General features: G+C 72.0%; 52 protein-coding genes, 1 tRNA gene and 1 pseudogene (1 of these 54 cut by a window edge). 38 read left to right on the forward strand and 16 right to left on the reverse strand.

Annotated elements, in window-relative coordinates:
* Positions 1-65: 65 nt before the first annotated feature.
* The 16 genes from ACFWBN_RS01225 (at position 66) to ACFWBN_RS01300 (ending at position 19,125) form a co-directional block, all read left to right on the forward strand.
* Positions 66-1,367: an acetyl-CoA carboxylase biotin carboxylase subunit family protein gene (locus ACFWBN_RS01225; protein WP_385168567.1), complete on the forward strand. Its 1,302-nt coding sequence runs from the start codon at positions 66-68 to the stop codon at positions 1,365-1,367.
* Positions 1,368-1,419: 52 nt separating this feature from the next.
* Positions 1,420-1,608, forward strand: a complete 189-nt coding sequence (locus ACFWBN_RS01230; protein ID WP_385168570.1) for a lysine biosynthesis protein LysW — start codon at positions 1,420-1,422, stop codon at positions 1,606-1,608.
* Entirely contained in the window at positions 1,605-2,504 is a 900-nt protein-coding gene (locus tag ACFWBN_RS01235; protein WP_385168572.1) for a RimK family alpha-L-glutamate ligase, read from the forward strand. The genes ACFWBN_RS01230 and ACFWBN_RS01235 overlap by 4 nt, the downstream gene beginning before the upstream one ends.
* Before the next feature lie 15 nt (positions 2,505-2,519).
* A complete protein-coding gene (locus ACFWBN_RS01240; protein ID WP_385168575.1) occupies positions 2,520-3,149 on the forward strand; it encodes a degT/DnrJ/EryC1/StrS aminotransferase in 630 nt (209 codons plus the stop codon).
* On the forward strand, positions 3,146-4,465 hold the full coding sequence (locus ACFWBN_RS01245) for an aminotransferase class I/II-fold pyridoxal phosphate-dependent enzyme (RefSeq protein ID WP_385168578.1): 1,320 nt from the start codon (positions 3,146-3,148) through the stop codon (positions 4,463-4,465). Before ACFWBN_RS01240 ends, ACFWBN_RS01245 begins: the two co-directional genes overlap by 4 nt.
* Positions 4,458-5,510 carry an N-acetyl-gamma-glutamyl-phosphate reductase gene (gene argC / locus ACFWBN_RS01250; protein ID WP_385168581.1) on the forward strand — a complete coding sequence of 351 codons (1,053 nt, stop codon included), beginning with the start codon at positions 4,458-4,460 and terminating at the stop codon, positions 5,508-5,510. The genes ACFWBN_RS01245 and argC overlap by 8 nt, the downstream gene beginning before the upstream one ends.
* Positions 5,507-7,369, forward strand: coding sequence for a M20/M25/M40 family metallo-hydrolase (locus tag ACFWBN_RS01255; protein ID WP_385168584.1), 1,863 nt, complete (start codon positions 5,507-5,509; stop codon positions 7,367-7,369). The genes argC and ACFWBN_RS01255 overlap by 4 nt, the downstream gene beginning before the upstream one ends.
* Positions 7,366-8,163: a thiamine pyrophosphate-dependent enzyme gene (locus ACFWBN_RS01260; protein ID WP_385168587.1), complete on the forward strand. Its 798-nt coding sequence runs from the start codon at positions 7,366-7,368 to the stop codon at positions 8,161-8,163. The genes ACFWBN_RS01255 and ACFWBN_RS01260 overlap by 4 nt, the downstream gene beginning before the upstream one ends.
* Positions 8,160-9,104, forward strand: a complete 945-nt coding sequence (locus ACFWBN_RS01265; protein ID WP_385168589.1) for a transketolase — start codon at positions 8,160-8,162, stop codon at positions 9,102-9,104. The genes ACFWBN_RS01260 and ACFWBN_RS01265 overlap by 4 nt, the downstream gene beginning before the upstream one ends.
* A 92-nt stretch (positions 9,105-9,196) precedes the next feature.
* Entirely contained in the window at positions 9,197-10,828 is a 1,632-nt protein-coding gene (locus tag ACFWBN_RS01270) for an ABC transporter substrate-binding protein (protein WP_385168592.1), read from the forward strand.
* A 51-nt stretch (positions 10,829-10,879) separates the two neighbouring features.
* Positions 10,880-12,220, forward strand: a complete 1,341-nt coding sequence (locus ACFWBN_RS01275; RefSeq protein WP_385168594.1) for a hypothetical protein — start codon at positions 10,880-10,882, stop codon at positions 12,218-12,220.
* A gap of 263 nt (positions 12,221-12,483) precedes the next feature.
* Complete coding sequence (locus tag ACFWBN_RS01280; RefSeq protein WP_385168596.1) at positions 12,484-13,734, forward strand: MFS transporter; 1,251 nt, start codon at positions 12,484-12,486, stop codon at positions 13,732-13,734.
* 49 nt (positions 13,735-13,783) lie between these two features.
* Positions 13,784-15,157 (forward strand): hypothetical protein, encoded by a 1,374-nt coding sequence (locus tag ACFWBN_RS01285; RefSeq protein WP_385168599.1) that lies wholly within the window; start codon positions 13,784-13,786, stop codon positions 15,155-15,157.
* Positions 15,142-17,712, forward strand: coding sequence for an aminopeptidase N (pepN, locus tag ACFWBN_RS01290; RefSeq protein ID WP_385168602.1), 2,571 nt, complete (start codon positions 15,142-15,144; stop codon positions 17,710-17,712). Before ACFWBN_RS01285 ends, pepN begins: the two co-directional genes overlap by 16 nt.
* A 73-nt stretch (positions 17,713-17,785) precedes the next feature.
* Positions 17,786-18,535, forward strand: a complete 750-nt coding sequence (locus ACFWBN_RS01295; RefSeq protein WP_385168605.1) for a 4'-phosphopantetheinyl transferase family protein — start codon at positions 17,786-17,788, stop codon at positions 18,533-18,535.
* Entirely contained in the window at positions 18,532-19,125 is a 594-nt protein-coding gene (locus ACFWBN_RS01300) for a flavodoxin family protein (RefSeq protein ID WP_385168608.1), read from the forward strand. Before ACFWBN_RS01295 ends, ACFWBN_RS01300 begins: the two co-directional genes overlap by 4 nt.
* Before the next feature lie 62 nt (positions 19,126-19,187).
* Here the strand turns inward: ACFWBN_RS01300 and ACFWBN_RS01305 are convergent, their stop codons facing one another.
* Positions 19,188-20,678 (reverse strand): DHA2 family efflux MFS transporter permease subunit, encoded by a 1,491-nt coding sequence (locus ACFWBN_RS01305; RefSeq protein ID WP_385168611.1) that lies wholly within the window; start codon positions 20,676-20,678, stop codon positions 19,188-19,190.
* 154 nt (positions 20,679-20,832) lie between these two features.
* On the opposite strand from ACFWBN_RS01305, the gene ACFWBN_RS01310 reads away from it, so the two are divergent.
* A complete protein-coding gene (locus ACFWBN_RS01310; RefSeq protein WP_385168615.1) occupies positions 20,833-21,312 on the forward strand; it encodes a MarR family winged helix-turn-helix transcriptional regulator in 480 nt (159 codons plus the stop codon).
* Between the two features lie 125 nt (positions 21,313-21,437).
* The gene (locus ACFWBN_RS01315) at positions 21,438-21,965 is read left to right on the forward strand and encodes a LysM peptidoglycan-binding domain-containing protein (RefSeq protein WP_385168618.1); all 528 of its coding nucleotides are present in this window, start codon (positions 21,438-21,440) and stop codon (positions 21,963-21,965) included.
* A gap of 110 nt (positions 21,966-22,075) precedes the next feature.
* On the opposite strand, the gene ACFWBN_RS01320 is transcribed toward ACFWBN_RS01315, so the two are convergent.
* On the reverse strand, positions 22,076-22,795 hold the full coding sequence (locus ACFWBN_RS01320; RefSeq protein WP_385168620.1) for a DUF5324 family protein: 720 nt from the start codon (positions 22,793-22,795) through the stop codon (positions 22,076-22,078).
* A gap of 147 nt (positions 22,796-22,942) precedes the next feature.
* Here ACFWBN_RS01320 and ACFWBN_RS01325 point away from each other — a divergent pair, with 147 nt between their 5' ends.
* Both ACFWBN_RS01325 and ACFWBN_RS01330 read left to right on the forward strand, forming a co-directional pair.
* On the forward strand, positions 22,943-23,470 hold the full coding sequence (locus ACFWBN_RS01325) for a peptidylprolyl isomerase (protein WP_385168931.1): 528 nt from the start codon (positions 22,943-22,945) through the stop codon (positions 23,468-23,470).
* Positions 23,471-23,616: 146 nt separating this feature from the next.
* Complete coding sequence (locus ACFWBN_RS01330) at positions 23,617-24,492, forward strand: rhomboid family intramembrane serine protease (RefSeq protein WP_385168623.1); 876 nt, start codon at positions 23,617-23,619, stop codon at positions 24,490-24,492.
* A gap of 115 nt (positions 24,493-24,607) precedes the next feature.
* On the opposite strand, the gene crgA is transcribed toward ACFWBN_RS01330, so the two are convergent.
* Complete coding sequence (crgA, locus tag ACFWBN_RS01335; protein WP_069921049.1) at positions 24,608-24,862, reverse strand: cell division protein CrgA; 255 nt, start codon at positions 24,860-24,862, stop codon at positions 24,608-24,610.
* A gap of 91 nt (positions 24,863-24,953) precedes the next feature.
* On the opposite strand from crgA, the gene ACFWBN_RS01340 reads away from it, so the two are divergent.
* The 6 genes and pseudogenes from ACFWBN_RS01340 to ACFWBN_RS01365 all read left to right on the forward strand — a co-directional run bounded on the left by ACFWBN_RS01340 (position 24,954) and on the right by ACFWBN_RS01365 (position 28,974).
* Positions 24,954-25,727, forward strand: coding sequence for a DUF881 domain-containing protein (locus ACFWBN_RS01340; RefSeq protein ID WP_385168626.1), 774 nt, complete (start codon positions 24,954-24,956; stop codon positions 25,725-25,727).
* Positions 25,699-26,463: a class E sortase gene (locus ACFWBN_RS01345; protein ID WP_385168630.1), complete on the forward strand. Its 765-nt coding sequence runs from the start codon at positions 25,699-25,701 to the stop codon at positions 26,461-26,463. The genes ACFWBN_RS01340 and ACFWBN_RS01345 overlap by 29 nt, the downstream gene beginning before the upstream one ends.
* Before the next feature lie 89 nt (positions 26,464-26,552).
* Positions 26,553-26,729 (forward strand): hypothetical protein, encoded by a 177-nt coding sequence (locus tag ACFWBN_RS01350; protein ID WP_030011120.1) that lies wholly within the window; start codon positions 26,553-26,555, stop codon positions 26,727-26,729.
* The gene (locus ACFWBN_RS01355) at positions 26,726-27,364 is read left to right on the forward strand and encodes an aminodeoxychorismate/anthranilate synthase component II (RefSeq protein ID WP_385168633.1); all 639 of its coding nucleotides are present in this window, start codon (positions 26,726-26,728) and stop codon (positions 27,362-27,364) included. The genes ACFWBN_RS01350 and ACFWBN_RS01355 overlap by 4 nt, the downstream gene beginning before the upstream one ends.
* A pseudogene (locus ACFWBN_RS01360) lies at positions 27,319-28,197 on the forward strand (class E sortase); the annotation flags it as partial. The gene ACFWBN_RS01355 and the pseudogene ACFWBN_RS01360, both read left to right, overlap by 46 nt.
* 36 nt (positions 28,198-28,233) lie before the next feature.
* On the forward strand, positions 28,234-28,974 hold the full coding sequence (locus ACFWBN_RS01365) for a class E sortase (RefSeq protein ID WP_385168636.1): 741 nt from the start codon (positions 28,234-28,236) through the stop codon (positions 28,972-28,974).
* Between the two features lie 206 nt (positions 28,975-29,180).
* Here ACFWBN_RS01365 and pknB read toward each other — a convergent pair whose 3' ends face one another.
* From pknB to ACFWBN_RS01395, 6 genes are all read right to left on the reverse strand, one after another.
* Entirely contained in the window at positions 29,181-31,208 is a 2,028-nt protein-coding gene (pknB, locus tag ACFWBN_RS01370) for a Stk1 family PASTA domain-containing Ser/Thr kinase (protein WP_385168639.1), read from the reverse strand.
* A 227-nt stretch (positions 31,209-31,435) separates the two neighbouring features.
* A complete protein-coding gene (locus ACFWBN_RS01375; RefSeq protein ID WP_385168642.1) occupies positions 31,436-32,899 on the reverse strand; it encodes a peptidoglycan D,D-transpeptidase FtsI family protein in 1,464 nt (487 codons plus the stop codon).
* Positions 32,896-34,320, reverse strand: a complete 1,425-nt coding sequence (locus ACFWBN_RS01380; RefSeq protein WP_385168645.1) for an FtsW/RodA/SpoVE family cell cycle protein — start codon at positions 34,318-34,320, stop codon at positions 32,896-32,898. The genes ACFWBN_RS01375 and ACFWBN_RS01380 overlap by 4 nt, the downstream gene beginning before the upstream one ends.
* Before the next feature lie 31 nt (positions 34,321-34,351).
* Positions 34,352-35,818: a PP2C family protein-serine/threonine phosphatase gene (locus tag ACFWBN_RS01385; RefSeq protein WP_385168648.1), complete on the reverse strand. Its 1,467-nt coding sequence runs from the start codon at positions 35,816-35,818 to the stop codon at positions 34,352-34,354.
* 144 nt (positions 35,819-35,962) lie between these two features.
* Entirely contained in the window at positions 35,963-36,460 is a 498-nt protein-coding gene (locus tag ACFWBN_RS01390; protein WP_215014477.1) for an FHA domain-containing protein, read from the reverse strand.
* Positions 36,461-36,470: 10 nt separating this feature from the next.
* Positions 36,471-37,316 carry an FhaA domain-containing protein gene (locus ACFWBN_RS01395; protein WP_385168652.1) on the reverse strand — a complete coding sequence of 282 codons (846 nt, stop codon included), beginning with the start codon at positions 37,314-37,316 and terminating at the stop codon, positions 36,471-36,473.
* A 293-nt stretch (positions 37,317-37,609) separates the two neighbouring features.
* Between ACFWBN_RS01395 and ACFWBN_RS01400 the strand changes: the two genes are divergently transcribed.
* The 6 genes from ACFWBN_RS01400 (at position 37,610) to ACFWBN_RS01425 (ending at position 43,288) form a co-directional block, all read left to right on the forward strand.
* A tRNA-Leu gene (locus ACFWBN_RS01400) sits at positions 37,610-37,692 on the forward strand.
* A gap of 199 nt (positions 37,693-37,891) precedes the next feature.
* A complete protein-coding gene (locus ACFWBN_RS01405) occupies positions 37,892-39,568 on the forward strand; it encodes a sensor histidine kinase (protein ID WP_385168933.1) in 1,677 nt (558 codons plus the stop codon).
* Positions 39,569-39,576: 8 nt separating this feature from the next.
* On the forward strand, positions 39,577-40,236 hold the full coding sequence (locus tag ACFWBN_RS01410) for a response regulator (RefSeq protein WP_385168655.1): 660 nt from the start codon (positions 39,577-39,579) through the stop codon (positions 40,234-40,236).
* Between the two features lie 51 nt (positions 40,237-40,287).
* Complete coding sequence (locus ACFWBN_RS01415; RefSeq protein WP_385168658.1) at positions 40,288-41,742, forward strand: DUF2252 domain-containing protein; 1,455 nt, start codon at positions 40,288-40,290, stop codon at positions 41,740-41,742.
* Positions 41,743-41,877: 135 nt separating this feature from the next.
* Complete coding sequence (locus ACFWBN_RS01420) at positions 41,878-42,714, forward strand: hypothetical protein (RefSeq protein ID WP_385168661.1); 837 nt, start codon at positions 41,878-41,880, stop codon at positions 42,712-42,714.
* A gap of 229 nt (positions 42,715-42,943) precedes the next feature.
* On the forward strand, positions 42,944-43,288 hold the full coding sequence (locus ACFWBN_RS01425; RefSeq protein ID WP_385168664.1) for a rhodanese-like domain-containing protein: 345 nt from the start codon (positions 42,944-42,946) through the stop codon (positions 43,286-43,288).
* 7 nt (positions 43,289-43,295) lie between these two features.
* Here ACFWBN_RS01425 and ACFWBN_RS01430 read toward each other — a convergent pair whose 3' ends face one another.
* The 6 genes from ACFWBN_RS01430 to paaA all read right to left on the reverse strand — a co-directional run bounded on the left by ACFWBN_RS01430 (position 43,296) and on the right by paaA (position 48,227).
* A complete protein-coding gene (locus tag ACFWBN_RS01430; protein WP_385168667.1) occupies positions 43,296-44,438 on the reverse strand; it encodes an acyl-CoA dehydrogenase family protein in 1,143 nt (380 codons plus the stop codon).
* Positions 44,439-44,540: 102 nt separating this feature from the next.
* Positions 44,541-45,638 carry a 2Fe-2S iron-sulfur cluster-binding protein gene (locus ACFWBN_RS01435; protein ID WP_385168670.1) on the reverse strand — a complete coding sequence of 366 codons (1,098 nt, stop codon included), beginning with the start codon at positions 45,636-45,638 and terminating at the stop codon, positions 44,541-44,543.
* A complete protein-coding gene (gene paaD, locus ACFWBN_RS01440; RefSeq protein ID WP_385168673.1) occupies positions 45,639-46,145 on the reverse strand; it encodes a 1,2-phenylacetyl-CoA epoxidase subunit PaaD in 507 nt (168 codons plus the stop codon). It abuts the gene before it with no gap.
* A complete protein-coding gene (paaC, locus tag ACFWBN_RS01445) occupies positions 46,139-46,864 on the reverse strand; it encodes a 1,2-phenylacetyl-CoA epoxidase subunit PaaC (RefSeq protein WP_385168676.1) in 726 nt (241 codons plus the stop codon). The genes paaD and paaC overlap by 7 nt, the downstream gene beginning before the upstream one ends.
* Positions 46,861-47,145: a 1,2-phenylacetyl-CoA epoxidase subunit PaaB gene (gene paaB / locus ACFWBN_RS01450; protein WP_030009045.1), complete on the reverse strand. Its 285-nt coding sequence runs from the start codon at positions 47,143-47,145 to the stop codon at positions 46,861-46,863. The genes paaC and paaB overlap by 4 nt, the downstream gene beginning before the upstream one ends.
* The gene (gene paaA, locus ACFWBN_RS01455; protein ID WP_385168679.1) at positions 47,142-48,227 is read right to left on the reverse strand and encodes a 1,2-phenylacetyl-CoA epoxidase subunit PaaA; all 1,086 of its coding nucleotides are present in this window, start codon (positions 48,225-48,227) and stop codon (positions 47,142-47,144) included. Before paaA ends, paaB begins: the two co-directional genes overlap by 4 nt.
* A 135-nt stretch (positions 48,228-48,362) precedes the next feature.
* Here paaA and ACFWBN_RS01460 point away from each other — a divergent pair, with 135 nt between their 5' ends.
* The 3 genes from ACFWBN_RS01460 (at position 48,363) to ACFWBN_RS01470 (ending at position 51,212) form a co-directional block, all read left to right on the forward strand.
* Complete coding sequence (locus tag ACFWBN_RS01460; protein WP_385168682.1) at positions 48,363-49,025, forward strand: DUF5819 family protein; 663 nt, start codon at positions 48,363-48,365, stop codon at positions 49,023-49,025.
* Entirely contained in the window at positions 49,013-50,173 is a 1,161-nt protein-coding gene (locus ACFWBN_RS01465) for an HTTM domain-containing protein (protein ID WP_385168685.1), read from the forward strand. The genes ACFWBN_RS01460 and ACFWBN_RS01465 overlap by 13 nt, the downstream gene beginning before the upstream one ends.
* 283 nt (positions 50,174-50,456) lie before the next feature.
* On the forward strand, positions 50,457-51,212 hold the full coding sequence (locus ACFWBN_RS01470; protein ID WP_385168688.1) for a TrmH family RNA methyltransferase: 756 nt from the start codon (positions 50,457-50,459) through the stop codon (positions 51,210-51,212).
* A 3-nt stretch (positions 51,213-51,215) separates the two neighbouring features.
* Here the strand turns inward: ACFWBN_RS01470 and paaN are convergent, their stop codons facing one another.
* The gene (gene paaN / locus ACFWBN_RS01475; protein WP_385168690.1) at positions 51,216-52,898 is read right to left on the reverse strand and encodes a phenylacetic acid degradation protein PaaN; all 1,683 of its coding nucleotides are present in this window, start codon (positions 52,896-52,898) and stop codon (positions 51,216-51,218) included.
* Positions 52,899-53,022: 124 nt separating this feature from the next.
* Here paaN and ACFWBN_RS01480 point away from each other — a divergent pair, with 124 nt between their 5' ends.
* The 3 genes from ACFWBN_RS01480 to ACFWBN_RS01490 form a co-directional block, all read left to right on the forward strand.
* Positions 53,023-54,573: a 3-hydroxyacyl-CoA dehydrogenase gene (locus ACFWBN_RS01480; protein WP_385168693.1), complete on the forward strand. Its 1,551-nt coding sequence runs from the start codon at positions 53,023-53,025 to the stop codon at positions 54,571-54,573.
* The gene (locus ACFWBN_RS01485; protein ID WP_385168695.1) at positions 54,570-55,160 is read left to right on the forward strand and encodes a TetR/AcrR family transcriptional regulator; all 591 of its coding nucleotides are present in this window, start codon (positions 54,570-54,572) and stop codon (positions 55,158-55,160) included. The genes ACFWBN_RS01480 and ACFWBN_RS01485 overlap by 4 nt, the downstream gene beginning before the upstream one ends.
* Positions 55,161-55,301: 141 nt before the next feature.
* A protein-coding gene (locus tag ACFWBN_RS01490; RefSeq protein ID WP_385168698.1) for a hypothetical protein crosses the window boundary here: on the forward strand, positions 55,302-56,645 show its 5' portion. It continues 291 nt past the right edge of the window; 1,344 of the gene's 1,635 nt are visible here — the first part of the coding sequence; it begins with the start codon at positions 55,302-55,304; its stop codon lies off the right edge, out of view.

Genomic DNA, 56,645 nt, shown 5'->3' on the forward strand with positions numbered 1-56,645 from the left:
GCCCCGCCGTGCCGACGGCTTCGCCATGCCCCGGACCGGCCCGTGAACCCAAGGAGTCCCCGCAAGTGCCCACAGAATCCTCCCCTTTGCCCGGAGCCGTGCTCTTCATGGGCGACCTGGTCGTCCTCGCCCGCCAGGGCCGGCTGATCCAGGAGGCCAGGAGCCGTGGCCTGGCGGCCCTCGCGGTGGTCAGCACCGACACCGACCTCGAGCGGCTGGCCGCGGCCCGGGCCGACGCCTCCCACCCGCTGAGCGGGCTCACCGACGTGGTCCAGGTCGCCGACGCCCGGATCGCCACCGTGATCCCGTCCGTGCAGCCGCTGCTGCGCTCGTACGACGTCCGCGGCGTGATCTCGGTCGGCGAGGTGTTCGTGGAACCGGTGGGCGTGCTCGCCGACTGCCTCGGCCTGCCCGGCACCGGCTCCGCGGCCGCCGTGATCTGCCGCAACAAGCTGCTCCAGCGCACCACCGTCCCGGAGTTCTCGCCGCGCTGGGAGGTGGTCCCGGTCGCCGACCGCGGCACCTTCGCCCTGCCCGCGGAGCACTTCCCGGCCGTGGTCAAGCCGGCCGGCCGCTTCTACAGCTCGGGCGTGCGCCAGGTATACGACCAGGCCGAACTGACCGAGGCGCTGAGCGTGTTCGGCGAGGAGGAGATCTCCCTCGTGGAGGCGAGGGTGGTCGGCCGGGAGTTCTCGGTCGAGGCCCTCGTCCAGGGCGGCGAGGTCTTCTGGTCCGGGGTCACCGGCAAGGAGACCAACGAGCACGAGAGCGACTTCTTCACCGAGCTCTCCCACACCAGCCCCGCGCCCCTCGGGCCCGAGGAGGAGGCCGCGCTGATCGCGGCGAACACCGAGATCCTGCGCCGGGTCGGCGTACGGGACGGCATCACGCACGCCGAGTACCGGCTCAGCGCCGACGGGGTCGTGCTGATGGAGGTGGCCGCGCGGCTGCCCGGCGACGCGATCACCTTCCTGTGGGAGCTGGCGACCGGCGAGCCGTTCGAGCCGGTGATGCTCGACCTCGCCCTCGGCGAGCCGGCCTCCTACCCGGCCCCCCGGCGCCGGGCCCGCCAGCACTTCCTCGACCACCCGCACGGCGTCCTCAAGGACGTCACCGCGGACGGCGTGGAGGTCTCCTGGCCCAGCCGGGACGACCGCTGGCCCCTGCTGACCCCGGTCGCGGCCGAGGACCCGGCGGAGCCGCGGGCCGTCCTGGTCGGCCGGCTCCCCGGCGACCTGCTGGGCAGCCAGCGGGATTCCGGCCACCGGTCGGCATCCGTGATCGTCGACGCCCCCCTGGACACCGATGCGGACCTGGTGACCAAGCGGGCCGTCGAGCTCGTGACCTTCGACGTGGACCCGGTGTGAACCCGGTTCCGCGGCGAGGGCACACAACCCACCGAGAGAGGAAGAAACAGAGATGACCACTGCCGTCGAAGCGCCCAAGTGCCTGGTGTGCGACACCGAGTTCGAGGTCCAGGAGGACTGGGAGAAGGGCGAGATCGCCGAGTGCGGGGCCTGCGGCCAGGAGCACGAGGTGGTCGAGAAGACCGACGCGACCGTGCGGGTCGAGCTCGCACCCGAGGTCGAAGAGGACTGGGGCGAGTGACCCTCCCCGAGTCCGCCCTTCCCGATGCGGAGGTACTGCTCTGCGTCACGATGCTGCGGCCGGACGAGAAGCTCCTGCTGGAGGCGCTGCGCGCCGAAGGCCTGAGCGTCCGTACGGCCCTGCTGGAGGACGTGGGGCGGGTGCTGGCGGGGCACACGGCCCCGCCCGCCCTCGCCCTGATGAGGAACCTGTCCCACCGCGAGGCCATCGGCGTGGCCCGGCGCCTGGAGTACGTGGGCGTGGAGACGCTCAACCGGGCCGCGACCATCGAGACCTGCAACGACAAGGGCCTCCAGGCCCTGCTCTTCGCCCAGCACGGCATCCCGCACCCGGTCTCCCGCCACGCGTTCAGCTACGGGCAGGTCCGCGAGGCCGTCTCGGAGCTCGGCTGGCCCGCGGTGATCAAGCCGGTCAGCGGCTCGTGGGGCCGGGGCGTCACCCGGATGACGGACGAGGAGTGCGTGGACGCCTGGGTCGGCGGCCGGGAGTCCGCCGACGCGGCGGGCAAGCTCTTCCCGGTGCTGGTGCAGGCGTACATCGACAAGCCCGGCCACGACCTGCGGGTCGTGGTCGTGGGCCGGACCCCGGTCGTCGCGATCCGGCGGGTCTCCGCGGACTGGCGCACCAACACCCACCTGGGTGCCGAGGTGGAGCGCGTGGAGATCACCGACGAGATCGAGAAGCGCTGCGCGCAGGTCGTGGACGCCCTGGGCGACGGCTTCTACGGAGTCGACCTGATCGAGGACCGCTCCACCGGCGAGCTGATGGTCCTGGAGGTCAACGCCAATCCGGAGTTCGCCCGGTCCTCGGCGAAGCACGGAGTGAACGTGGCCGGCCACCTGGCCGCGTACGCGGCGGAGAAGCACGGGCGGATCACCGCCCGGCAGACCGTGTGAAACGGAGGGAAACCTATGGAACTGTTCGACACCGCCACTGTGCTCACCCGGGTCATGACCTCCGGCGTGGTCATGAGCATCGAGAAGAGCGACCGCGAACTGCCCGGTCTGGAGCGGCTCCTGACGAAGCGGAGCGGATACGCCAAGGCCGTCCTGCTCAACAGCCGCAGCGCGGCGGTGCACGCCGCGCTGGCCGGCCAGGGCATCGGGCACGGCGACCGGATCAGCCGGCCGGGCCTGGGCGAGCGGGACCTCGCGTTCCTCGCCTGGCTGGGCATCACCGTGGAGGGGGACGGCGCGGCCGCCTTCGACCACATCGCCCTCGACGCGGAGAACGCCCACCTGCTGGGCGACCTGGCCCGGGCGTCCGAGGCCCCCGCGCTGGTCGTGGACCTCACCGGGCTGGGCTTCGGGCCGGCCGCGGCGGTCCTGACGAACGACGCGGCCGTCTGGGCCCGGGCCGAGCGGCTGAAGATCTTCGGCGCCTACGACCTGCGGACCATGTGGACCCAGGAGGAGGAGTCCGCCGATCTGGTGCCCGGCGTCCAGTTCAACTACCGGCTGAGCCCGCTGGTGGCGGCCTGCGCCCGGATGGCGCTCAGCCAGGCGGCCCCGCCCCTCACCACTTCCGGAGCAACGACGTGATCACCGACTTTCCCGCGAAGCCCCTGCCCCTGCCCGACCCCGCCGAGCTGGGCGCCGAGCTCGCCGCGTTCGGCGGCGGGGCGATCATCCCCAAGGAACTGCGCCGCACCGTCTTCCCCGTCATCACCAAGGAGGACGTCTTCAACCTGATGCTCGCCCAGCGGGCCAGGCCCGAGCGGGTCGTCGCCGACTTCGCCGAGGCCTACCGCGCCTACGTGGGGGCCGAGTACGCGCTGCCCACCGCGAGCGGGACCTCCAGCCTGCACCTGGCGCTGGTCGGGGCGGGGGTGCGGCCCGGGGACGAGGTCATCGTGCCCGCCTTCACCTTCATCGCCACCGCGCAGGCCGTGGTCGCGGCCCACGCCGTGCCCGTCTTCGTCGACATCGACCCGAAGACGTACTGCATGGACCCGGCCGCAGCGGCCGCCGCGATCACCGGCCGGACCCGCGCGATCATGCCGGTGCACGTGCACGGACTGCCGGCCGATGTACCCGCCCTGCGGGCGCTGGCCGACAGCCACGGCATCGCGCTCGTCGAGGACGCCTCGCACGCCCACTCCGCGAAGATCGGCGACCGGGTCGCCGGCTCCTTCGGCGACGCTGCCGGGCAGAGCCTGATGGCCGACAAGAACTTCCCGCTCGGCGGCGAGGGCGGCATCGCCTTCTTCAAGGACGGCGCCTCGCACCAGCGCGCCGTGGACTACCTGGAGCGGCACGGCATCGACTACGGCATGTCCTGGGTGGCCGCCGCGTTCGGCGCGAGCCAGCTCAAGAGGCTCCCGTACTACGACGAGATCCGGGCCCGCAACGCCAAGCTGCTCGGCGAGGCCCTGGAGGGGACCGGCCTCTTCCACGCGCCGTACGTACCCGAGGGGCACACCCACGCGTACAACATGTACCGGATCACCCTGACCCCGGACGCCATCGGCCTGGGCGACCTGCCGGTGTACGCGGTCAAGGAGGCGGTGCACGAGCTGCTCGTCGCCGAGGGGGTCCCCGCCCGCGAGTGGCAGAACACCCCGATCCCCTGCCACCTGCCCTTCAAGCACCGCGCCGGCTTCGGCAACGGCTACCCCTTCTCCCTCAACCCGGAGGCCGCCCGCGACCACCGGCCCGAGGACTTCCCGGTCACCCTGGGCATGCTGGACAGCACCCTGGTGCTCTGTCGCGAGCTGCGCGCCCCGGTCGAGTACGAGCGGGCGCTGCGCTACGCCGACGCCTTCGAGAAGGTGGCCCGGCGCCCCGACGCGATCCGCAAGCTGGTCACGGACGGCTCGTACCGCCGCCCGTACGAGAAGGCGGCCCGCCTTGGCTGAGCAGAAGATCCGAGTCGCGGTCGCGGGGGCCAGCGGCTACACCGGGGGCGAGGTGATCCGGCTGCTGCTGGACCACCCGCAGGTGGAGCTGGCCTTCCTGTCCGCCGAGCGCAGCGCCGGTACGCCGGTCGGCGCCGTCCACCCCTGGCTGCGCAACCATCCGGGGGCGGCGGGACTGAAGTTCCGCCCGCTGGCCGAGCTGGAAGACGTGGACCCCATCGACGTCGCCTTCGGCTGCCTGCCCACCGGCACCCTGCCGGCCCGGCTGCCGCTGCTCGCCGAGCGGGCCAAGCGGGTGCTGAACCTGGCCGGGGACTTCCGGCTGCGGGACGCCGGGGAGGTCGAGGAGTTCTACCCGAAGACGGCGGCCAACCCGCCGGCCGACGAGTTCGCCTACTACATACCCGAGCTGTCCGATGGCGTGCCGGAGAGCCGGTTCATCAACCTGCCGGGCTGCATGGCCGTGGCCACCATCTACGCCCTGTACCCGCTGTTCGCCCAGGGGCTGGTGGATCCCGCGGTGGTCGTCGACGCCAAGACCGGCTCGACCGGCGGCGGGCGCGGCGGCAGCGAGCAGCCCGCCGAGCGGTCCGGGAACTTCCGGGTCCACAAGCTGCACGGACACCGGCACACCCCGGAGATCCGCCAGGCCCTGGCCGAGTTCACCGGAGCCGCCCCGGACCTGCGGTTCTCCACCCACAGCCTGGACGTGCCGCGGGGGATCATGGTCACCGCGTACAGCACGCTGAAGGAGGGCGTGGCCCCGCTGGACGTGAAGCGGGCCTTCGCCAAGGCGTACGTGGGCAAGCCGTTCGTACGGGTCCGGCCGGCGCCGAAGGCCCCGCAGGACTTCCCGATGCTCAAGGCCGTCGTCGGCTCGAACGTCGCCGAGGTCGCGATCGCCGTCAAGGGCGACCAGTGCGTGTCGGTGGCTGCCCTCGACAACCTGATCAAGGGTGCGGCCGGGCAGGCGATCCAGGCGATGAACCTGGTCAGCGGGTTCGAGGAGAGCGCGGGCCTGCCGCGGACGGCGGTGTCGCCGTGAAGCCGCTCTACGTGGTCAAGGTCGGCAGCGCCACCCTGGACCGGGGAGAGATCCACGCCGAACTGGCCGGACTGGTCGGGCGCGGGGCCCGGGTCCTGCTGGTGGCCGGCGGGGCCGTCGGCATCGAGCGCCACTACCGCTCGATCGGCCGCACGATGCCCGAGCTGCGGCTCGCGAACGGCGACGCGGTGCGCTACTGCCCGCCCGAGGAGATGCCGCACCTCGTGGACGCGTACGAGAGGGTCACGCTCCCGGCGGTGGAGGAGGGCCTGCGCGCGCTCGGCCTGACGGTCTTCACGGCGGTCGCGGCCCGCGGCGGCCTGGTGACCGGCAAGGCCAACCGGCCGCTCAAGACGGTCTCCGCGACGGGCCGGGCCACGGTGGTCCGCGACCACCGGGCCGGGGTCCCCGACGAGGTGGACACCGTACGGCTGAACGCGCTCCTCGACGCCTACGACGTGGTGTGCCTGTCCCCGCCGGTCCGCGACCGGGACGGCGGCTCCCCGCTCAACGTCGACGCCGACGTCCTGGCGGCGGCCCTGTCCAACGCGCTGGACGCCGACCACCTGCGGCTGGTCACCGGCACCGCGGGCCTCCTCACCGACCCGCAGGTCCCCGGCTCGACCCTGCGCCACGCGCACCGGGGCGAGGCGGCCCCGTACGCGGGCGGCAGGATGCGGCAGAAGGTGCGGGCCGCCGAACTGGCCCTGGACGGCGCCGCGGACGTGGCGATCACCGGACCGCACACCATGGCGGACCCGGACGGCTGGACGCGCTTCTGGCGCACCGAGGCCCCCGCGCCGGAGCTGGAGCTGCTCGGCCGCGCGGTCGGCGTCCCCTCCGTGTCGGGCGACGAGCACGAACTGGCCGGCTACCTGCGCCAGTGGTGCGCGGAGCGCGGCATCGACGCGGAGATCGACGAGGCCGGGAACCTGGTCGCGACGCGCGGCACCGGCGAGCCCGCGGCCGGGCGCCGGCTGCTGCTCCTGGGCCACCTCGACACCGTCCCGCACCGGTGGCCCGCCGAGTGGCGGGACGGCGAACTGCACGGCCGTGGCAGCGTGGACGCCAAGGGCAGCCTGGTGAACTTCCTGGAGGTGCTGGCCGCCGCCGAGGTTCCCGCCGGCGGACAACTGCGGGTGGTCGGCGCGGTGGAGGAGGAGATCTCCTCCTCCAAGGGCGCCTTCCACGCCCGCGACCACTACCCGGCCGACGCCGTCGTGATCGGCGAGCCCAGCGGCTCGCACAAGCTGACGCTCGGCTACTTCGGGCTCTTCAAGCTGCGGGTCACGGCCTCGGTGAGCAGCGGCCACTCGGCCGGCATGGACGCCGTCTCGGCGCCCGACGCGCTGATCCGCACCCTGGAGGAGATCCGCGGCGCGGTCCTGAAGGAGGCCTCCGACGCCCTCAGCGCGGTCATCGACATCCACTGCGAGGCGGGCCGCGAGACGCAGAGCGCGACCGGCATCCTCAACTTCCGCATCCCGCCCCTGGCCGACCTGGACGCACTGCGCCGGGCAGCGCTCGGGCAGGCGGGCCCCGGGGTCGCCATCGAGGTGCTCCGCGCCACGCCCGGCCACGCCGGCGGCCGCACCGGCCCGCTGGTGAAGGTCTTCACCCGCGCCTTCGGGCAGTCGGGCATCCGTCCCACCTACGTCGTGAAGAAGGGCACCTCGGACATGAACACCCTCGCCACCACCTGGCGCGACGTCCCCATGGTGGCCTACGGCCCGGGCGACTCCACCCTCGACCACACCGACGTGGAGCGGATCGGCGCCGAGGACTACCGCACCGCGCACACCGTGCTGGCGGACGCCGTCGCCCGCTGGTTCGCGCTCTCCGAAGGGAGCCGGTCGTGACCGCCCTGCTGGAGACCGCCCCGGACCTCGCCGCGCGGGCCGTGGAGGCCCGCAAGCTCGTCGTCGACATGGCCGCGAGCCCGCGCGGCTGCCACCTCGGCGGCAGCCTGTCGGTGCTCGACATCCTGATCGCCGCGCTGCACCGGGCCTCGCTGGACGAGGGCACGGAGGTGGTCCTCAGCAAGGGGCACGCCGCCGCCGGACTGTACGCGGCCCTGCACGTCAGCGGCGTCCTCGCGGAGAACCCGGCGCCCTTCTACGGACAGCCCGGGCACCCGTACACCGGCCACCCGGGCCCCAAGGTGCCCGGCGTGCGCTTTCCCACCGGGAGCCTGGGGCACGGGGTGCCGTACGCGGCCGGCTGGGCGCTCGCCCGGCGGATCGGCGGGCAGGGCGGCCTGGGCATCGCGATCGCCGGGGACGGCGAGCTGCAGGAGGGCCTGGTCTGGGAGACCTGCCAGGTCGCGGCGGCGCAGCGGCTGGGCAACTTCGTGCTGGTCGTCGACCGCAACGGAGGCCAGAACGACGGCATGGTCGCGGACATCTCGCCGCTGCCGAACCTCGCCGAGCGGTTCGCCGCCTTCGGCTTCGAGACGGCCGAGGTGGACGGGCACGACCTGACCGCGCTCGGTGACGTGCTGGGCGGCGACCGTGCGGGGGCCGTGCGGCCGCTGGCCGTCATCGCCGACACCGTCAAGGGCAAGGGCGTACCCCCGGTGGAGGGGAAGGCCGGCTCCCACTACGTCACCATCGACGCCGCGCGCGCCGCCAAATGGAAGCGGATGATCCGATGACCGCCACCGCGAGCCCCGCTGTCACCCTCTCCGGGCGCGATGCCTACCGGGACGAACTGACCCGGCTGGCCGGGACCGACCCCGCCATCGTCTGCCTGGAAGCCGATCTGGGCGGCAAGGGGCACCCCTTCCAGAGCGCCCACCCCGACCGGTTCTTCAACATCGGCATCGCCGAGGGCGCCATGATCGACATGGCGACCGGGCTGGCCGCCGCCGGCTACAAGCCCTTCGTCAGCACCTTCGCCCCCTTCGCCGCACTGCGGGCGGCCGAGAGCCTCAAGCTCACCCTCGGCTACCTCGGCGCGGGCGTGACCGTGGTGGCGCCGTACGCCGGGGTGTCCGGTGCCTGGTTCGGCACCACGCACCACTGCCTGGAGGACCTCGCCGTCCTGCGGAGCATCCCCGGCGTCACGATCGCGGCCCCGTACGGCGAGGCGGAGATGCGGGCGGTCATCCGGACCGCGGTGGAGTCCGGACGGCCGCACTACATCCGCACCGGGCGCAACGCGGGCTACGCGAGCCTGCCCTGGGACGGCGACGCGCTTCCGCCCGTCAACTGGGACCACCCCGGCGAGCCGGGGGAGCCCTGCCTGGTGTCGGTCGGCGAGGAGGGCACCCGGCTGGCGCTCGCCGCCCGCGAGGTGCGCCCGGGCGCGGCCCACGCGCACCTGGCCTACCTGGACCACGCCCACCTGGCCCGGGCGGCCGCCGAACTGGCACTCCGGCACAACGACTTCGTGGTCGTGGAGGAGCACCGCGGCGAGGGCGGAGTCGCCGAGGCGCTCGCCCTGCTGCTGCCGCAGTGCCGGGTCACCGGGGTCAACGCGGGCCACGACTGGCCCGTCCAGGGCGGCGACCACCACGAGGTGATGGCCCAACTCGGCCTGGACCTCCCGGCCGTCCTGTCCGCCCTGAACCTGCAGGCGGCCCTGCCGGCCTGAGCGCCGCACAGCCTGATCGCCCGTACCGCACGGCCCCCCTTCCGACCGCTGTCTTCCGCCCCACAGCCCCTACCCACAACGGGAGTTCCGACGTGTCCCACCAGTTCGAGATCGACCACCTGGGCCAGACGCCCACCCCGGCCCCCGCGGTCCCCGGGGCCCGCCGCGGCGGCCGTGTCATCCTCCTCGCCGACGCGCCGCCGGAGCACGTGGACCCGACGCAGATGTACATCGGCACCACGCTGGGCGTGGCCACCGGGATCTTCCACCGCACCCTCACCGGCTACATCGAGAGCCACGACGGCGGCCCCCGCAAGCTGGTCGGCGACCTCGCCACCGACACAGGCCGGACCACCGACGGCGGTCTGACCTGGACGTACACCCTGCGCGAGGGGCTCCGCTTCGAGGACGGCACCCCGATCACCTCCCACGACGTGGCGCACGCCGTCGCCCGCTCCTTCTCCTCGAACGGCGTCTACGGACCCCAGTTCATCCAGCAGGCCCTCGACCCCGAGCGGACGTACCAGGGACCGTACGAGGACGGCACCCCCGCCCCCGGCGTCACCACCCCGGACGACCGCACCATCGTCTTCTCGCTGCCTGGGGCACAGCCCGGCTTCCCCTTCCTCGCGACGACGACCACCACCACGCCGGTCCCCGCCGACCGCGACACCCGCGAGGCGTACGAGACCTCCTGGCTGGCCACCGGCCCCTACCGGGTCAAGGAGTTCGTGCCCGGCGACCACTACCTGCTGGAGCGCAACCCGCACTGGGACCCGGCGACCGACCCGATCCGCAGCCAGTACCCCGACGAGATCCTCTGGCAGTTCGGCGTCGCCCGCGACGAGCAGACCGAGCGGCTGCTGGAGCCCACCGGGGACGACGCCCTGTCGGTGGCGACCTTCGACGTCGCCGAGGACCGGGTGGCCCAGGTCGAGTCCGATCCGGCGCTGCTGGCCCGGGTCATCGGCGGCCCGACCGCGTACCTCCAGTACGTCTACATCAACACCCGCCGGGTCACCGACCCGGTCGTGCGCCGCGCCCTCAACTACGCCTTCGACCGCGGCACGCTGGTGGAGCTGGCGGGCGGCCGGGCGGCCGCCGAGCCCGGCACCACGATCCTGGCCCCGATGGTGCCCGGCTACCGCCACCACGACGTCTTCCCCTCGGGCCCGCACGGCGACCCGGTCAAGGCCAAGGAACTGATCAAGGACACGGAGCTGCGTCCGCTGGTCTTCGCCTACCCGGACACCGCCCCGAACGCCCCGGTGGCCCCCGCGGTCAAGGAGGCCCTGGAGAAGGCCGGCTTCGAGATCGTGCTCCGCCCGGTCGACAAGGGCGCCTTCTACAGCCTGATGGGCAACCCGGACAACGACTGCGACCTGATCTACGGGGTCTGGGGGCCGGACTTCCCGGACGCCTCCGGTGTCTTCGACGTGCTCTTCCGCGGCGACCGGATCACCGCCGGCGGCAACATGAACCTCTCGTACTTCGACGACGCCGAGATCACCCGGGAGATCGCCCGGCTCGGCCAGGAGCCGGACCGCGCGGCCGTCGCCGAGGGGTACGCGGAGCTCGACCGCCGGCTCATGGAGGAGCACGCGCCGGTCATCCCCGTCTACTACAAGCGCCAGTTCACGCTCTTCGGGCCCCGCGTGGGCGGCCTGTTCCTGAGCGCCCAGTACTTCGTACCGAACCTCACCCGCATGCACGTCGTCGACTGACGACCCGCCGCACCGCACCAGCCGACGACCGAGCAGATTGGGAGGTCCGCCATGACGGATCGCATCACGGAGCTGTACAACAAGGAGAGCCTGGCGCAGGGCAGCCCGCTCCCCGGGATCATCACCGAGGTCGAGCGCGACCCCGCGCTCGCCAACTGGACCGGCTCGTACCTGTCACGGCCGCTGTTCATCGAGAAGGCGCAGATCGAGGCGTTCGCGGACGACGTCCTCGCCCTCTTCGACGTGATCACCTCGCTGCCGCAGCGGCTCTTCGACGGTGACCTGGAGCGCTACTGCGATGCCCTGGGCATCGACGAGCAGCGCAAGAAGCTGATCATCCGGCTCGGCGGGATCACCCCGCCCCGGTACGGCCGCGCCGACATGTACCACAACGGCACCTCCTTCAAGCTGCTGGAGATCGGGATCGCCAGCGAGGTCGGCGGCGCGGACCGGGCCGGCGAGATCCCCCGGGCGCTGCTGGACTCCGCGCCCTTCGCGGCCTTCGCGAAGGAGCACGGCCTCGGCTACACCCACACCGGCGCCGAGGTGGCCAAGACCCTGGTCGCGGCGGGCGACGGGATCGCCCTGCCGGGGCGCCGGCCCGTGGTGGCGCTGCTCGAAGGCCCGGGCGGCCTGGCCAACTACGCCAGCCACTGGAACACCTTCCGTGACGTGATGCGCGGCTTCGACGTGGACTTCCACGTCGCGGAGGTCGGCGACGTCGAGGACCGGGACGGCAAGCTGCACCTCGGCGAGCGGCCGGTCGACGTGATCCTGCGGTGCTTCACCGTCGAGGAGATCATCGAGGACGCGAACGGGTCCGAGCTGGTGGAGCCGATCTTCAAGGCCCACGAGGCGGGCACGGTCTTCCTCTTCACCCCGATGGAGAGCAATCTCTTCGCCAACAAGGCCTGCCTGGCGCTGCTGTCCGACCCGCGCCACCGCTCCAGCTTCACGGAGGCGGAGCTGGAGCTCATCGACCGGGTGCTCCCGTGGACCCGCTCGCTGAAGGCCGAGCCCTCGCCCGAGCACGACGAGCTGCTCGCCCACGCCCGCGCGCACCGCGAGGAGCTGATCCTCAAGCCGAACGCCTTCTACGGCGGCACCGGCGTCATCGCCGGATGGACCAGCACGGACGAGGAGTGGCAGGCGGCCCTGGAGCGGGGCGTGGCCGAGGGCGCCATCGTGCAGGAGCGCGTCGTGCCGCGCTCGGAGCCGGTGGTCAACCCGGAGACCGGCGAGGAGGAGGCCTGGCAGGCGGCCTGGGGGCTCTTCTACACCCCGGGCGGCTACGCGGGCGCGTACGCGCGGGCCGTGCCGGCCTTCGAGAGCCCGGTCATCGGGGTCACCGCGTACAAGAACACCCGTACCGCGGGCGTGCTGCACTACTGATCCCGGCCCGTCCGGTCCCTCCCACCGCGTGCCCGCGCCGAGTTTCCCGCGGGCACGCGGTGGCCGTTGGGGACCCCGTTGGGGACCCCGCTGGGGACAAGTCGGATCCCACTTCTCCCCACCGGGCCGTGCCTGGTCCGGGGCCGGGCGGCTGCGGCAGTGTGGTGCCAGGAGACCGGGACCGGAAGCTGTCAACTCGCTTGAGATTCCTCGTACGTCGATGAACCCGAGGCCGCCTCGGTCACCCCACCCAAGGATGCGAAATGAGTAGTTCAGCACGTCTGCGATCGGCGATGTCGGCCAACTTCGGTGGTCTGCCGCGACCGTTCTGGATCGTCTTCGCCGGGATGATCGCGAACCGCATCGGCACCATGGTCGTTCCGTTCCTGGTCTTCTACCTGGCCTCGCGCGGCATCACCACGGCGCAGACCGGCGGCATCGTGGTGGCCCTCGGCATCGGCGGGATGTTCGGGCCGATCCTGGGCGGGCTGATCGCCGACCGGGTCGGGCGCCGCTTCGCGGTGGTCATCGGCCTCGTCGCCACCCCGGCCGGCCTCGGCGCGCTGCTGGCCGCGCCCGGCCCGCTCACCCTGGGTGCGGCGGCCGCGCTGCTCGGGCTGACGTCGAGCGTCTACCGCCCGGCCGCCTCCGCGCTGGTCGGCGACGTCGTCGGGACCGAACTGCGCGGCAAGGCCTTCAGCCTCCTGCACTGGGGATTCAACATCGGCACGGCGGCGGCCAGCGCCGGCGCGGGCTACCTCGCGGGCCGCGGCTTCTGGCTGCTGTTCCTGCTCGACGGACTGACCTGCCTGGTCTACGCGGGCATCGTGCTGGTCGGCATCCCGAAGGACCTGCCCAGGCCGGCGGCCGCCAAGGCGGCGGGCGGCGCGGGCTACGGCGTGGTCTTCCGCGACCGCCTGATGGTCGCCTACCTCACGGTCAGCGTGCTCGGCACCACCATCTACACGATGACCGAGTTCGCCATCCCGCTCGCGATCCAGAAGGACGGGCTCTCGCCGGCCGTCTACGGGCTCGTCGGCGTCGCCAACGCGGTCGTCGTCATCGCCTTCCAGCCGGTCCTCTACGGATGGGTCGCCACCTTCCCCCGCGTCAAGGTGCTGGCGGCCTCCTGGGTGCTGTACGGCCTGGGCATCGCCTCCACCGGACTCGCCCAGAAGCCCTGGCACTACGTACTGACCGTCCTCGTCTGGTCGGTCGGCGAGATCGTCAACGGGGTCGTCGCCGGCGCGATCGTCGCCGACATCGCCCCCGAAGCGGCCCGCGGCCGCTACCAGGGCGCCGTCAGCTGGGTCTGGTCGGCGGCACGCCTCGCCGCCCCGCTCGTCGCCGTCGGGCTGTTCACCACCGTCGGACCGGCCGCCCTCTGGTGGGGCTGCGCGGTCGTCGGCCTGCTCACCGCCGCCGCGACGCTCCGTCTCACCGGCGCGGTCGAAAGCCGTACCGAGGAGAACGCCCGGATCGACGCGGCCAAGGTCGCCGCGCCGGCGCTGTGACCACCCCGACGGCCTGACCTCCCCTTTCACCCAGAGGACTGATCCCATCGTGACTGTCAACGAGACCTACCTGCGCCGCTCCCTCGAAGGCGACCGCGGGCTGCTCGACGCCGTCCGCGACACCCGGCTGCCGAGCGCCTTCGACAACGCCTTCGGCAAGGTGCTGCTCCCCCGGCCCTTCTTCGTCCCCGAGGCGGAGATCCGCTCCACCGCCGCCGACCTCGCCGCCTTCTTCGAGCTGCTGTTCTCCATGCCGGACCGGCTCTACGGCGGTGACCTGGGGCGCTACTGCGAGGCCCTGGGCATCGACCGGGCCCGCGCGGCCGTCATGAGCCGGCTGGCCGACCGGCCCGCGCTCTACGGGCGGGCCGACCTCAGCCACGACGGCGAGTCCTTCAAGCTCTTCGAGCTGAACGTCGGCAGCAGCCTGGGCGGCACGGACCGGGCGGAACTCGCCCGCACCCTGCTCGAAGTGCCCGCCTTCGCCGCCTTCGCCGAGGAGCACGGCCTCGGCTACGTCCACACCGGCGAACGCCTCGCCGCCACCCTGCGCGAGGTCTCGGCTCCGCTCACCGGCGGGGCGGAGCCCGTCGTCGCCTACGTCGAGGCCAACGGGGGCCTGAGCGGCTCCACCCATCTCGCCCGCTCCTTCGCCGAGATGATGAACCGCTGCGGCATCGACCTCGTCATCGGCGAGATCGGGCAGATCGAGGAGTCCGGCGGCCGGCTGCGGCTGCACGGCCGGCAGATCGACGTGGTGCTGCGCTACTTCACCCCCAACGAGATCGTCGACGACCCGGCCGGCCCGCGCGATCTCGAACCGGTCCTGCGGGCCCACGAGGAGGGCCGCGTCGTCCTGTGGACCACCCCGCAGAGCGCCCTCTTCGGCAACAAGGGCGCCATGGCCCTGATGTCCGACCCCCGCATGCGCGAAGGCCTCTCGGCGGAGGAGTCCCTGCTGATCGACCGGATCCTGCCCTGGACCCGACTGCTCACCCCCGAACTGGTCGACCACTGCCGGGCCCACCGCTCGGAGCTGATCCTCAAACCCACCGCCGACTACGGCGGCGCCGGCATCGTCGCCGGCTGGGACAGCACCGAGCAGGAGTGGAAGGACGCGCTCGACGCGGCGGCCGGCGCGGGCTTCATCGTCCAGCGCCGGGTCGGCTCCCGCCCCGAGCAGGTCGTCGACCCGGAGACCGGCGAGCTCCGCGAGTGGACCCCGACCTGGGGCGTCTTCCTGCTGCCCTCCGGGTACGCCGGCTCCTACATCCGGGCCCTGGAGGACTCCGCGGGCGTCGTACGCGCCGGAACCTTCAAGACGACCACCGTCTTCCACACCCCGGACCCGGCCCCGCGGGCCGCGCAGGACGTCGTCACGAAGGCCGCGCTCACGAAGGACGCCGCGTGGCAGGGAATCTGACCCAGGCCGAGGCGCGCGAGCGCGCCGCCCTCCTCACGGTGGAGGACTACCGGGTCCGCATCGACCTGACCGGGGGCCCCGACACCTTCCGCTCCGACACGACCGTGCGGTTCGGCTGCGCGGAGCCGGGCGCGGCCACCTTCGTCGAACTGGCCGACGCCGTCGTCCACGAGGTCCTCCTCAACGGCGAACCCCTGGACACCGAGGTGCGGGGCGGCCGGATCGCCCTGCCCGGCCTCGCGGCCCACAACGAGCTGCGGGTGGTGGCCGACTGCCGCTACTCGCGCACCGGCGAGGGACTGCACCGCTTCACCGACCCGGTCGACGACCGGGTGTACGTCTACAGCCAGTTCGCGACCGCCGACGCGCAGCGCGTCTTCGCCTGCTTCGACCAGCCCGACCTCAAGGCCCGCCTCGAACTGACGGTGGACGCCCCGGCCGGCTGGGAGGTCGCCTCCAACACGCCTGCCGCGACTCCTGCCGGCACGGCTGCCGGCACCCCGGAAGACGCCGGCGGCCCGCCGCGGGCGACCTGGCACTTCCCCGCCTCCGAGCCCTTGCCGACCTACGCCATGGCGCTCGTGGCCGGCCCCTACCACGCCGTCCGGGACAGCCACCGCGCCGAGGACGGCCGGACCATACCGCTGCGCCTGCTCTGCCGCGCCTCGCTCGCCGAACACCTCGACGCCGACGTCCTCTTCGACATCACCAAGCGCGGCTTCGACTTCTTCCACGGGGTCTTCGGGACCCCGTACCCCTTCGCCAAGTACGACCAGGTCTTCGCGCCCGAGTTCAACGTCGGCGCGATGGAGAACGCCGGTTGCGTCACCGTCAACGAGAAGTACGTCTTCCGCTCGCGCGCGACCGCCGCGCTGCGCGAACGGCGGGGCGAGACCCTGCTGCACGAGATGGCGCACATGTGGTTCGGCGACCTCGTCACCATGCGCTGGTGGGACGACCTCTGGCTCAACGAGTCCTTCGCCACCTACGCCGGCCTCCTCGCCCAGACCGAGGTCACCGAGTGGACCGGGGCCTGGACCACCTTCGCGAACCTCCGCAAGGCCGAGGCGTACCGCCAGGACCAGCTGCCCTCCACGCACCCGATCGCCGCGGACATCCCCGACATCGCCGCCACCGAGGTCAATTTCGACGGGATCACCTACCTCAAGGGCGCCGCCGTCCTGAAGCAGCTGGCCGCCTACGTCGGCCGCGAGAACTTCCTGGCCGCCGTCGCGCACTACGTACGCCGCCACGCGTGGGGCAACACCACTCTCCCCGACCTGCTGGCCGCTCTGGAGGAGACCTCGGGGCGCGATCTGGCCGCCTGGTCCAAGGAGTGGCTGGAGACCTCGGGGGTCAACACCCTGCGCGTCGACTGGCGGTTCGACGCCTCGGGCCGGGTGGCGGCCTGCGCCGTCGTGCAGGAGGGCACGGGGGAGCGCCCCGTGCTCCGCGCGCACCGGATGGCGATCGGCCTCTACGACCGCGGCCCGGCCGGTGTCGTCCGGCGCCGCCGCATCGAGCTCGACGTGACCGGAGAGCGTACCGAGGTACCGGAACTCGTCGGCGAAGCCCGCCCCGACCTGCTCCTGCTCAACGACGACGACCTGACGTACGCCAAGGTCCGGCTCGACGACCGCTCCCTGCGCACGGCGCTCGACGCCATCGGCGAGATCCGCGACCCGCTGGCCGCCGCCCAGGTGTGGACGATCGCCTGGGACATGACGCGCGACGCGGAGCTGCCCGCCCGCGACTACGTCCGGCTCGTCGCCGCCCACCTCGGGTCGGTGACCGACGCGACCCTGGCGCAGACCCTCGTGGACCAGGCCCGCAAGGCCCTCCACGACTTCGCCTCCCCGCGGTGGCGGGCCACCGGCCTGGAGGCGCTCGCGGACGCGGCCCACGCGGCGCTGACCGCGGCGGAGCCCGGGTCCGACCTCCAACTGGTGCACCTCCAGGCCCTGCTCGGGACGGCGGCCTCCGCCGCCCACCTCACCGCCCTCCGGGAGATCCTCGACGGCATCACGGCCGTCCCCGGTCTGGCCGTCGATGTGGACCTGCGCTGGGCGCTGCTGCGGCGGCTGGTGGTCTGCGGCGCGGCGGGCCCGGCCGAGATCGAAGCCGAACGGCTCCGTGACCCCTCGGCGGCGGGCGAACGCAGTGCGGCGGCCTGCCTGGCGGCCCTGCCGGAGGCCGGCGCCAAGTCCGCCGCCTGGCAGCGGATCCTCTCCGGCGAGCTCCCCAACAGCCTGCTGCGCGCCACGCTGGAGGGCTTCGCCGAGCCGGACCACCGCGGGCTCCTGGAGCCCTTCGCCGAGGCGTACTTCGCCGAGGTCGGGCGGATGTGGGCCGAGGCGCCCGGGGGCACGGCCCAGCGCTTCGCCCGCGAGGCCTTCCCCTCCGGGGCCGTCTCGGAGCGGACGGTGGCCGCCGCGGACGCCTTCCTGGCGGGCGCCGACGTACCCGCGGCCCTGCGCCGGCTGGTCTTGGAGGCGCGCGACGAGGTCGCGCGGGCGATACGGTCCCGGCGGTGCGACGAAGGCGGGGAGGGGTGACGCGGTGTACTCCGCCCCAACTGCAGCCTCCACGGCCGAAGCCACGCCCGGTCCCCCTGCCCAGGCCGCCCGTGTGACCGGCTGCCCGGCCCCGCCCGTCCTCCCCGAGCGCGGCGGCACCCACGTGTGGTTCGGCGACGACCGCGGAGCCGTACTGCGCCAGGACATGGAGCTGCTCTCCGAGGAGGAGCGGGGCCGATGTCTGCGCTTCTCCCGGCACGAGGACCGCCGCCGCTTCGCCGCCTCCTGGGCGGCGGTGCGCCGCACCCTCGCCGCCTACGCGGACACGGAGCCCGGGGAGATCCGGTTCGGGCGCACCGGCCCGGCGCACCGGGGAAGGCTGCGCCACCAGCATCTGGTCCTCATCGCGGCTTCCGTGCCCCTGGTCTACCTCAGCGTCGCCCGCTCCGAGGAGTTCTGGCTGCTCGGACTGTCCGTGGACGATCCGATCGGCGTCGACCTCGAACACGTACGGGATTTCGACACCGAGGGACTCATCGACCGCTGCCTGGCCCCCGAGGAGCAGCGGCAGGTGCGGGCCATGTCGCCGGAATCCCGCCGTACGGGCTTCGTCCGCGCCTGGACCCGCAAGGAAGCCGTGATGAAGGCTGCGGGACTGCCGCTGACCACCGCGCCCCACCGGGTGCTGGTGCACCCCGGCCGGTCCGGACCCGTACCCGTCGACCTCCAGGAGCAGGATGGCCGCTGGGTGGTGCACGACCTGCCGCGGCACGGACCGGTACTGGCGGCGTTCGCCAGGCCCCTGGCCGGCACGGGCCCCGTGCTGGTCCACGACACGATGACCGGAGAGAGCCGAGTATGACCACGACACATCAGTTCAGCGGCCGGAAGTTCCTGTTCCTGCTGGCGAGCACCCGCCTGGGCGGCAACACCGAGACCCTCGCCCGCGAGGCGGCCGCGGCCCTTCCCGACGACGTGGAGCAGCAGTGGCTCCGCCTGAAGGACCTCCCGGTCCCGGCGTTCGAGGACCGACGTCACGACGGGCCCGGCATCTACCCCGAGCCCGTCGGCAACTCCCGTGTCCTGCTGGACGCCACGCTGGACGCCACCGACCTCGTCGTCGCTTCGCCGCTCTACTGGTACAGCCTCTCGTCCAGCGCCCAGCTCTACCTCGACCACTGGTCGGGCTGGATGCGCGTGCCCGGCCTGGACTTCAAGCCGCGGATGGGCGGCAAGACCCTGTGGAGCATCACCGCGCTGTCCTCCGAGGACCGGTCGATGGCCGACCCGCTGGTCGGCACCCTGCGCAACTGCGCCCGCTACATGGGCATGCAGTGGGGCGGTTCCCTGCTCGGAGTCGGAAACGCACCCGGCACGGTCCTCGACGACACCGAGGCGCTGCGCGCTGCCGGCGGGTTCTTCGTCAAGGACCGTGCCTCGGTGACGGTGTAGGGCCTGTCAGCCGGCTGATGTTTCACGTGAAACAGCCGCTGTTTCACGTGAAACATCCCCGGCTACCGCTGGGAGGTGCCCCCTGATCGCAGCAGGGTCGCGGCCAGGGCGACCGCGCCCAGCAGGAGCGCGGCGCCGATGGCGAAGGCCAGGTGATAGCCGCTGGTGAGGGCCTCGGCCGGGGTGCTGCCCGCCCGGGCCGAGGACTCCGTACGGGAGGCCGCGAGGGTGGAGAGGACGGCCACACCGAGGGCCATGCCGATCTGCTGGGTGGTGTTGAACAGCCCGGAGGCCAGCCCGGCGTCACGGTCGTCGGCGCCGGACATGCCCAGCGTGGTGAGGGCCGGCAGGGCCAGGCCGAAGCCCGCGGCCAGCAGCATCACCGGCAGCAGGTCGGTGACGTAGTCGGCCCGCACGGGCAGCCGGGTCAGCAGGCCCAGGGCCAGGACGAGCAGGCCGAGACCGGCAAGCAGCACGTTCCGCTCGCCGAAGCGGGCGTTGAGCCGGGCGGAGACCCCGAGGGAGACCGCGCCGATGACCAGGGCGGCGGGAAGCATCGCGAGGCCGGTCGCGGCGGCCCCGTAGCCCAGGACCTTCTGGAGGTAGAGGGCGACCAGGATCTGGAAGGAGAAGAGCGCGGCGACCATCAGCATCTGCACGAGGTTGGCGCCGACCACGATCCGGGAGCGGAAGATCCGCAGCGGCACCAGCGGCGTGCGGGCCTTCGCCTGGCGCAGGGTGAAGGCGGCGAGCAGGACCGCGGAGAGCGCCCCGAGGCCGAGGGTGTGCGCGGAGACCCAGCCGTACCGCTCCACCTCGACCACGGTGTAGATGCCCAGCATCAGCCCGGCGGTGACCAAGACGGCGCCCAGTACGTCGGCACCCGCGCGCAGGCCCAGACCCCGGTCGGAGGGGAGCGCGGGCAGGGCCAGGAGCAGTGCGGCGAGCCCGATGGGCAGGTTGATGAAGAAGATCCAGTGCCAGTCGAGGGCGTCGGTCAGGACCCCGCCGAGCACCTGGCCCAGGGAGGCGCCGGCGGCTCCGGTGAAGGAGAACACCGCGATGGCCCTGGCGCGTTCACGTGGCTTGGTGAACAGGGTGATCAGGATGCCGAGACTGACGGCGGAGGCCATCGCGCTGCCGAGTCCTTGCAGGAAGCGGGCGGCTATCAGCACGGCGGGGGAGGCGGCGAAGCCCGCGAGTATCGAGGCTCCGGTGAAGACGGCCGTTCCGGCGAGGAACATCCGCTTGCGGCCCAGCAGGTCGCCGAGGCGTCCGGAGAGCAGCAGCAGGCTGCCGAAGGCGATCAGGTAGGCGTTCACCACCCAGCTGAGGCCCGCGGGGGAGAAGCCCAGGTCGTTCTGGATGGCGGGCATCGCCACGGTGACGATGCTGCCGTCGAGGATCGTCATCAGCATGCCGGTGGAGAGCACGCCGAGGGCGGTCCAGCGGGACCGGAGCCCTGTGTCCCCGACGGTGGCGGCGGGAGTGGATGCGGAGGGCGGAGCGGCGGGGGCAGAGGTGGAGGTGGAGGTGGAGGAAGCGGCAGGCATCGGTCTCTCCAGTCGGCGAGGCAGTCGGCAAGGCGGTTGGCGAGGCGGTCGGCGCCGGTCGATGCGGCAGGGCGGCGCCGGCGAACTGGTATGACCGTAGCAGATAGTTTCGTTGCAGACGGTTTTCTTCGGACCTAATTGTTAGAGTGAAGCCATGACTGCGATGGCGAGCACCCGGACCGAGCCCGACCTGTCCTTCCTCCTGGACCACACCAGCCACGTGCTCCGCACCCGCATGGCCGCCGCGCTCGGGGAGATCGGGCTCACCCCCCGCATGCACTGCGTCCTCGTCCACGCCCAGGAGGAGGAGCGCACCCAGATCCAGCTCGCCGAGATCGGCGACATGGACAAGACGACGATGGTCGTCACCGTCGACGCCCTGGAGAAGGCCGGACTGGCCGAGCGCCGCCCCTCCACCAAGGACCGCCGGGCCCGGATCGTCGCCGTCACCGAGGAGGGCGCGGCCCTCGCCGTCCGGAGCCAGCAGATCGTCGACCGGGTCCACGCCGACGCCCTCGCCTCCCTCTCGGACGCCGACCGCAGCACCCTGCTGCGCGTCCTCGGCCTCCTCGCCGAAGGCGACCTCGGGATCCCCGCCGACGGCCCCCGACCGGCCCGCCGCGCCCGGCAGTGACGGCCCGCCCTCCGCGGTGGTGTCCCCCGGACGGCCCAGTCACAGGGCCGCCGGGCGCCCGGTGTCCGACAGTGGGGGAAGGCACCGAGCCCAGGGGGGCAACACCACGCCGGAGGCGTACAGACATGGGACTCTTCGACTTCCTGAAGTCCGACAAGAAGAAGGCGCACGACGCCGCCGAGAAGGCGAAGGAACAGATCGAGCAGCAGGCGCCCGCCGCGGCCACCCCTCCGGCGAGCTCGGCGGCCGATGCCGCCTCGGCCACCCGTGCCGCAGCCGAGCGCATGGCGGCGGCCGCGCCGCCCAGGCCCGCGACCCCGACACCCTCCTCGGCCGCGCACAAGGCCGTTCCCGCCCCGCCCAAGCCCGCCCCGATGCCGAAGCCCGGTGCGGCCGCCTCCGCGGCGCCCGGCGCCGCGCACACCCCGACCCCCGCCTCGGCCGCGCACAAGGCCGTCCCGGCCGCCCCCAAGCCGGCGCCCGCCGCCAAGAGGCGTACGTACACGGTCAAGCCCGGCGACTCGCTCTCCGCGATCGCGCGCCGCGAGCTCGGCAACGAGGGCCGCTGGCGCGAGCTCTACGCCATGAACAAGGGCGTCGTCGGCTCCAACCCCGACCTCATCCGCCCGGGCATGGTCCTCACCCTCCCCTGAGCACCGCACGGAGCGCAGGGACAAGCCGAAGGGCCCGGATCCTGATGGATCCGGGCCCTTCGGCGATCCGGCGACAGCGACAGGCGACAGCAACGGCCGCCGGGGGGCGGTCAGAACTGCTTGTCGTCCGCAGCCGACCCCGCCTCGCGCTCCTTCGCGGCCAGCTCGTCGTCGAAGCTCGCCGGCGCGGCGTCCTGCGCCGACAGCTCGGTCGCCGCCGGCGGCTCGACGAGCCAGTCCGGGTTCGACTGCTGGTCCCACCACTTCCACGCCGCGAAGGCGACGCCCGCCAGGACACCGACCACGGCGACCCCGCGCAGCGCCCGGCCGCAGCGCGCCCGCCGCTCGTGGCGCCGCACCAGCCGGTCGATCTCCTTCGGGGTCACCTGCCCGCGCAGTGCGGCGACCGCCGCCGTCGAGCGCGACACGGCCTCCTCGGCCACCGGCGTGGCGGCCGCGAGCGCACTCTCGATCTTCGGCTGCGTGTACTCGGCCGCCCGGCGTGCCGCGCGCCGCGACTGCTCGACCGCGTTCGTCGCGGCCCGGTCGACATTCGGCGGCACATGCGCGCGGGCCGCCTTGATCCGGGGATGCAGATGGCTGTCGTATGTCATACGGGCCTGCCGTGCGGCCTCGTTGGCGGCGTGCGACACCTTCGGCGCCAGCAGTACGTTCGCCTCGTGCGCGTAGTGCACGGCCGCGTCCTTGGCGCTTCCTGCGTACGGCGCCACCACTTCCGACACGTGCATCACGGTTTCCCTGGCGCTCTCGGCGGCCAGGCGCACGCTGTCCTTGCGGGTCACGGGATCCTCCTCCTCGGTGGCGGACACAGTTCACCTTTCCACCCTTTGTCGGATCATGCCTGCCATACCACCGACTGGCATGCGTGACAGGGCATACGGGTGGAGGATTTCTGTGCCGCGGAGCGCTCCGTGCGACTATCTGGACCGACAGTGATGACTATGGAAGGCAGATCCGTGGCCGAGAAGCTCTACGCCACCTTGAAGACCACCAAGGGCGACATCGAGATCGAGCTGCTGCCGAATTTCGCCCCGAAGACCGTCCGGAACTTCGTGGAACTCGCCACGGGCGGCCGCGAGTGGACCCGTCCCACCGACGGCCAGAAGACGACGGACCCGCTCTACGACAACACCGTCTTCCACCGTGTCATCAGCGGCTTCATGATCCAGGGCGGCGACCCGCTGGGCAACGGCACCGGTGGCCCCGGCTACCAGTTCGCCGACGAGTTCCACCCCGACCTGGCCTTCACCAAGCCCTACCTGCTCGCCATGGCCAACGCGGGCCCGGGCACCAACGGCTCGCAGTTCTTCATCACCGTCGCGCCGACCGCCTGGCTGACCCGCAAGCACACCATCTTCGGCGAGGTCACCGACCCGGCCAGCCAGAAGATCGTGGACTCCATCGCCGGCCTGGCCACCAACCCGCGCACCGAGCGCCCGCTGGACGACGTGATCATCGAGTCGGTCGTCATCGAGAACCGCTGACGCGACCCCGACGCGACCCCGGACCCCCGGACCCCGGACCCCCTGGCACCCCGGACCCCGGGAACCTTTCCGCCCCGCCCGTCCGTCCTGCATGCATACCGGACCGGCGGGGCGTTCCCCTGCCTCGCCGCTGATCGAGGGAACCGATGGACACCGACCGTCTGCCGGGCTGCTACCGCCACCCGGACCGTGACACGGGGATCCGCTGCACCCGCTGCGAGCGCCCCATCTGCCCCGAGTGCATGATCAGCGCCTCGGTCGGCTTCCAGTGCCCCGAATGCGTCCGCGAGGGCTCCGGCACCGGGCACCGCCCGACCGCGAACGCCCCGCGCAACATCGCGGGCGGGGTGGTCGCCGCCGACCCCCAGCTGGTCACCAAGACCCTGATCGGCATCAACGCCGCCGTGTTCCTCGCGGGCCTCGCCGCCCCGGCGCTCGTGGTCCAGCTGGAGCTGCTCGGCCGGTACGTGGAATTCTTCGGCGCCCCCGTCGAAGGGGTCTCCACAGGCCAGTACTACCGCCTGCTGTCCTCGGTGTTCCTGCACGTCGAGTGGTGGCACATCATCGGCAACATGATCGGGCTGTGGGTGATCGGCGGCCCGCTGGAAGCGGCGCTGGGCCGGTCCCGCTACCTCGCCGTCTACCTGCTGTCGGCGCTGGGCGGCAGCGCCCTCGTCTATCTGCTGACCCCACCGAACACCCCGACCCTCGGCGCGTCCGGCGCCGTCTTCGGCCTGCTCGGCGCCACCGTCGTCCTGGTGCGCCGGCTGCGCTACGAGATGCGGCCGGTGATCGTCATGGTCGTGCTCATGCTGGTGCTGACCTTCGTACCGCTCGGCGGCAGCCTCAACGTGTCCTGGCAGGCCCATGTGGGCGGCCTGGTCACCGGCGCGCTGGTGGGCCTGGGCATGCTACGGCCCACCGCCGGCCGCCATCGCACACTCATCCAATGGGGGACTTGTGTGGCGGTATTCGTGCTGGTGGCAGGGGTGATTCTGCTCCGGACCGCGGAACTCACCTGATCACACCGGCGTCAACTCTCCACAGAGTTATCCACAGATCTTCTGTCTTTTCCTCAGGTGTGGATGACGCTGTGGATAACTCATGGGGAGAGCTTCCGTCAGAGGCGGATCGGTGCTACTTCCACTGCGTGGATACGCCGAATCCCGCCGCGATAAATCCAAAACCGACCACAATGTTCCAATTGCCCAGTGCCTCGATCGGCAGCTGGGTCTCGGTCACGTAGAAGACGACGATCCACGCGAGTCCGATCAGGAAGAGGGCCAGCATGACCGGGGCGACCCAGCTGCGGTTCGTCAGCCTGATGCTCTGCGGCTGCCGCGTGGGCGGCGGCGTGTAGTCGTCCTTCTTGCGGATACGTGACTTCGGCACGAGGGGCTCTCCTGTCGATGCGCTGGGGACCTTGCCTCCCCCGGGCGTCCGTTAGCGTAGTGGACCTGTGGCGTTGAAGGAGAAGGGTACGTTGAGCAATTCCGACGACTCCTCCGCGGGTCCCCGTCGCCGGGCCAGACCGGTCCGGCTGCTGACGGCCGCCGTTTTCGCCCTCGCCGGGCTGCTCTTCGTCACCAGTTTCAACACCTCCAAGGGTACGAACATCCGGACCGACGCTTCACTCCTCAAGCTGTCGGACCTCATCGAAGAGCGCAGCCAGAACAACGCGGAGCTGGAGGCGAGCACCGCCGCGGTGCGCCACCGGGTGGACACCCTCGCCGAGCGCGACGACGGCAGCACCAAGGCCGAGGACGCCCGGCTGGCCGCCCTGCGCGCGGCGTCCGGCACCGAGGAGCTGACCGGCAAGGGCCTGACCGTCACCCTCAACGACGCCCCGCCCAACGCCACCGCCCGCATCCCCAACGTGCCCGAGCCCCAGCCCAACGACCTGGTGATCCACCAGCAGGACCTCCAGGCCGTCGTGAACGCCCTCTGGCAGGGCGGGGCCCAGGGCATCCAGGTCATGGACCAGCGCCTCATCTCCACCAGCGCGGTGCGCTGCGTGGGCAACACCCTGATCCTCCAGGGCCGGGTCTACTCGCCGCCGTACAAGATCTCCGCGGTCGGCGACCCGGGCGCGCTGCGCAAGGCGATGGCGGCCTCCCCGGCCCTCCAGAACTACCAGCTGTACGTCAACGCGTACGGGCTCGGCTGGAAAGTGGACGAGCACAAGGCGCTGACACTTCCCGGCTACTCCGGCACAGTGGACCTCCACTATGCGAAGCCGGTGGCACCCACCCCGTGAACGGGTCCGTCCTGACGTCGTACTGCGCCTGGTGGTACGGACGTTCAGCGAGGTGTGCCTGACGGCGGGCACGCTGATCGTGCTCTTCGTCGCCTACGTACTGCTGTGGACCGGGGTCAAGGCCGACCGGGCCATGGACGCCGAGATGACCCGGATGCGCGACACCTGGGCGGCGGCGGCCCCGGCGGCCGCCCCGCAGGCCGCCGCACCGGCCACCCCGAAAGCCCCGGAAGCCCCGAAGGCCCCGGAGACACCGCCCCCCTACCCCGCCGGCCAGGCCTTCGCCGAGATGTACATCCCGCGCTTCGGCCCGGACTGGATCAAGCCCGTCCTGGAGGGCACCGGCACCGAGCTGCTGAAGAAGGGCCTGGGCCACTACGCGGGCACCGCCCGCCTCGGCGCCACCGGAAACTTCTCGGTGGCGGGCCACCGCCGCACGTACGGAGACCCCTTCAAGGACTTCCCGGAGCTCCGTCCGGGGGACGCCGTGATCCTCAAGGACGCGACCACCTGGTACACGTACACGGTCCGCGGCGGGCCGCTGCGCACCCTGCCCACCGACGTCCGGGTGGTCGATCCGGTCCCGGCGAGGTCGCCCTTCACGGCGCCCGGCCGGTACCTGACGCTGACGACCTGCGACCCCGAGTGGGGCCACAGCCACCGGCTGGTCGTCTGGGCGGAGCTGACCGGGACGCGCGCCGTGGGGCAGGGCAGGCCGGAGGGATTGCCGAGGTGACCCACCCGTTCGGGCCGCTGCCTTTAGTCTGTTCGCGTACCGCCCCTGCGGTGCGTTGAACGAATGAGGACGAAAAGGAAACAGAAGCCATGTACGGCTGGATCTGGCGGCATCTGCCGGGCAATGCGTGGGTGCGCGCGCTGATCTCGCTCGTACTGGTCCTCGCGGTGGTGTTCGTGCTGTTCCAGTACGTCTTCCCGTGGGCCGAACCGCTCCTGCCGTTCAACGATGTGACTGTGGACGAGGGATCGGGAGCCACTCCGTGAGCGCGCGCATTCTGGTTGTCGACAACTACGACAGCTTTGTCTTCAACCTGGTCCAGTACCTCTACCAGCTCGGCGCCGAATGCGAGGTGCTGCGCAACGACGAGGTCGAGCTCTCGCACGCGCAGGACGGCTTCGACGGCGTGCTGCTCTCCCCGGGGCCGGGCACGCCGGAGGAGGCGGGCGTCTGCGTCGACATGGTCCGCCACTGTGCGGACACGGGCGTTCCGGTCTTCGGCGTCTGCCTCGGCATGCAGTCGATGGCGGTCGCGTACGGAGGGGTCGTGGACCGGGCTCCGGAGCTGCTGCACGGCAAGACCTCGCCGGTGGTGCACGAGGGTCTCGGCGTCTTCGCCGGCCTGCCGTCGCCGTTCACCGCGACCCGCTACCACTCGCTCGCGGCCGAGCCCCTGACCCTGCCCGACGTGCTGGAGGTCACGGCACGCACCGAGGACGGGATCATCATGGGCCTGCGCCACCGGGAGCACGACGTCGAGGGCGTGCAGTTCCACCCCGAGTCGGTGCTGACCGAGTGGGGCCACCGGATGCTCGCGAACTGGCTGGTGCGGTGCGGTGACGCGGGTGCCGTGGAGCGCTCGGTGGGGCTGGCCCCGGTGGTGGGCAAGGCCGTCGCGTGACGGCGGTCGCGCCGTCCGCGCCCACGGAGGGCCGGGCCGCGCGACGCAGGGCAGCACAGGAGGCCGCGAAGCGGGCCGCCCGGCACACCCGCAGGCGGGCGCGCGGGCGGCGGCGCAGGCGGCCGGCGTCGGGCGGCCCGGTGGTCATCGCGAGCCGGCTGGGCGGGGAGCTGTTCATCACACTGGGCCTGGTGATGCTGCTGTTCGTCGCCTACCAGCTCTGGTACACGAACCTCCTGGCCGAGCGGACGGCGAACGGGGCCGCGGGCTCGCTCCAGCAGAAGTGGCAGCAGGACCCGGGCCCCGCAGCCGGCGCCGCCGCCGCACCGCCGGTGTCCGCCTTCGAGCCCGGGCAGGGCTTCGCGATCCTGTACATCCCGAAGCTGGACGTGAAGGTTCCGGTGGCGGAGGGCATCAGCAAGCCGAAGGTGCTCGACAAGGGGATGGTCGGGCACTACGGCGAGGGCGCGCTGAAGACGGCCATGCCGGCGGACCCGCAGGGGAACTTCGCGGTGGCGGGCCACCGCAACACCCACGGCGAGCCGTTCCGCTACATCAACCGGCTCGTGCCGGGGGATCCCGTCGTGGTCGAGACCCGCGACGCGTACTACACGTACGAGATGACCTCGGCGCTGCCGCAGACGCCGCCGACGAACGTCTCGGTGATCAAGCCGGTGCCGGAGGGCTCCGGATTCACCGCCCCGGGCCGGTACATCACGCTGACGACCTGCACCCCGGAGTTCACCAGCACCTACCGGATGATCGTATGGGGCAGGATGATCGACGAACGCCCCCGCAGCCAGGGCCCTCCGCCCGCGCTGACCGGTCCGTAGCCGCCATCCCGCAGCCGCCCTAAGGACGAATCAGCAGTGTCTCCCGCCCACCGCAGCCGCCCTGCCGCCGCCGCGCCGCCCCCGCACCGCAGTGTGCTCGCCGGGTTCCTGAGCCTGCTGGGCGAGCTCCTGATCACGGTCGGCCTGGTGCTGGCCCTGTTCGTGGCCTACTCGCTGTGGTGGACGAACGTGCTCGCGGACCGGCAGGCGTCGGCGCGCGGCGACGAGGTCCGCCGGCAGTGGCAGGCGCAGGCCCCGGCCCAGCCGGCGGCCCCGGGCGCGCTGGACACCAAGGACGGCATCGGGTTCCTGCACGTGCCCGCGATGAAGAACGGCGAGGTGCTGGTCAAGCCGGGCACGGACCCGGACGTCCTCGACGACGGCGTCGCGGGCTACTACACGGAGCCGGTGAAGTCGGCCCTGCCGTGGGACGAGAAGGGGAACTTCTCGCTGGCCGCGCACCGCGACGGCCACGGGGCGAAGTTCCACAGCATCGACAAGGTGAAGAACGGCGACGCGATCGTCTTCGAGACCAAGGACACCTGGTACGTCTACAAGGTCTTCGCGGAGCTGCGCCAGACGTCGAAGTACAACGTGGACGTGATTAACCCGGTCCCGAAGGAGTCGGGCAGGACCGCCCCGGGCCGGTACATCACGCTGACGACCTGCACGCCGGTGTACACGTCGAAGTACCGGTACGTCGTGTGGGGCGAGCTGGTCAGGACGGAGAAGGTGGACGCGCGGCGGACGCCTCCGGCGGAGCTGCGCCAGGGGTGAGCCGGACTCCGGCGTTCCGGGCCTCCAGGGGCCCCTGTGGACGGCTGTGACGCCCCCTGGGCGTGACGGGGCCGGGGCGGCACGGGCGAGGGCCCAGGCGGCCGCGTGGGGACGCGCCGGAACGGCGCGGGTTCCCGTACGAAAGAAGGTCCGGTCCCCCTCCGAGGGGGACCGGACCTTCTCCGTGTGCGGGCGCGGCCCCGCGGCTAGCGGCGGGTGCCGCCCGTCAGGCCCCCGAAGAAGCCGTTGCCGCCGTTGTTGCCGCCGCCGTCCTGCTGGCCGGCCGTCGTGTACACGTTGACGGCCGTGCCCGTGTTGACCGTGCTGTTGGCGATCGGGTCGGAGAGCATCACGATCGCGTTGTCGTCCGTCGGGCCGGAGATGACCCGGCCGAAGGTCAGGCCCTTGGCGGCCAGTTCGGTCTTCGCCTGGGCCACCGTCTTCTGGGCCAGGTTCGGGACCTGCGTCTGCTGCGCGGCCTTGGCGATGGTGATGCCGACGGCCTTGCCGACCTCGAGCTGCTCGCCCGGCTGGTACTGCTGCGAGACGACCTTCTTCGGCTCGGCGCCCGGGGACTCCGTCTCCGTCACGCTGCCCAGCTTGAGGTTGACGGCCTTGAGGGCCTTCTCCGCGTCTTCCTTGTTCTTGCCCTTGAGGTCCGGGACGACCGCCTTGGACTGCTCCTTGGCGACGGTCAGCACGATCACGGAGTTCTTCGGCGCCTCGCTGCCGGCCTTCGGGTCCTGCTCCAGGACGACCCCGGCGGTCCGCTCGGACTCCTGGAGCTTGCGCTCGACCTGGAAGCCCTTGTCCTTGAGGGTCTTCTCCGCCTGCTCGTACTGGCCGCCGAGCACGTCGGGGACGGACACCGCGGCCGCGCCCGAGGAGACGGTCACCTTGACGGTGAAGCCCTTCTCGACCTTGGTGTCGGCCGCCGGATCCTGCTTGCAGATCTTGCCCTTGGGCTGCTCGTCGCAGGCGGCGTCGGCTTCCTTCGCCACCTTGAGGCCGACGTTGTCGGCGCTCCGCTGCGCCTCCTCCAGGGTCACGCCGATGAACTTCGGCACGGCGGGCCGGTTGTCGGCCTTCCCGTTGAAGAGGGACCGGCCGATGAGGATCGCGCCGACCAGGACGAGGATGCCCGCCGTCACGAGCAGGATCGTGGACGCCTTGCTCTTCTTCTGGCGGCGGTGCGGACCCTGGTCGTAGCCGCCGTGGCCCTGGTCGCCGTACCCGTATCCGCCGTCGCCCGGGGGCATGGGCGGCATCATCGAGGTCTGAGGGTCGGCGGTGCGCAGGGCGGTGGTGGGCTGGTCGTAGCCCTGGTGGCCGTGCCCCTGGTCGTGCGGGTAGCCGTATCCGGCCGCGCCCATGGAGGCGGCCGCGACGACGGGCCGGCCGTCGAGGCAGGCCTCGATGTCCGCGCGCATCTCGTCGGCGGACTGGTAGCGGTAGTCGGGGTCCTTGACCAGCGCCTTCAGCACGATCGCGTCCATCTCGGGCGTGATCTCGGGGTCGAAGTTCGACGGCGGCTGGGGCTCTTCCCGTACGTGCTGGTAGGCGACGGCCACGGGGGAGTCGCCGACGAACGGGGGCCGCACGCTGAGCAGCTCGTACAGCAGGCAGCCCGCGGAGTAGAGGTCGGAGCGCGCGTCGACCTGCTCGCCCTTGGCCTGCTCCGGGGAGAGGTACTGGGCGGTGCCGATGACGGCGGCCGTCTGCGTCATGGTCATGCCGGAGTCGCCCATGGCGCGGGCGATGCCGAAGTCCATGACCTTGACCTGGCCGGTGCGGGTCAGCATCACGTTGGCGGGCTTGATGTCGCGGTGCACGATGCCGGCCCGGTGCGAGTACTCCAGGGCCTGGAGGATGCCGATGCACATCTCCAGCGTGCGCTCGGGCAGCAGTTTGCGGCCGGAGTGCAGCAGCTCGCGCAGGGTGGACCCGTCGACGTACTCCATCACGATGTACGGGATGGAGATGTTGTCTACGTAGTCCTCGCCGGTGTCGTAGACGGCGACGATCGCCGGGTGGTTCAGCGACGCGGCCGACTGGGCCTCGCGACGGAACCGGGCCTGGAAGGACGGGTCGCGGGCGAGATCGGCGCGCAGGGTCTTGACGGCGACGGTACGGCCGAGCCGGGTGTCGTGGGCGAGGTAGACCTCGGCCATGCCACCACGGCCGAGCACGTGGCTCAGCTCGTACCGGCCGCCGAGGCGACGCGGCTCTTCCATAACGTTGCAGCCCTCTCCGTCAGTCCCGACCGCACCTGTGTGTGGTCCGGCGGTGTGCTGTTCGCGCAAAGGCTACCGGCCGATCGTCCGTGATCGGTTCGTGGCCACAGGCTGATACTGGACCGGTACCGTACGCTCGGATCCGGCCGGTATCAGTGACGTGGATCACTCCGCTCCGGTCCGTCATGCACGACTCACGCTCGGCTCACCCCCGGCTCGTCCCCGGCTCACTTCTGGTTCTTGAGAACGGCCTGCATGACGGCCTGGGCGACGGGGGCGGCGAGGCCGCCACCGCTGATGTCCTCGCGGTCCGCGGCGCTGTCCTCGATGACGACGGCGACGGCGACGGGCGAGGAGCCGTCCGGGTTCTCGGCGTAGGAGATGAACCAGGCGTACGGGCGCTTCTTGTTGCCCTCACCGTGCTGGGCGGTACCGGTCTTGCCGCCGACCTTGACGTCCTTGATCTTGGCCTTCTCGCCGGTGCCCTTCTCGACGACGTTGACCATCATCTCCTGGACCTTCTGAGCGTTGGCCGCGGACAGCGGCCGGCTCATCTCCTCCGGAGAGTGCTTCTCGATGACGTCGAGGTTGGGCGCGGTGAGCTGGTCGACCATGTACGGCTTCATCAGCTTGCCGTCGTTGGCGATCGCGGCGGTGACCATCGCCATCTGGAGCGGGGTGGCGGCGGTGTTGAACTGTCCGATGGAGCTCTGGGCGTTGCCGTCCCTGCCCATCTTCTTGTCGTAGACGCTGGCGAAGGCGCGGACCGGGATGTCGATCTTGTCGTTGTTGAAGCCGAACTTCTCCGAGGTCTTCACCATGTTGTCCCGCCCGACCTTGTCGCCGAGGTTGGCGAAGACCGAGTTGCAGGAGACTTCCAGGGCCTTGTTCAGGCTGGCCTTCTCGCACCCCGAGGCGTGGTTGACCATCGGCGTCTGGGTGCCCGGCAGGATGTACGGCTCCGGCGTGTCCGTCGGGTCGTTGATCTCCTTGACCACGCCGTTCTCCAGCGCGGCGGCCGCGGTGACCACCTTGAAGGTGGAGCCCGGCGGGTAGGTCTCGCGCAGGGCGCGGTTGACGAGGTTCTTGTCCTCGCTGTCCTTGAGCTCGACCCAGGCCTTCTCGTCCGCCTTGGAGTTGCCGGCGAAGCGCGAGGGGTCGTACGAGGGGGTGGAGACGAGCGCGAGGATGGCGCCGGTGCGCGGGTCGATGGCGGCGACCGCGCCCTTCTTCGAGCCGAGCTTCTCGAAGGCGGCCTTCTGGGCGGCCGGGTTGAGCGTGGTGACGACGTTGCCGCCCTGCTTCTTCTCCCCGGTGAACATCCCGATGGTGCGGTCGAAGAAGAGCCGGTCGTCGTTGCCGGTGAGGATGCCGTCTTCGAGGGATTCCAGCTGCGTCGAGCCGAAGGCCTGCGAGGCGTACCCGGTGACGGGGGCCCACAGCTCGCCCGCCGTGTAGGTCCGCTTGAACTTGTAGTCGCTGCCGTCGGTGACCGCGGAGCCGGTGATCGGCTCGCCCGCGACGATGATGTTGCCGCGCTCGGTGGCGTACTGGGCGATCTGGACCCGGCGGTTCTCCTTGCGCGTGCTGAGTTCCTCGGCCTGGACGTACTGCAGCCAGTTGGTCCGGATCAGCAGCGCGAGGACGAGCAGCCCGCAGAACAGCGAGATGCGACGCAGGGGCTTGTTCATGACGGTCGGACCACCTGGGTCATCTCGGAGTCGGGGGACGGGGCGGGGGCCGGGGCAGGTCGGCGTGCGGTGTCGCTGATCCGGATGAGGATGGCGATGAGGATCCAGTTCGCGAGGACGGAGGAGCCGCCGGACGCGAGGAAGGGCATCGTCATGCCGGTGAGGGGGATGAGGCCCATGACTCCGCCGGCGACGACGAAGATCTGGAGGGCGAACGCGCCGGAGAGGCCGATGGCGAAGAGCTTGCCGAAGGGGTCGCGGGCGGCGAGGGCGGTGCGGACGCCCCGCTCGATGATGAGGCCGTAGAGCAGGAGGAAGGCCATGACGCCGGTCAGGCCGAGCTCCTCGCCGACGGTGGAGAAGATGAAGTCGGAGTTGGCGGCGAAGCCGATGAGGTCCGAGTTGCCCTGGCCCCAACCGGTGCCGAGGACCCCGCCGGAGCCGAAGCTCATGATCGACTGGCCGACCTGCTCACAGGCGCCGGACGTGCGGTAGCACTCGAAGGGGTCGAGCCAGGCGGTGACGCGGGCCTTGACGTGGCTGGCGGTGGCGCCGACCACGGCGGCACCGGCCACCGACATCAGCAGGCCGATCACGATCCAGCTGGTCCGCTCGGTGGCCACGTACAGCATGATCACGAACATGCCGAAGAAGAGCAGCGAGGTGCCGAGGTCGTTCTCGAAGACGAGGACGAGCAGGCTCATCGCCCAGATCATCAGGATCGGGCCGAGGTCGCGGCCGCGCGGCAGGTAGAGGCCCATGAAGCGGCGGCTGGCCAGGGCCAGGGCGTCGCGCTTGACCATCAGGTAGCCGGCGAAGAAGACCGCGATGACGATCTTCGCGAACTCTCCGGGCTGGATGGAGAAACCGCCGACGCTGATCCAGATCTTGGCACCGAAGACGTCCGCGCCCAGGCCCGGGATGACCGGCAAAATCAGCAGGACGAGCGCGCCGGCCATCGAGATGTACGTGAACCGCTGGAGCACGCGGTGGTCCTTGAGGACCAGCAGGACGACGGAGAACAGGGCGATGGCGAGCCCCGTGTACATCATCTGGCGCGGCGCGGACTCCGTGAACGCGCCGAAGCTGTTCTTGGCGAGGTTCTGCAGCCGCTCGGACTGGTCCAGCCGCCAGATCAGGACGACGCCGAGCCCGTTGAGCAGGGTGGCGATCGGCAGCAGCAGCGGGTCGGCGTACTTGGCGTAGCGGCGTACGACGAGGTGGGCGATCCCCGAGAGCACGGCGAAGCCGAGCCCGTAGAGGAACATGCCCGGGGGCAGCTTGCCGTGGATCGACAGGCCCACGTTGGCGTAGGCGAAGATCGGGATGACCACGGCGAAGCCGAGCAGCAGGAGCTCGGTGTTCCGCCGGCTCGGCAGCTCGATGGCGCCGATGGTGGTCGTGTTGGTGACAACGCTCATGGTGTGGCAGGCCCCCTGCGCCCGCGTGTGTCTACTGCTTGACGCAATGGCCGACCACTTGCTGCTCCGCGGCAGTCAGAGTGGAGGCGGGTGTCTGGTTCTGCGCCTCGGCGTTGCGGCGCTCTTCGTCCTTCTTGCAGGCGGAGACCTGGACGCCGAGCTCGTCGATCTTCTCGCGGGCCGCTTCGAGGCTGCTTTCGCTGATGGTGGCCTCGACCAGCTTCCGCTTGAAGGGCGGCAGGTACTTCAGTTCGATGTCGGGGCGGTCGGTCTCCACCTTGGAGAGCTCCAGCGGGCCGAGCTTCTGGCTGATGCCGCGGAAGAGCGCGACGTGCTCGCCCTTGACGCCGACGTAGAACTGGGTCTGGGTCCAGCGCCAGCCGGCGTAGAGGCCGCCGCCGATGACGCCGGCGACGAGGAGCAGGGTCAGCGTACGCGTGGTCCACTTGCGCCCTTTGCTGCGGCGCCTGCGGGGGTGGTCGTACGTGTCCTCGTAGCCGGAGTCGTTGTCGTAGCCGTCGGCTTCGCCGAAGCTGCCGTAGCCGCCGCCGGCACCGCCCTGGCCCGGGTCGGAGTAGCCGTAGCCGCCCTGCTCGCCGCTGCCGGGGGGGCCGAAGGCGCCGGCGGGCGGGCCGGCCTGGCGGCCGAGGCCCGAGGCGCGGCCGGCCGGGGTCTGCATGGCGTTGCCGCCGTCGAAGAGCTGGTGCTGGTTCTCGGCGACCGCACCGACGACGACCGGGGTGTCGCTGACCTGGGCGGCGAGGGTGTCCCCGCTGTCCGTGTCGAGGACGTCGGCGACGATGCAGGTGATGTTGTCGGGTCCGCCGCCGCGCAGGGCGAGCTGGATGAGCGACTGAACCGTCTCGCGGGGGCCGTGGTAGTCGGCGAGGGTCTCCTCCAGGGTCTGGTGGGAGACCACGCCGGAGAGCCCGTCGGAGCAGATGAGGTAGCGGTCGCCGGCGCGGACCTCGCGGATGGAGAGGTCGGGCTCGACGATGTCGCCGCTGCCGAGCGCTCTCATCAGCAGCGAGCGCTGCGGGTGGGTGGTGGCTTCCTCTTCCGTGATGCGGCCCTCGTCGACGAGGCGCTGCACCCAGGTGTGGTCCTGGGTGATCTGGGTGAGGACGCCGTCGCGCAGCAGGTAGGCGCGGGAGTCGCCGACGTGGACCAGGCCGAGGCGCTGACCCGTCCACAGCAGCGCGGTCAGGGTGGTGCCCATGCCCTCGAGCTGGGGGTCCTCCTCGACCATGACGCGCAGCTGGTCGTTGGCGCGCTGCACGGCCGTGGCGAGGGAGGTGAGGATGTCGGAGCCCGGGACGTCGTCGTCGAGCTGCACGAGGGTGGAGATCACCTCGGAGCTGGCGACCTCGCCGGCGGCCTGGCCTCCCATGCCGTCGGCGATCGCGAGGAGGCGCGGGCCGGCGTAGCCGGAGTCCTCGTTCCCCTCGCGGATCATGCCCTTGTGCGAACCGGCGGCGAACCGCAGGGACAGACTCATGCGCACCTGCCCAGTCGACGCTTCCTCCGGGTACAACCGGTCTCGAGCCACACTGCCCACCCTCCGGTCGGGAGCGTGCTCGGGTCCGTGTCCTCGGTGGGACGGATCGCCGACGCGCGCTCGCTCCGCTCGCTCATTCTCGTACTACTTCCGCAGCTCGATGACGGTCTTGCCGATGCGGATCGGGGCGCCCGGCGGAATGGGCGTCGGGGTGGTCAGCCGGGTCCGGTCGAGATACGTGCCGTTGGTGGACCCGAGATCCTCGACGATCCACTGGCCGTCCCGGTCGGGGTAGATCCTGGCATGGCGGCTGGACGCGTAGTCGTCGTCCAGCACGATCGTGGAGTCGTGTGCCCGGCCGAGCGTGATCGTCTGTCCCGCGAGGGCGACCGTGGTGCCCGTGAGGGTGCCCTCGGAGACGACGAGCTTGGTGGGCGCACCGCGGCGCTGGCGCTGCTGCGGCGGCGCGGCCTGGCGGCCGGCCTGCTGCGGGGCGCTGGTGGCGCCGCCGCGGCGGGAGCCGCGCTGGGTCACTCTCGTTCCGAAGAGGTCGCTGCGGATGACCTGGACGGCCACGATGACGAACAGCCACAGAACGGCTAGGAAACCCAACCGCATGACCGTCAGGGTCAGCTCTGACATTGCCCCCGCTTCACCCTTCGGCTTGCCGGTAAATGATGGTCGTGCTGCCCACGACGATCCGCGAGCCGTCGCGGAGCGTAGCGCGGGTGGTGTGCTGCCCGTCCACCACGATGCCGTTGGTGGACCCGAGATCCTGGATCGTCGAGGGCGTTCCGGTCCGGATCTCACAGTGCCGGCGCGAGACGCCGGGGTCGTCGATCCGCACGTCGGCTTCGGTGCTTCGGCCGAGTACGAGCGTGGGGCGCGAGATCTGGTGGCGGGTGCCGTTGATCTCGATCCAGTGGCGCCGCGGGGCGCCTGCGGACGGTACGGGTGCGACCGGGCCGGGCCCGGCCGCGACCGGCCTGCGCGCGCCGGATCCGCCGGGTCCGCCCGGGGGCGGGCCGGCGGGCATGGGCGGGGCGGCGACCGGGGGGTACCCGTATCCGCCCTGCTGCTGGTTCTGGGGTGCCTGACCCTGTCCCGCCTGCGGCTGGGAGGTGCTGGAGGCGAGGGTGCGGCTGCGGACCCGGTAGAGCCCGGTGTCGAGGTCGTCGGCCTTCTCCAGGTGGACCTTGATGGGGCCCATGAAGGAGTAGCGCTGCTGCTTGGCGTAGTCGCGGACGAGGCCCGCGAGCTCGTCGCCCAGCTGCCCGGAGTAGGGGCTGAGGCGATCGTAGTCGCCGGCGCTGAGCTCGACGATGAAGTCGTTGGGGACGACGGTCCGCTCGCGGTTCCAGATGGTGGCGTTGTTGTCGCACTCCCGCTGGAGGGCTCCGGCGATCTCCACCGGCTGGACCTCGGACTTGAACACCTTGGCGAAGGTGCCGTTCACCAGACCTTCGAGTCGCTGCTCGAACCGCTTCAGAACTCCCATGGGGCACCTCCTCCGTCGTTGTCGCCCTGTACTGCTTACTGATCGTATCCACGCGTGGCGGATTCGGGTGGTTCCCCATCGGTCCTGCGTGGACGAGTGTTGGTCCTCACAAGGATCGTAGGGGCGCTCCAGGGACAGTGTCCCGCACCGGGCGGGGAGTACGGGAGGGGCCGGTGCTCAGAGGGGTGCGGGGGTGCCGGGAAAGCGATGTGAAACCACCCCGCCCGCCGTGCTAATGTTTCGACGTCGCCAGGGGAACGGCCCGAAAGGGAAGAACCACTGGGACGCTGCTCGGGCGAGTGGCGGAACGGCAGACGCGCTGGCTTCAGGTGCCAGTGTCCTTCGGGACGTGGGGGTTCAAATCCCCCCTCGCCCACATCGACGAATCGGTCGTCATCGCGCAAGCGGTGGCGGCCGATTCGTGTTTTCCCGGCCCATCTGCCGTTGTGCGGTGGGTGATCCAGGACACGTGGCCGGCGGTCGGCCGTCCGACTTTCGTCGTGGGAGGCGCGACGAAAGAGGGCGGTCGGGGGCGGGGGCGGGTGTCTAGGGTCGGTCGCGTGGATGCGAAGGCGATGGCGCGGGACGGGTGGGACTGGCTGAGGGGGCCCGAGCCCTGGACCCGGCGGATGCTCGTGGGGGACCTGGCGCTCGGCGGGATATTCGCCGTGCTCGGGCTGGGGGTGGAGGAGCTCGGCAACGGGTCCGGGCGGCGGATGGTGCTGGGCGCCGTGGTCGCCGTCGCGCTGACGCTGCTGCGCCGTCGGCTGCCGGCGGCCACGTTGGTGCTCGGGTCGGCCGCGGGGGCCGTGATGCCCGGGGTGTTCCTCGTCACCGGGCTGCTGGGCTGGTCGGCGGGGCGCAGGATCGTCGGGGTGGGCCGGGCGCTGGCCGCCTTCACGCTGGCCTTCGTCGCGGCGGTGGGCTTCAGCGTGTGGGACCAGTGGTCGCTCCAGCGGACCCTGCTGGTGATCGTGTTCTCCACGCTGATGTACCTGGCGATGACGGTCATGCCGGGTCTGGCCAGCCGGTACTGGTCGCAGCGCCGGACGCTGCTGCGCGCGCTCCAGGAGCGCAACGGGCAGCTGCTGCGCGAGCGGACCATGGTCGAGGGGCAGGCGAGGCTGCGCGAGCGGCAGCGGATCGCCCAGGACATGCACGACAGCCTCGGACACCAGCTGGCGTTGATCGCCGTGCACACCGGTGCGCTGGAGGTGGATCCGGAGCTCACCGACCGCCAGCGCGAGGCGGTGGGCGTGCTGCGGCAGGCCTCGGTGTCGGCGATGCACGAACTGCGCGAGGTCGTCGGCATCCTGCGCGACGGCGTGGAGGCGCCGGACCCGGTGGAGGAGGCGCAGCCCGCGGCGCGCGGGGTGGCCGGCATCGCGGGGGTCGTGGAGGCGGCGCGGGGCTCGGGGACCGATGTGCGGATGACCACCGCGGGGCAGCCGAGGCCGCTGGTCGCGGCCTGCGACCACGCGGCGTACAGGATCGTCCAGGAGGCGCTGACCAACGCCTACAAACACGCTCCGGGGGCGCCGATCACGGTGGAGCTGCGGTACGAGGACGACTCGCTGGTGGTGGAGATCGCCAACGGGCCCGCGGCCGCTCCGCCCGCCGGTGAGGTGGTGTCGGGCGGGCAGGGACTGACGGGGCTGCGCGAGCGGGCGCGGCTGGTCGGCGGGATGGTCTACGCGGGCACGGCGGAGGGCGGCGGCTTCCGGGTGGCGGGCGTGCTCCCGTACGGGGCGGAGCCGGCCGGGCTGGTGGAGGACGTGGCCGACGACTTCGGGCAGCAGGCGCGTCCCCATGCGCTGGGTCTGCAGGGTGCGCCGCCGATGGACTGGGCGGCGGTGGACCGGGAGCTGGCCGGGCGGGCGCGCAGCCGGACCGGGGGGATCGCGCTGGGCTGCGGGATCGCCTTCGCGGCGGTGGTGCTGCTGGTGATCGTGATCGGCGCCGGGGTGGCGCTGTTGGTGGGCTCGGTGAACAACGCGATGATCGACCGGGCCGAGTTCGACGAGGTGCAGCTGGGCGAGTCCGAGACGGCGGTGCGCGAGCGGCTGCCGGACGGGGACAGCATCCTGACGGCGGGGGTGGACCGCAAGGGCCCCGAGCGGCCGGCGGGCACGACGTGTCTGGCGCTGCTGTCGTCCGAGGACTCGCCGGATCTGGCCACGGATACGGTTTTCCGGTTCTGCTTCAAGGACGGCAAGCTCGTGGACAAGCAGGCATACGAGGTCAAGCAGTAGGAGCGCGGGTGACAGCCAAGGTGATCCGAGTGGTGATCGCTGATGACGAGCCGCTGATCCGGGCCGGGATCAGGATGATCCTGACCTCGGCGCAGGACATCGAGGTCGTCGCGGAGGCGACGAACGGCAGGGAGGCCGTGGACCTGGCCCGCGCGCACGCGCCCGACGTGGTGCTGCTGGACATCCAGATGCCGGTGATGGACGGGCTGACCGCGCTGGGGGAGCTGGGGCGGGCCGCGCCGGAGGTGCGGACGCTGATCCTGACCACCTTCGGCGAGAAGGAGAACGTTCTGCGGGCGCTGGGTCAGGGCGGTGCGGGCTTCCTGCTGAAGGACACGGCGCCCGGCGAGCTGATCGGCGCCGTCCGGGCCGCCGCGGCCGGGGACGCGTACCTCTCGCCGGCGGCGACCCGGCACGTGGTGGACCAACTGGCCTCGGGCAAGGCCGTCGGACGGGGCGAGGAGGCCCGGCGCCAGGTCGCGGAGCTGAGCGAGCGGGAGCGCGGGGTGCTGGCGCTGCTGGGAGAGGGGCTGTCCAACGCGGACGCGGGCCGGCGGCTGCACATGAGCGAGGCGACTGTGAAGACGTATGTGAGCCGCATCCTTGCGAAGTTGGGGTGCGAGAACCGGGTCCAGGCGGCGCTGCTGGCCAGGGACGCCGGGCTGTAGATACGGTCAGCCCGTTCCACAGGCGATCACGTACGGGCAGGGGCGGGGCGGATGACGGCGGTAGCGGTGGCGGGGCAGCGGATACCGGTGGTGGCGGGGTTCGTGCCCCGGGTGGCGGCGGGTTCCGCGGCGAGGTCCGCGGTGGGTTCCGCGCAGGGATCGCCCAAGGGCTCTCCGAGGGAGGCGGGCAAGGCGCTGCGCGGCCGCGTGCCGCGGTCGGCACACGCCGCCTTCGAGGCGCCGGCCGGACGCCCGGACGCCGTGCGGGCGGTGGAGGAGTCCAATGCCGGACGGGTTCCCGAGCTGGCGCCGATACGGGTGGGCCGGATGGCCGCGAACCCCTTCGCCTTCCTGCGCGGGGCGGCCGGGCTGATGGCCCACGACCTGTCCGGCGGCCCGGTGACCGGGGTCGGCGCGCAGATCTGCGGCGACGCGCACGCGGCGAACTTCGGGCTGTACGGGGATGCGCGCGGCCGCCTCGTCATCGACCTGAACGACTTCGACGAGACCGTGTTCGGTCCGTGGGAGTGGGACGTGAAGCGGCTGACGACCTCGCTGGTGCTGGCCGGGCGGGTGGTCGGCGCGGACGAGGACACCTGCCGGGCGGCCGCGCTGGACGCCGTGGGCGCGTACCGGCGGACCATGCGGCTGCTGGCCAAGCTGCCCGCGCTCGACGCGTGGAACGCCATCGCGGACGAGGAGCTCGTCTCGCACACCGATGCCCGCGATCTGCTGGGCACCCTGGAGCGGGTCTCGGAGAAGGCCCGCAACAACACCTCCGCCCGGTTCGCGGCCAAGTCCACCGAGGCCGGGCCGGACGGCGGCCGCCGCTTCGTCGACGCGCTGCCCGTGCTGCGGCGGGTCGGGGACGGGGAGGCGGCGGCCGTGGCGGCCGCGCTGGGCCCGTACCTGGAGACCCTCCCGGGCGACCGGCTGCCGCTGCTGGCCCGGTACGCGATCCACGACGTGGCCTTCCGCGTGGTGGGCACCGGGAGCGTCGGAACCCGTTCGTACGTGGTGCTGCTGCTGGACCACCGGGGCGAGCCGCTGGTGCTCCAGGTGAAGGAGGCGCGGCCCTCGGTGCTGCTGCCGCACCTGCCCGCGCTGGGCTTCACCTCTCCGGCGGAGGAGCACGAGGGCCGGCGGGTGGTGGCCGGGCAGAAGCGGATGCAGGTGGTCTCGGACATCCTGCTGGGCTGGACCACGGTGGAGGGCCGGCCCTTCCAGGTGCGGCAGTTCCGCAACCGCAAGGGCAGCGTGGACCCGGCGGCGCTGGCCGTCGACCAGCTCGACGACTACGGCCGGATGACCGGGGCCCTGCTGGCCCGGGCGCACGCGCACAGTGCCGATCCGCGGCTGCTGGCCGGGTACTGCGGGAAGAACGAGGAGCTGGACGAGGCGATGGCCGCCTTCGCGGTGGCCTATGCCGACCGGACCGAGGCCGATCACGCCGATCTGGTGGCGGCGGTGCGGGGCGGCAGGATCGCCGCGGAGTTCGGGGTCTGACCGGTCGCCTGCGGCGGGCTCGGAGGGTTCGGAGGGTTTGGTGGGTTCGGCGGGGTCGGTGGGTTCGGTGGGGTTCCGCCCGGGCGATGTTTCACGTGAAACAGGGCCCGGGCGGGTGGGCCGTAGGCTGGCCGGGTGAGCGAGCAGACCGAGCAGCCTGACAAGACCGAGCAGCCTGAGACGGCTGAGCGTCCCGAAGCACGTCTGGAGCGGGCCGTACGGGCCGCCGAGCAGGCGCTGATCGAGTTCGAGATCGCGGTGGAGACCTTCCGGGTCGAGGTGGAGAACTTCTCCCGCCTGCACCACCAGAAGCTCGGGCCGATGTACTCGCGGCTCGACGAACTGGACGCGCTGATCGCCGAGGCGAGGGCGGCGCGCACCGGGGATCCCGAGGACCTGCGGCGGGCGCGGGACGCGCGCTCGCTGGTCATGCCGATGCCCGGGGTCGACGAGCTGTTCCACGACTGGATGGACTCGGACGGGATCGCCGACGACGCGGCCTCGATGCTCACCGAGCGGCCCGTGCGGCCGCCGGAGCGGGTGCGGCCCACGGAGGAGGTCCGCCGCCTGTACCGCGAGCTGGTCCGCCAGGCCCATCCGGACCTGGCCCAGGACGAGGCGGAGCGGGGGCGGCGGGACGCCTTCATCGCGCGGGTGAACGCCGCGTACGGGCGGGGCGAGGAGCAACTGCTGCGCGACCTGGCCGAGGAGTGGGCGGCCGGTCCGGCTCCCGAGGAGGCGGCGCCGAGCGAGGGCGAGGAGCTCTATGCCCGGCTGGAGTGGCTGGCGCGGCGCAAGGAGCTGTTGGCGCTGGTCGCGCGGGAGCTGGAGGACAGTGCGATCGGGTCGATGCTGAGGATGGCGCCGGAGGATCCGGATCGGCTGCTGGAGGAGATCGCGGAGCAGTTGCTTGCGCAGGTCTCCGAGCGGGAGGCCGAGCTGGCCGCGGAGCGGGCCGCTGCCGCGGGGTGAGGTCGGGCTGCGCCCGGGCTCCTGGGGCTCCGCCCCAGACCCCGCGCCTCAAACGCCGGCGGGGCTGGATCTGGCCCCGGCCGAGGGCACGGGTGCGGGCACAAGATTCGGGGCTCCGCCCCGGACCCCACGCCTCAAACGCCGGCGAGGCTGGATTTGCCGGTGTAGGGCTGGATTCGGGGTCGGATAGGTTGGCAAGAGATCTGTTACGAGAGAAGGCGACCACACTATGAACTTCGGACCGCTTCCCTCGGTGGACGCCGCCGCGGTGCCCTCCGAAGGCTTTGTCCTTGACGTCCGGGAGGACGACGAATGGGCTGCCGGGCATGTCGAGGGGGCTCTGCACATTCCGATGAGCGACTTCGTCGCCCGGTTCGGTGAGCTGACCGAGGCCGTCGAGGACGGTCGGCGGGTGCACGTGATGTGCCGGGTGGGCGGGCGTTCCGCGCAGGTCACCCAGTACCTGGTGCGCCAGGGCGTCGACGCCGTGAACATCGACGGCGGGATGCAGGCGTGGGACGGTGCCGGGCGCCCGATGGTGGCGGACAGCGGGAACCCGGCCTTCGTGCTGTAGGTCCCCGTCAGGCGAGGGGGTGGGCGGCCAGCAGGTCGCCCAGGGCCTCCTCGTGGGCGGCGGCCGGGCCGAGCTGGAGTTCCAGTTGCTTGGCCCAGGCGTGGTAGCGGTGCAACGGGTAGTCGGTGTCGGCGCCGAAGCCGCCGTGCAGGTGCTGGGCGGTCTGTACGACCCGGCGTACGCCCTCCGAGGCCCAGATCTTGGCGACCGCCACGTCGCCGGCGCTCGGGAGCGGGCCGCCGGCGCCGTCGGTGGCCGCGTCGAGCCGCCAGGCGGCCTGCCAGAGGGTGACCTCCATGGCGCGCAGGTCGATGTAGCGGTCGGCGGCCTGCACGGCGACGGCCTGGAACGTGGCCACCGGGAAGCCGAACTGCTCGCGCTTGCCGGTGTACTGGCTGGTCATGGTGAGCACGCTTTCGCCGAGGCCGAGCGCGAGCGCGCAGGTCCCGGTGGCCAGGAGCTGGCGCAGGTGCTCCCATGCGCCGGGGGCCTCGATCAGGTGCGTGTCCGGCACCCGTACGCCGGCCAGGGTCAGTTCGGCGAGGCGTTCCCCGCTGGTGGAGTACTGGTCGGCGAGTGCCAGGCCCTCGGTGGTGCGCGGGACGAGGGCGAGGACGGCCTCGCCTTCGCCGGTGTGGGCCGGGACGGCGATCCAGTCGGTGTTGTGCGCCCAGGGGACCGCGGTCTGTGCCCCGTCGAGGATCCATCCGGTCCCGTCGCGGCGGGCGGTGACGGCGAGTTCGGCCGGGTCGTGGCCGGTGCGGCCGTGGGCGGCGGCGGTCAGGACGAGGCTGCCGCGTCCGGCGCCGGGCAGCAGGGCGGCGGCCAGTTCGGGGCTGCCGTGGGCCTGGACGGCCATGGCGGTGGCGCAGTGCTCCAGCAGCGGTACCCGGGCGAGCACCTTGGCGGCCTCGCGCAGCACCAGGCACAGGGCGATGGCGTCCAGGCCGGCGCCGCCGTGCTCCTCGGCGAGGACCAGGCTCAGCAGGTCGGAGGCGGCGAGCTTGGCCCACAGCGGGCGGTCGAACTCGTCGGCGACGGCCCCGGGGGTGAGCGCGGGGCTGGGCACGCCGTCGGGCGCGACGTCCGCGAACACGGCCCGGGCCGCCTCGACGGCCGCCTGCTGCTCCTCGGTGAAGGTGAAGTCCACTGCCTGTCCTCCCGCGCGCATTCAGGTCTGACGGTGCGTCAAGATAGAACACGTTCCTGAAATTGGACAGGGGGGAGGAGGGAGGGAGCGGGCTCGGGGCACTCAGCGGTCGAAGTCGATCTCCACTTCCTCCGTCACCGGGTGCGACTGGCAGGCCAGCACGAACCCGGCCTCCGTCTCCTCCGCCTCCAGCGCGAAGTTCCGGTCCATCCGGACCTCGCCCGTCACCAGGAACGCCCGGCAGGTGCCGCACACGCCGCCCTTGCAGGCGTACGGGGCGTCCGCGCGGTTGCGGAGCACCGCGTCCAGCAGGGATTCCCCGTCCCGGACGGGCCAGGTGCCGGAGCGCCCGTCGAGGCGGGCGGTGACCCGCCCGTGCGAGGGGGCCGTGGCAGCCGCGGGGGCCTTCACCGTGGTGTCCTCGACGTGGAAGATCTCCTCGTGCACCCGGGTCCGTACGACGCCGAGCGCGGCCAGCGCCCGCTCCGCGCCCTGCACCAGGCCGTAGGGGCCGCACAGGAACCAGCCCGTCACCTCGGCGACCGGCAGCAGCGCCGGCAGCAGGGCGGTCAGCCGCTCCTGGTCCAGGCGTCCGGACGGCAGGCCGGCCTCCTGCTCCTCCCGGGAGAGGACCGTCACCAGCTGGAACCGGTCCGGATGGCGGTCCTTGAGGTCGGCGACCTCCTCCAGGAACATCGTCGACGCCGCCGTACGGTCGCTGCGGACGAGGCAGAACCGGGCGTCGGGCCGCGCCGCCAGCAGCGAGGCGGCGATCGACAGCACGGGGGTGATCCCGCTGCCGCCGACGATGGCCGCGTAGTGCCCGGCTGCCGGGGCGGCGGCCGGCTCCAGCACGAACCGGCCGGCCGGGACCATGACGTCCAGCACGTCGCCGGCGGTGATCTCCTTGTGCGCGAAGGTGGAGAACTCGCCGCCCTCCACCAGCCGTACGCCGACCCGCAGCTCCGCCGGGCCCGGGCCGTCCTGGGCCGGGGCGGGGGAGCAGATCGAGTAGGTGCGCCGGACCTCCTCGCCCTCGGGGGCGGTGCGGCGCAGGGTCAGGTGCTGGCCGGGGGCGTGCCGGTAGTCCTCGCGCAGTTCCTCGGGGACCCGGAGCGTCAGGGCGACCGAGTCGTCGGTGAGCCGGTCGACTGCCGCCACCGTCAGCGGGTGGAACGCGCCGTGGCGGGGTGCGGCCATCTACAGCTCCTTGAAGTGGTCGAACGGTTCGCGGCAGGCGGTGCAGCGGCGCAGCGCCTTGCAGGCGGTGGAGGAGAACCGGCTGAGCAGTTCGGTGTCGGTCGATCCGCAGTGGGGACAGCGGACCGACAGGGTGACGGGGACCGGCCCGCCGGCCGCGTGCGGGCGCGGCGGGGCGATGCCGAACTCGGCGAGCTTGCGGCGGCCTTCGGCGCTGATGTCGTCGGTGGACCAGGCGGGGGCCAGCACGGTGGTGACCCGCACGTCCGCTATGCCGTGCCCGGTCAGGACCCGCTCGATGTCGGCGGACATGGCCTCGATGGCGGGGCAGCCGGTGTAGGTGGGGGTGAGGGTGACCTCGACGTGCCCGTCCTCGTGCATCCGCACCCCGCGCATGACGCCGAGCTCGGCGAGGCTGAGCACGGGCAGCTCGGGGTCCGGGACGGATCCGGCGAGCTCGGCCAGCTCCGTCTCCAGGCGGGTCATCGCGGCGCCGGCGGTCACCATGACGCCCCCGGGTGGCTGCGGTGCAGGTGCTGCATCTCGGCGAGCAGCCGGCCGAACGGCTCGGTGTGCAGGCCCTGGCGACCGGCTCCGGCCGCCCAGGCGCCGGTGCGCGGCCCCTCGGGCAGTGCGAGACCGGCCCGCTCCAGTACGTCGGTCAGCGCGGCCAGCCAACGCCCTTCCAGGGCGGCCCAGTCCACGCCGTCGATGCCTTCCACCGGCTCGAACATCTCGCCGGTGTACTTCCACAGCGCGTCCAGGGCGGCCCGCATGCGGCGCGTGCTCTCCTCGGTTCCGTCGCCGAGGCGCAGGGTCCACTGCTCGGCGTGGTCGCGGTGGTACGCGGTCTCCTTGACGGCCTTGGCCGCCAGCGGCGCGAACGGGCCGTCCCCGCGGGACAGTTCCCCGTAGAGCTCGTGCTGGTAGAAGGAGAAGTAGAGCTGGCGGGCGATGGTGTGGGCGAAGTCGCCGTTCGGCTGCTCCACCAGCTGGAGGTTGCGGAAGGAGCGCTCCTCGCGCAGGAACGCCAGCTCGTCCTCGTCGCCGGCCATGGACAGCAGGAGGCGGGCCTGGCCGAGGAGGTCGAGGGCGATGTTGGCGAGGGCGACCTCCTCCTCCAGGACGGGGGCGTGACCCGCCCACTCGCCGAGGCGGTGGGAGAGGATCAGCGCGTCGTCGCCGAGGGCCAGCGCCGCCGACTGGGCGACATCGGTGCTGGTCACAGGTGGCTCACCCCCTCCGGGATGTCATAGAAGGTGGGGTGCCGGTACGGCTTGTCGGCGGACGGGGCGAAGAAGGGGTCCCGCTCGTCGGGCGAGGAGGCGGTGATCTCGGTGGAGGGCACCACCCAGATCGAGATGCCTTCGCCGCGCCGGGTGTAGAGATCGCGGGCGTTGCGCAGGGCCATCTCCGCGTCGGGGGCGTGCAGGCTTCCCGCGTGCGTGTGCGAGAGGCCGCGCCGCGAGCGCACGAACACCTCCCACAGTGGCCAGTTCTGCGTCATGCCCGTGCCTCCTCGTTCTGTCCGGCGGTCTCGCCGGCGTGCTGTGCCGCGTGCTTCGCAGCCCGCTTCTCGGCCTGCTTGGCGTCCTGCTTCTCCGCATACGCCGCGGCTGCGTCGCGCACCCAGGCGCCTTCCTCGTGGGCCGTGCGCCGCTGGCCGATCCGCTGCTCGTTGCAGGGACCGTTGCCCTTGAGCACGTTCCAGAACTCCGTCCAGTCGATGGCGCCGAAGTCGTGGTGCCCGCGCTCCTCGTTCCACTTCAGGTCCGGGTCGGGCAGGGTCAGGCCCAGCGCCTCCGCCTGCGGGACGGCGATGTCCACGAACCGCTGGCGCAGCTCGTCGTTCGAGTGCCGCTTGATCCGCCAGGCCATCGACTGCGCCGAGTGCGCCGACTCGTCGTCCGGCGGGCCGAACATCATCAGCGAGGGCCACCACCACCGGTCGACCGCGTCCTGCGCCATGGCGTGCTGGGCCTCGGTGCCCTGGGAGAGGGCCATGAGGAGCTCGAAACCCTGGCGCTGGTGGAAGGACTCCTCCTTGCAGATCCGGACCATGGCACGCGCGTACGGCCCGTAGGAGCAGCGGCAGATCGGCACCTGGTTGGTGATCGCCGCGCCGTCCACGAGCCAGCCGATGGCGCCGACGTCCGCCCAGGTCAGGGTCGGGTAGTTGAAGATCGAGGAGTACTTCTGCTTGCCCGCGTGGAGCTTGTCGAGCAGCTCGTCGCGGCTGGTGCCCAGGGTCTCGGCGGCGCTGTACAGGTACAGGCCGTGGCCCGCCTCGTCCTGCACCTTGGCCATCAGGATCGCCTTGCGGCGCAGCGAGGGCGCGCGGGTGATCCAGTTGGCCTCGGGCTGCATGCCGATGATCTCGGAGTGGGCGTGCTGGGCCATCTGGCGGACCAGGGACGCGCGGTATTCGTCCGGCATCCAGTCGCGCGGCTCCACGCGCTCCTCCGCCGCGACGGCCGCGTCGAAGGCCGCCGCGAGCTGTGCTCCCAGGTCAGCCGTCATCCCTGTCCCATCCGTCCTGTCTGTCCCGAGGGCCGTGTCCGGCCCCGTTTCCGGGGTCACTGCCACCATCCCGGCCCCCTGTCAGAGTCCGCTGTCCGCCCGACCGACCGATCGTTCGGTTCATCCTCTTCAATGGTGAGACGACGGCCCGTAGGGTGTCAACCTCTGTGGTCAACCCTGTGGACGCCGGACGATCGGGGCGGGATGGATTCGAACGCGCACGAGCCCGCCGAAGGGGGCGCCGCAGCACCCCCTCGGGCGCCCGGGATCGCCGGTCTGTCCACCCCGTACCGGGTGGTCGCCGCGCTGGCCCTCGGAGCCGTCGCCGTGGCGGCCTTCGGGCACCTCGCCCTCGTGTTCCTGCACGTCGCCCCGTCCAACACGGTGAGCAAGCGGCACGCGCAGACGATCGACGGGTGGATCTACCCCGAGTTCGAACAGAACTGGAAGCTCTTCGCGCCCAACCCGCTCCAGCAGAACATCGCGGTGGAGGTGCGCGCCGAGGTGCGCACGGCGGCCGGCGAGCGCATCACCACCGACTGGCGGGACCTGAGCGCCGAGGACGGCGCGGCCATCCGGCACAGCCTGCTGCCGAGCCACACGGAGCAGAACGAGCTCCGCCGGGCCTGGGACTTCTTCACCGGCTCCCACGACGAGGACAACAACGCGAACGGGGAGCGCGGCGAGCTGTCCGAGCAGTACCTGCGGCGGATCGCGCTGGACCGGCTGCGACCGGACCACCGGGGCGGGTACATCCTGCGGATCCAGCTGCGCTCGGCGACGACGGCGGTGGCCGCGCCGAAGTGGACCGACGAGACGACCGACACCGAGACGTACTACCGGGAGCTGCCGTGGTGGACGGTGTGAGGGCCTCGGCGGCGCGGGCGCTGGCGAAGGTCACCGGGCAGGCGCTGGGCCCGTACCAGAGCGCCGTGGTGCGGATCGGCTTCGCCGGGACCTGGCTGTTCTTCCTGCTGCGGGAGTTCCCGCACCGGGCCGAGCTGTACGGGCCGGACGGGCCGTGGAGCTGGGCGCTGGCGGAGCGGCTGATCGCCTCGAACGGGGCCTTCTCGGTGCTGATGTGGTCGGACTCGACGCTGTGGTTCGAGATCGTCTACGGCGTCTCCGTGCTGGCGAGCGCGGGGCTGCTGCTGGGGTGGCGGACGCGGGCCACGTCGGTGGTGTTCATGATCGGGGTGCTGGCGCTGCAGAACCGCAGCGTGTTCATGGGGGACGGCGGGGACAACGTCATCCACCTGATGGCGATCTACCTGGTGCTGACGCGGTGCGCCCAGGTGTGGTCCCTGGACGCGCGGCGGGCCCGGCTGCGGGGCTCCGCGTCGGCGGGGGCGGCCGGGCCGGTGCTGTGGGCGGTGCTGGGCGCGGTCTTCGCGTACGGGGCGGCCACGGGGCGGTTCGGCGCCGGGTGGCTGGCGGTCTTCGCGGGGCTGTGGGTGGTCTGCGGGCTGTGGTGGCTGGTGGACCGCTACGAGGCCGAGGGCGAGGGGCGGGCGGTCCTGGACGTCCTGGCGAACCTGCTGCACAACGCGGGGATGCTGGTGATCATGGCGGAGGTCTGCCTGATCTACGCGACGGCGGGCTGGTACAAGATCCAGGGCTCGCGGTGGCAGGACGGGACGGCGCTGTACTACCCGCTGGGGCTGGACTACTTCACGCCGTGGCCGGGGCTGTCGGCGCTGGTGGCGGGCAGCGGGACGGTGGTGATGCTGCTGTCGTACGGGACGGTGGCGGTGCAGGTGGCGTTTCCGTTCACGCTGTTCAACCGGCGGATCAAGAACGTGCTGCTGGCGGTGATGATGCTGGAGCATGCCGGGATCGCGGTGCTGCTGGGCCTGCCGTTCTTCTCGCTGGCGATGATCGCCGCTGACGCGGTGTTCCTGCCGACGGGGTTCCTGGTGTGGCTGGGCGTCCGCGTCGCCGTCCTCCGGCCGGGGCGGCGGGCCGCTGCCGATCCTGTGGCGGTGGATGCGGAGCCGGTGCCGGTGGTGCGCTGAGCGGCGCCGCCGCTCCCGGGGCTCCGCCCCGTACCCCGCGCCTCAAACGCCGGCGAGGCTGAAAGATCCGGGGCTCCGCCCCGGACCCGCTCCTCAAACGCCGGAGGGGCTGAATCTGCCCTCCGGCGCAATCCCGCCGCACCTGCAGGTGGCGGGGGCCAAATCCAGCCTCGCCGGCGTTTGAGGCGCGGGGTACGGGGCGGAGCCCGGGGAACGGGGGAAGGGCGGGGCGGGGAGAAAAGCCCCGCGCAGCGGCGCAGGCGACGGACCGTAGGGTCGGGGTATGAGTGACTACGGCAGTGCGGATGAGACGGTGCGGCGGTGGCGGGAGGCCGTCGGGCGGGAGGATCTCGTGCTGCTCGACGGGTTTCACGCGCTGAAGCACGCCCTGCGCTTCGGGGCCCGGATCCAGATGGCCGTCGCCGACGATCCGGACGGCGTACGGGCGCTCGCCCGCGGGCTGGCTCCGGATGTCGAGGCCGATGTGGCCCGGCTGGTGCGGGCGGCTCCGCTCAAGGGGCTGCTGCCCCGCGTGCACCCCACCGGGGTGGCCGCGCTCGCCGTGCGGCCCGATCGGGACGCCGGGCGGGCCGCGCTGGCCGCGGCGCCCCGGGTCGCGCCCGTCGTCGTGCTCGACAACCCCCGCAACCTCGGCAACGTCGGGGCCGTCGTCCGGCTCGCCGCCGGCTTCGGTGCCACCGGCGTGGTGACCCGCGGCGACCTCGACCCCTGGCACCCGAACGTGGTCCGGGCCGGGGCCGGGCTGCACTACGCCACCGTCGTGGACACGGTGACCCTGGAGACGCTGCCGCCCGGGCCGCTCTACGCGCTCGACCCGGAGGGCGAGGACATCCGCACCCTCACCCTCCCGGACGACGCCCTGCTCGCCTTCGGCTCGGAGAGACACGGGATCTCACCCGAGCTGCGCGCACGGGCCGACCACCTGGTATCCCTGCCGATGCGGCCGCAGGTCTCCAGCTACAACCTCGCCACCAGTGTCGCGATGGCACTGTTCCACTGGGGCGGGCCCAAGGCGTAGCCGCTACGCCTGACGGCGGACCTCCACCACGCGGAAGCGGTTCGACACGAAGGCGCCGTCGCACAGCGCCGCGTTGGCCGCCGGGTTGCCGCCCGAGCCGTGGAAGTCCGAGAACGCCGCGGTCTGGTTGACGTACACCCCGCCGGTCAGGTTCAGCGAGAGCTGCGCCGACTCCTCCAGGCAGACCTCCTCGATCGCCCGCTCGGTGTCCGCGGAGGTGGTGTACGCGCCCACCGTCATCGCGCCCTTGTCGCGGACCGTGCGGCGCAGGAGGTCCAGCGCGTCCGCCGTGGAGTCCACGGCCACGGCGAAGGAGACCGGGCCGAAGCACTCCGAGAGGTAGGGCGCCTCCGGGTCCGGCTTGGATGCGTCCAGCTTCACCATCACCGGGGTGCGGACCACCGCGTCCGGGAACTCGGGGTTCGCGACCTCACGGGAGGGCAGCGCGACCTCGCCCAGGGCGGCCGCCGCCTCCAGCCGGGCCTTGACCTCCGGGTTGACCAGCGCGCCCAGCAGGGCGTTGGCCCGGGCGTCGTCGCCCAGCAGGCCGCCGACCGAGGCCGCGAGGTCGGCGACGACCTCGTCGTACGACTTGTGGCCGGCGTCCGTCTCGATGCCGTCCCGCGGGATCAGCAGGTTCTGCGGGGTCGTGCACATCTGGCCGCTGTAGAGGGAGAGGGAGAACGCCAGGTTGGACAGCATTCCCTTGTAGTTGTCCGTCGAGTCGACGACCACCGTGTTGACGCCGGCCTTCTCCGTGTAGACCTGCGCCTGGCGGGCGTGGGTCTCCAGCCAGTCGCCGAACTCCGTGGAGCCGGTGTAGTCGATGAGCTTGATCTCGGGGCGGACCGCGAGGGTCTTGGCGATGCCCTCGCCCGGACGCTCGACGGCCAGCGCCACCAGGTTCGGGTCGAAGCCGGCCTCGGCGAGGACCTCGCGGGCCACCTGGACGGTGAGCGCCAGCGGCAGGACGGCCCGCGGGTGCGGCTTGACCAGGACCGGGTTGCCGGTGGCGAGGGACGCGAACAGGCCCGGGTAGCCGTTCCAGGTCGGGAAGGTGTTGCAGCCGATCATGAGCGCGATGCCGCGCGGGACCGCGGTGAAGGTCTTGCCGAGCTCCAGCGGGTCCTTCTTGCCCTGCGGCTTCGACCAGTCGGCCTGCCCCGGGACCCGCGTCTGCTCCTCGTACGCGTAGGCCACCGCCTCCAGGCCGCGGTCCTGCGCGTGCGGTCCGCCCGCCTGGAACGCCATCATGAAGGCCTGACCGCTGGTGTGCATGACCGCGTGCGCGAACTCGTGCGTACGGGCGGAGATGCGGGCCAGGATCTCGATGCAGACCATGGCGCGCGCCTCGGGGCCCGCGTCGCGCCAGGCGCCCATGCCGGCCTTCATCGCGGGCAGCAGTACGTCCGGGTCCACATGCGGGTACTCGACGCCCAGCTCAGGGCCGTACGGGGACACCTCGCCGCCCGTCCAGCCGTCGGTGCCGGGCTGCCCCAGCTCCAGCCGGGTGCCGTTCAGGGCCTGGAAGGCGGCGAGGCCGTCGGCGGGGGCGGTCTCGCCGTACGCCTTGGGGTGCTCGGGATGCGGCGACCAGTAGGCGCGGCTGCGGATCGCCGACAAGGCCTGGTCCAGGGTGGGCCGGTGCTTGGCGGACAGCTGGGGGACGGTGAGCTCGGCGGCCATCACAGACCAACTCCTCGTTGAGCCGGGCGAAGAAGAGCAGACTGGAGTTAGAGTAACCGAACGATCGGTCGGGACAAGAGGGCCCGGCAGACCTGTGGATAAGTCGGTGCGGGAGGATCAGGACATGACAGCAATCGAGCGGTCCCGCACTGTGGCGGTCGTCGGCGCGGGCACCATGGGACAGGGCATCGCCCAGGTCGCCCTTCTCGCAGGTCACCGCGTGCTGATCCACGACATCGACGCCGCGCTCGCCGCCGCCGCGGTCGCTTCCGTGTGCGACCGCGTCGAACGGATGGCCGCCAAGGGCCGGCTGGACCGGGCCGAGGCCGACGACGCGATCGGCCGAATCGGTTCGGCCGCCGCCCTGGAGGGCCTGGCCACCGCCGCCCTCGTCGTCGAGGCGGTCGTCGAGGACGCCGGCGTCAAGCGCGCGCTCTTCGCCGCACTCGAAGAGGTGGTTTCGCCGGACGCGCTGCTGGCCACCAACACCTCCTCCCTCTCGGTCACCGAGCTCGCCGCCGGCCTCGCGCACCCCGGCCGCTTCCTCGGCCTGCACTTCTTCAACCCGGCCCCGCTGCTCCCGCTCGTCGAGGTGGTCAGCGGTTTCGCGACCGACCCGGCCGCCGCCGAGCGCGCGTACCGCACCGTCCTCGGCTGGGGGAAGACGCCGGTCCGCTGCGCCGACACCCCCGGTTTCATCGTCAACCGGATCGCCCGCCCCTTCTACGCCGAGGCCTTCGCGGTGTACGAGGAGCAGGGCGCCGACCCGGCCACCATCGATGCCGTGCTCCGCGAGAGCGGCGGCTTCAAGATGGGCCCGTTCCAGCTGACCGACCTGATCGGCCAGGACGTCAACGAAGCGGTGACCCGCTCGGTGTGGGAGTCCTTCTTCCGCAGCCCCAAGTTCACCCCCTCCCTCGCGCAGCGCCGCCTGGTCCAGTCGGGCCGGCTCGGCCGCAAGTCGGGCCACGGCTGGTTCCCGTACGGCCCGGACGTGACGGTTCCGGCCCCGCACACCGCCCCCCGCGAGGAGGCCCCGGCCAAGGTCACCGTGGTCGGCGACCTCGGGCCCGCGGCGGAGCTGGCCGAGCTGATGGAGGAGGTCGGGATCGCGGTCACCGCCACCGAGCACGGGGGCCCGTACATCCAGCTCCCCGGCGAGGGCCAGCTGGTGCTCGCGGACGGGAAGACCTCCGTCGAGTTCGCGGACGTCGTCTACTTCGACCTCGCGCTCGACTACCGCGAGGCCACCCGGATCGCGCTCTCCGTCAGCGAGGACACGAGCGAGCGGACCCTCGCCGAGGCGGTGGGCCTCTTCCAGGCGCTCGGCAAGCAGGTCTCCGTCATCGGCGACGTCCCCGGCATGATCGTCGCCCGGACCGTCGCGATGCTGATCGACCTCACGGCCGACGCGGTCGCGCGCGGCGCGGCCACCGCCGAGGACATCGACACGGCCATGCGGCTCGGGGTCAACTACCCGCTCGGACCGGCCGAATGGCACGACCGGCTCGGCCGGGACTGGGCCTACGACCTGCTGCACCACCTCGACGAGCGCTGTCCCGGCGGCCGGTACGCGCCCTCGCTCGCGCTGTTCAAGCTGGGCTACGCGGCGGGCGACGAGGACGAGGCGGAGTTCGAGGACGAGGCGGCGGGCAGCGCGGAGGGGACCGAATGACCACGGCCAAGCGGGACACCTACACCCCCGAGACGCTGCTCTCCGTCGCCGTCCAGGTCTTCAACGAGCGCGGCTACGACGGCACCTCCATGGAGCACCTCTCCAAGGCGGCGGGCATCTCGAAGTCCTCGATCTACCACCACGTCGCCGGCAAGGAGGAGCTGCTCCGCCGTGCCGTGAGCCGCGCCCTCGACGGGCTCTTCGCCGTCCTGGAGGAGCCGGGCGCGGTACGGGGCCGGGCGGTCGAGCGCGTCGAGTACGTCACGCGCCGCACGGTGGAGGTGCTCGTCTCCGAGCTCCCGTACGTGACGCTGCTGCTGCGCGTACGGGGCAACACCCGGACCGAGCGCTGGGCCCTTGAGCGCCGCCGCGAGTTCGACCACCAGGTCGCCGACCTGCTCAAGGCGGCCGCGGCCGAGGGCGACCTGCGGGCCGACGTGGACATCCGGCTCGCCACCCGGCTGCTCTTCGGCATGGTGAACTCGCTGGTCGAGTGGTACCGGCCGCACCCGGGCACGGGCCACGACCAGCTCGCGGACGCGGTGGTCCACATGGCCTTCGACGGCCTGCGGACGGTCCGCGTCTGAGCGGCCCCTCAGTATTCCCCGGTATTCCCTGATCGAACCGGCAACCGCATGTGTACTCTGAGCGCGCGCTCCTTCCTGAGCGCGTTCAAAACCTACATGGGGGGGCCGGTGCGCAATCGCCGACTCGTAGTTTCGGCTGCCATGATCGTTGCGGGCAGCCTTGGTTTCATCCCGGGAACGGCCCAGGCGGCCGATCCCGTCGCGCCGAAGAGCCAGGGGGCGGCGCTGCCCGCCGTTGACCTGGGCAAGGCCGCGGCCAACAGCGTCACCACCTTCACCAGCCCCGCCGACCGCTCGGTCCGGCGGGCCCTGCCGCAGGCCAAGGGCAAGGCTGCCGCCGCTCCGCAGGCCGAGGCGCAGGCCGCTGCCGGCAACCCGGAGCTGGCGATCCTGCTCGACGCCAAGGGCACGACCGCGCACGGACTCGACCTGACGACCACCATCACGAGCGCGCAGAGCTCGCTGAGTGTCAAGGTCGAATGGGGCGACGGCACCTCGGACACGGTCGGGGCCTACGGCTCGACCGTGCTGAAGCACCAGCACAGCTACGCCGAACTCGGTGAGTACAAGATCACGGTCACCGTGACGGACGCCGCGAACCAGGCCGAGGTCGCCAACACCTTCGAGATCACGACCTCGGGCTCGGACTTCACCCCGTACGCGCCCACCCGCGTCCTGGACACCCGCGAGGGCATCGGCGCGAAGAAGGGCACGGTGGCCCCCTACGGGATCACCCGCCTCAAGATCGGCGGCAACGGCGGGATCCCCGAGGGCGTCACCGCGGTGGCCCTCAACGTCACCGTCACCAACACGGCGGGCGACGGGTTCGTCACGGTCTACCCGGACGGCCGGGACCGGCCGACCACCTCGAACCTGAACTTCAAGGCGGGCCAGACCGTCCCGAACCTGGTGATCGTGCCGGTCGGCAAGAACGGCTACGTCGACCTGTACAACCACTACTCGTCGGTGGACCTGGTCGCCGACGTCACCGGCTACTTCACCCGTTCGGAGTCCAGCGGCTACACCCCGCTGACCCCGGGCCGCATCGTCGACACCCGTGAGGGCCTCGGCACGCGGCGCGGCCAGGTTCCCTCGAAGGGGTCGTTCAACCTCCCCGTGGGCCCCGCCGGCCGCTACACGGCCGTCGCGCTCAACGTGACGGTCACCAACCCGCAGAACTCGGGTTACCTGACCCTGTCCCCGAACGGGCAGCAGGCGCCGGCCACCTCGAACCTGAACTTCACCACCGGTCAGACCATCGCCAACTCGGTGATCGTGCCGGTCGGCCCCGACGGTTCGATCAACGTCCTCAACGGCGGCTGGGGCGGCGCCGACGTCGTCATCGACTTCGTCGGCTTCTACAGCAAGGACAGCAAGGCCTCCTACATCCCGATCGGCCCCTTCCGGACGCTCGACACCCGTGAGCCCGAGTGGAAGTACGGACCGCTGGAGGGCGGCAGCTACGCCTCCATCGGCTACTCGCCG

This window comes from Streptomyces sp. NPDC059989, assembly GCF_042736975.1.
Lineage (GTDB): Bacteria > Actinomycetota > Actinomycetes > Streptomycetales > Streptomycetaceae > Streptomyces.

Coding starts and splice junctions, on each gene's coding strand:
- ACFWBN_RS01315 (WP_385168618.1), top strand. CDS start 21,438: ATGGGACTCTTCGACTTCCTGAAGTCCGACAAGAAGAAGGCGCACGAC.
- ACFWBN_RS01330 (WP_385168623.1), top strand. CDS start 23,617: ATGGACACCGACCGTCTGCCGGGCTGCTACCGCCACCCGGACCGTGAC.
- ACFWBN_RS01425 (WP_385168664.1), top strand. CDS start 42,944: ATGAACTTCGGACCGCTTCCCTCGGTGGACGCCGCCGCGGTGCCCTCC.
- ACFWBN_RS01485 (WP_385168695.1), top strand. CDS start 54,570: ATGACCACGGCCAAGCGGGACACCTACACCCCCGAGACGCTGCTCTCC.
- ACFWBN_RS01480 (WP_385168693.1), top strand. CDS start 53,023: ATGACAGCAATCGAGCGGTCCCGCACTGTGGCGGTCGTCGGCGCGGGC.
- paaA (WP_385168679.1), bottom strand. CDS start 48,227: ATGGTGGCAGTGACCCCGGAAACGGGGCCGGACACGGCCCTCGGGACA.
- paaD (WP_385168673.1), bottom strand. CDS start 46,145: ATGGTGACCGCCGGCGCCGCGATGACCCGCCTGGAGACGGAGCTGGCC.
- ACFWBN_RS01415 (WP_385168658.1), top strand. CDS start 40,288: ATGACGGCGGTAGCGGTGGCGGGGCAGCGGATACCGGTGGTGGCGGGG.
- ACFWBN_RS01470 (WP_385168688.1), top strand. CDS start 50,457: ATGAGTGACTACGGCAGTGCGGATGAGACGGTGCGGCGGTGGCGGGAG.
- ACFWBN_RS01390 (WP_215014477.1), bottom strand. CDS start 36,460: ATGTCAGAGCTGACCCTGACGGTCATGCGGTTGGGTTTCCTAGCCGTT.
- ACFWBN_RS01230 (WP_385168570.1), top strand. CDS start 1,420: ATGACCACTGCCGTCGAAGCGCCCAAGTGCCTGGTGTGCGACACCGAG.
- ACFWBN_RS01265 (WP_385168589.1), top strand. CDS start 8,160: ATGACCGCCACCGCGAGCCCCGCTGTCACCCTCTCCGGGCGCGATGCC.
- ACFWBN_RS01460 (WP_385168682.1), top strand. CDS start 48,363: ATGGATTCGAACGCGCACGAGCCCGCCGAAGGGGGCGCCGCAGCACCC.
- ACFWBN_RS01305 (WP_385168611.1), bottom strand. CDS start 20,678: ATGCCTGCCGCTTCCTCCACCTCCACCTCCACCTCTGCCCCCGCCGCT.
- ACFWBN_RS01385 (WP_385168648.1), bottom strand. CDS start 35,818: ATGAGTCTGTCCCTGCGGTTCGCCGCCGGTTCGCACAAGGGCATGATC.
- ACFWBN_RS01350 (WP_030011120.1), top strand. CDS start 26,553: ATGTACGGCTGGATCTGGCGGCATCTGCCGGGCAATGCGTGGGTGCGC.
- ACFWBN_RS01310 (WP_385168615.1), top strand. CDS start 20,833: ATGACTGCGATGGCGAGCACCCGGACCGAGCCCGACCTGTCCTTCCTC.
- ACFWBN_RS01395 (WP_385168652.1), bottom strand. CDS start 37,316: ATGGGAGTTCTGAAGCGGTTCGAGCAGCGACTCGAAGGTCTGGTGAAC.
- ACFWBN_RS01380 (WP_385168645.1), bottom strand. CDS start 34,320: ATGAGCGTTGTCACCAACACGACCACCATCGGCGCCATCGAGCTGCCG.
- ACFWBN_RS01375 (WP_385168642.1), bottom strand. CDS start 32,899: ATGAACAAGCCCCTGCGTCGCATCTCGCTGTTCTGCGGGCTGCTCGTC.
- ACFWBN_RS01300 (WP_385168608.1), top strand. CDS start 18,532: ATGACCACGACACATCAGTTCAGCGGCCGGAAGTTCCTGTTCCTGCTG.
- paaN (WP_385168690.1), bottom strand. CDS start 52,898: ATGGCCGCCGAGCTCACCGTCCCCCAGCTGTCCGCCAAGCACCGGCCC.
- ACFWBN_RS01280 (WP_385168596.1), top strand. CDS start 12,484: ATGAGTAGTTCAGCACGTCTGCGATCGGCGATGTCGGCCAACTTCGGT.
- ACFWBN_RS01240 (WP_385168575.1), top strand. CDS start 2,520: ATGGAACTGTTCGACACCGCCACTGTGCTCACCCGGGTCATGACCTCC.
- ACFWBN_RS01435 (WP_385168670.1), bottom strand. CDS start 45,638: ATGGCCGCACCCCGCCACGGCGCGTTCCACCCGCTGACGGTGGCGGCA.
- ACFWBN_RS01275 (WP_385168594.1), top strand. CDS start 10,880: ATGACGGATCGCATCACGGAGCTGTACAACAAGGAGAGCCTGGCGCAG.
- ACFWBN_RS01345 (WP_385168630.1), top strand. CDS start 25,699: ATGCGAAGCCGGTGGCACCCACCCCGTGAACGGGTCCGTCCTGACGTC.
- ACFWBN_RS01405 (WP_385168933.1), top strand. CDS start 37,892: ATGGCGCGGGACGGGTGGGACTGGCTGAGGGGGCCCGAGCCCTGGACC.
- paaB (WP_030009045.1), bottom strand. CDS start 47,145: ATGACGCAGAACTGGCCACTGTGGGAGGTGTTCGTGCGCTCGCGGCGC.
- pknB (WP_385168639.1), bottom strand. CDS start 31,208: ATGGAAGAGCCGCGTCGCCTCGGCGGCCGGTACGAGCTGAGCCACGTG.